This is a genomic window from Marinactinospora thermotolerans DSM 45154 (assembly GCF_900167435.1).
Classification (GTDB): Bacteria; Actinomycetota; Actinomycetes; order Streptosporangiales; family Streptosporangiaceae; genus Marinactinospora; species Marinactinospora thermotolerans.
This window is the reverse complement of the sequence record NZ_FUWS01000002.1, coordinates 164,451-222,121: the sequence shown is the minus strand read 5'-3', so window position 1 is coordinate 222,121 and position 57,671 is coordinate 164,451. Positions and strand designations below refer to the sequence as shown.

Here is a 57,671-nt window from a genome sequence, read left to right as displayed (position 1 = left end):
TCTCGATGGCCTTCTGCACATCCGCCCGCGCGGCCGCGGCGTCCTCGTTCGCCGCCTTGCTGACCCTCCACCGGGTGACGGCCCCGGCGACGATCAGCGCCGTGGAGATGACGGCGGCTTCCATCGACGTCAGGGCACCGAGAAGGTCCATGCCCACCTCATCTCACGGATTGGGTCGGGGGCCGCGTCATGACGAGGCGATCCACACGGCGACGGCGATGATCACGATGTCCACGGCCAACTGCGCGAGGGAGCCTCGGGTGAAGGCACCGCGTACTCCGGAGAAGCGCCGCCCGTTCTCGGCGATGGCGGTGAGGCGCCGCGTCATCTCGCCCACCCGGCCGGGGAACCCCACGAGGCCGCCCTCAGGCGACCCCTCGGTGCCGGACCGGCCAGGGTCCCTCGCCCCCGCGGGCAGGCGGGCGGTCTCCAGCTCGCCTCTCAGGCGCAGGAGTTCCAGTCGCGTCGAGGCGAGCGTCTCGGAGACCTGGAACGTGGCGGTGTCGCCCTCGGGGGCCCGGGAATGGTAGAGCCCCAGGTAGGCGAACACCGCCCGGATCACCTCACGGAGCACGAACAGGGCGAGGACGGCCCACAGAACGATCTCTGTCATCCGTCTGCACCCCGCATGTGGAGGAGGAGCATCGTGTCACTTCTTCCCTCTGCTGGAGCCGCCCTTATTGTGCCAACCGGTGAGCCTCGACCGGTTCCCCTGGTTCCGCGGCTCTCCCGCAGACCCCAGTCTCTTCTTCACTGCCTTTTCGAGATCGAAGCCGGCGAGAGCCGCCCCCTCTCGTTCCTCCCCGGCCGTCTTCTCCAACTTGACCACCCGGGGATCGGCCTTGACCTGGTCGGTGACCTGTTTGAGCGCGTCGCCCCCACGCTTGATGTCGCTGGTCACCCGTTTGACCTCGTTGTTCACCCGGCGCTGGAGCTCGGCGGCCCGCTGGGCGATGTCCTGGTAGGGCCGTCCCTCCTCCTCGACCCGCGCGGCCAGCTGTTCCAACTTCCTGTTCTCGTCTTGGAGGGGCAGCAGGGCCGCCCTTTCGGGAGCGAGCTTGTTCTCCTCGCCCTGGATCTGCTCCCGGAGAGCGGCCACCCTCTCCGAGGGGACGAAGCCTCCCTTGTGGCCCAGGAGCTCCATCTCATCGGCCCGGTCCCGGCCGGTGACGATCTCGTCGCGGAACTTCTCGACCGCCTGGGGCCTCATCTCGCTCAGCGGAATCTTGGTTCCGGGAACGTATTTCATCTCCCTGGTCTCAGCCCCGAACAGGAGAAACTTCTTGCGTTTGGGGATCTCGCCCTTCTCGAAATAGTTCCGGCGCAGCCGCGTGTTCTGCGACCTGCGGAATTCGGAGACCGCGATGACCAGTCCGGCGGCGGCGAAGATTCCCAGGGCCGTGGCCGCGGCCCAGGGGGCGACGTCCAGGAATCTCAGCAAAGGCCCCAACGGCGGCATCGCGTTCTCCTTCCTCAGGATCCACGCTTCCAACGGCCATCCCGCGCACTCCAGGGGATTTCAGGTGGAAGTTAGCAGTATTGCGGTGAGGTGCGACATTCCGGGTTTCACCCTCCGGTTAAGGCGGGCAGCCCTCCATCACCGACATCGCGTTTCTTCACCTCGCCGGCCCGGTTCCGGGGACGGGCGGGCCCGGCCCCTGTCCGGAACCGGCCAGGGAGCCAGGGCTAATCGTCGCGCAGCGACTCGTCCATGGCGGTGACGAGTTCACCGCCGGGATCCATGTCGAGGTTCCACAGCATGAGGCCGCCCAGGTCCATATCGCGGACGTAGGCCCCTTTGAGGGCGACGACCTCGGGGGTGTCGTAGGTCCACCACTCGTCGCCGTCGTAGATCCAGTAGGCGCCGTTCACCGGGTCGAAGAAACGCTGTCCCGGACGCTGCTGGAGGTCGGCGTAGGCGTCGGTGCCCTCGCCGTAGTCGCCGTCGGCGGGCCCCGTGGCCGGGGCGTGGCGTCCGAAGTTCTCCGAGCCGACCCCGCTCCAGCCCCGCCCGAAGCCCGGGAAGCCCAACACCAGCTTGTCGGCGGGAAGCCCGTAGTCGAGGTAGGTGCGTACCGCGAGGTCCGCGCTGGCCCGGCCGGCCGCGCCCTCGGGCGCGTAGAGCTGGGAGTGGTGCTGGGTCGTGTCGCTCCACGAGCCGGTGAAGTCGTAGCCCTGCACGGTGGCGAAGTCGACGGAGTCGAACAGCTCCGGCTCGTAGCCGGCCCGCATCAGCTCCGGATCGTGCGACAGCGACACCGACAGCGTGTACTCCTCGCCGGTCTCGTCCTCCAGCGCGTCGAGCTGTCGGCGGAACTCCTGGACCAGCAGGGTGAAGTTGCGCTTGTCCTCGGGACGCTCGGTGTTGTCGGGATGGCCCCCGCCCCCCGGCCACTCCCAGTCGAGGTCGATGCCGTCGAAGACACCCGCGGCGGCTCCGTCGCCCCCTTGGGGCTCGCCGCCCATGCGGGGGAAGTCCCCGCGCAGCCACAGGTCGATACACGAGGACACGAACCGCTCGCGTGACTCCTCGGTGAGCGCGGCGTCGGAGAAGTGATCGGACCAGTTCCACCCCCCCAGGGAGATGCTGGCGCCGAGCTCGGGGTGTTCGCCGCGGAGCTTGCGCAGCTGGTTCAGGCTGCCGGACAACGGCTGATCGTAGTCGTCGGCGCGTCCGTCGACGCTGTCGGCCGCGGAGTAGCGGCGCTGGTAGATCTCCCACGCCTGGGAGGAACCGGCCGGGATGTGGCAGGTGCCTTGGGCGCTGACGTCGCCGAAGGCCCACATCACGCGGGTCAGGCGGGCCGCCGCCCCGCTGTCGTCGACGTCCTTGATCCGAAATCCCCGGTTGGCGGTGTTCCAGTCGGCGAAGTAGCCGATGCGCTGTGGCTGACCCCCGAAGATGCCCGGACGCCCTTCGACCACCGTGGCGGCGCCGAACAGCAGTCCAGCCACCCCGACGATCGCCACGACGCCGAGGAGCATGTTCCTGTGTCGGGGGCCCCCGCGCGAGGGGCGATGTTGGTGGGCTGCCTTCACAGTTGAACGTTAGCCCGGGTGAGGCGAACAGCACAGTACGTTACCGGGAGTCGGCCGGTACGGGCCGACACCGGCCGACTCGGAACTCCCCCACGTCACGCGACGTTCCCCGGCGCCTCAGTCGAGGTAGTCGTGGAGCATCCGCACCTTCGAGGGCTGGCGGAGCTTGGCCAGCGTCCTGGCCTCGATCTGGCGGATGCGCTCGCGTGTCACCCCGAACTCCCGCCCCACCTCCTCCAGGGTGTGCGGGTGCCCGTCCGCCAGACCGAAACGCAACCGGATGATGCGGCGCTCACGGTCGCCGAGCCCGTCGAGGAGGAGGCCCAGTTGGTCCTGGAGCATGAGGAAGGCCGCCGCCTCGGCGGGAACGACCGCGTCGGAATCCTCGATGAAGTCCCCGAAGTCGGACTCCTCGTCCCCGATCGGCGCCTGCAACGAGACCGGTTCCTGGGCGATGCGCTGGATCTCCTGCACCCGATCGTCCCCCACCCCGAGTTCGCGGGAGAGCTCGGCCGGGGTCGGCTCGCGGCCCAGCTCCTGGTGGAGCCGCCGCCGCGCCCGGACGAGCTTGTTGATGGTCTCGACCATGTGCACGGGGATGCGGATGGTGCGGGCCTGGTCGGCGATCGCCCGGGTGATCGCCTGGCGGATCCACCAGGTGGCGTAGGTGGAGAACTTGTATCCCTTGGTGTAGTCGAACTTCTCGACCGCGCGGATCAGGCCCAGGTTCCCTTCCTGGATGAGGTCGGGGAAGAGCAGCCCGCGTCCGATGTAGCGTTTGGCGATCGACACGACGAGGCGCAGGTTGGCCTCGATCAGCCTCCGCTTGGCGCGTTCGCCGTCATGGACCAGCGTGGAGAGGTCCCTGGTCTCCTCCTCGGTGCCCGGAGTCGCCGTATCGAGCTTGTGGCGGGCGTACAGGCCGGCCTCGATCGATTTGGCGAGCTCGACTTCTTCCTCCGCCGTGAGGAGCGAGACGCGACCGATCTCTCGCAGGTAGATGCGCACCAGGTCGCCGGTGGGGGCCCGCCGAGAGGGATCGGGGTCTGGAGCCGGCTCCTCGGCACCGGGGTCGACGACCTCGACCCCACGCCGGGCGAGATCGCGGACCACGTCCTCCAATGCCTCGGGTGGAACGTCCAGGCGGTCCAGGACGGAGGCGACATCGGTCATCGAGACCGATCCGCCGCTTTTCTCGCCCGCGACCATTTCCACCACCTGCTGGATCGGTGGCATTTCGCTTGTCAGAACCGAAAGAGCCACACCCCCAGTGTGCCCCCTCATACAGCGCGGCAGAGAGAACTATTTTTGTCACCCTTGTGTCAGGTGTCACCCACCGTGCGTTCCCGCATCTGCCTTTTCTGCTGCTCAACCGCCATGAGTTCGCTGAATACCCGCTGGTAATCCTCGGCCTCGGTGATCGGGTCGAGACGACCAAGGCGTGATTTCAGGTTTGTGACCCGGCGGTTGATGGAATGAATTTTGATCGTGCCCAGGATTTCGTTCGCGTACCGCTCGTCAACCTCTCCATAGACCTCGATCGGTTCCACGGCCAATTGTGTGACGAACTCGCGTTGCACCTCGTTGGGTGCGGCCTCGCGCAGCCGGAGCGACCACTGCGCCGGGTCATCGGCGGCGGCGACGCCCCCCTGCGCGCGGATGAGCTCGACCATCGCCCGGTGCTGGGGGACGGTGAACGTCTCGGCGTCCAGCCGGTCGAACTCCAGCGCCAGTGAGGGGTGCTGCACGGCCAGTTTGAGCGCGAGCCGTTCCCTCTGGAGCGAGGGGTCGCGCAGGTCGTAGGAGGAGGCGTCGTGGTCGGGCCGGGAAGGGCGGACCGGTGCGGCCTGCCTGCGGTCACCGTCACGGACGCCGCGGGCCAGTTGGTGGACGCGGCGCAGCACGAACCGCTCGTCCATCAGCCCCGTCCACTTGTCCAGGTTGAGCCCGTAGAACTTGCGCACGCCCTCGTGGCGGATGCTCGCCACGATCGGCGCCGCCGCCTCGAAGGCGGCCATCCGCCCCTCCGGGGTGTCGAGGTTGTGCCCCTGGATGGCGCTGCGGATCACGAACTCATACAGCGGCTTCTTGGCCGCGATCAGGTCCCGCACGGCGCCGTCTCCCTGTTGGATGCGCAGGTCACACGGGTCGAGGCCGTCCGGCTGCACGGCGACGAAGGTCTCGCTGGTGAAACCGTGCTCTTCGGCGAAGGCGCGCAGCGCCGCCTTCTGTCCGGCCGCGTCACCGTCGAAGGTGAAGACGACCTCGCCCCCGAACTCCGAGCGACCCAGCAGCATCCGGCGCAGGATCTTCATGTGCTCGCTGCCGAAGGAGGTGCCGCAGGTGGCGACCGCGGTGGTGACCCCGGCGAGGTGACAGGCCATGACGTCGGTGTAGCCCTCGACGATGACCGCCTGACGCTGCCGGGAGATCTCGCGTTTGGCGAGGTCGAGCCCGTAGAGCAGGTGGCTCTTCTTGAAGAGCGGGGTCTCCTGGGTGTTGAGGTACTTGGGTCCGTCGTCGTCGGGGTCGAGCTTGCGCGCGCCGAACCCCACCACCTCGCCGGTGACCTCGCGCACCGGCCACACCAGCCGGTTGCGGAACTTGTCGTAGGGGCCGCGCCGCCCCTGGCTGGCCAGCCCGCCGAGGATGATCTCCTTGTCGGTGAAGCCTTTGCCGCGCAGGTACGTGGTGAGCGCCTCCCAGCCGGCGGGAGCGTAACCGACGCCGAAGTGCTCGGCGTCGGCGCGGGTGAACCCGCGCTCGCTGAGGAAGCGGCGCGCCTCTTGGGCCTGGGGCGTCAGTAGCTGCTCGGCGTAGAACGCGGCGGCGGCCTGGTGGGCCTCCAGCAGGCGTTGACGCTGTCCCTGCTCGTTGCGGGGCACGTACCCGCCCTGCTCGTAGCGCAGCTGGATACCGGCGCCCCGGGCGAGGTTCTCGACGGCCTCGACGAAGCTCAGGTGCTCGATCTTCTGGACGAAGGCGATGACGTCGCCGCCCTCGCCGCACCCGAAGCAGTAGAAGAGCCCCCGGGAGGGGGTGACGTTGAACGACGGGGACTTCTCGTCGTGGAAGGGGCACAGTCCCTTGAGAGAGCCTCCCCCGGCGTTGCGGAGCTGCAGGTACTCCCCCACCACTTCGGCGATCGGGGAGCGCTCGCGGACGAGCGCGACGTCTTCGTCTCGGATTCGGCCGGCCACATGGGAAGTCTATTGACGTCGGTGGCCGCCTCGACCCCGCCCTGGTGGAGGGGTGGGGGGCGCGGGCCGGGAGGGGCGTTCGAACATCGACACGGCGGGCTCCGTCCCGGCCGTGGGACGGGGGCCGGGCGAGGGCCCGCTCCGGGTCGCCTTGCGGATGCCGGCGAGGCGCTGTTCGAAGCTGCGGCGTTCGCCGTACTCGCGTTCTCCGGGGGAGAGCACGAGGATCAGGACGAACAGGAGGGTCAACATGGCCAGGCCGACGAACAGCGGGAGGAAGAAGTCCATGCCGGTGGCCCCCTCCCCCGCGTGTTCGTGGACGTGGCCCTCCACCTCCTGCGCCATGACCACGTGGTCGGTCACCTCGATCGGGGTGATCTCGACCCCGAGCATCCCGGTGTAGTGCATCGCACTGACCGCCGCCCCCATGATGAGCGCGGCGACCACCCCACCACCGATCCCCGTGACGTAGAGCGCGGCCCACAGCGCGGCGGTGGAGGCGAGGATCCCGATGGCGACCGCGGCGGCGAGGAACTCCCAGCGGTGGGACATATGGGCGTCCATGCGCATCGACGCCATCCCCAGGTAGTGCATGCCGGCCACGCCCAGGCCGGTGATGAGCCCGGCGCCGAGCAGCGCGCCGACGCCCCGGCGGCGCATCCCGATGAGGGCCAGGCCGGCGCCGACGACCAGGACCGCCAGCAGGCCGCTGAGGACGGTGAGGAGGACGTCGTAGCGGATGGGGACCCCCGGGACGCGGAACCCGAGCATCGCGATGAAGTGCATGGCCCAGATGCCGATGCAGCCGATGGATACGGCCGCGCAGGCGAGCCATCCGGCGCGGGCCCGGCCGCCGACCGCCCGGGCCCGCGCCGTCATCGTCAGTCCGATGAAGGCGCCCAGACAGGAGACCGCGTAGGCGAGCGCGGGGGTCCACCACCCATAGGCGTAGTGCTCGACCTCTGCCATGGCGCCGTCCTTTCCGGACCCGGAGCGTCGACGTGACGCGAAGCGACGTGACGTCCGCCACGTCGGGGAGACCGAGCCTAGGACCTTCGCCCCTTGTCAGCTATATGTCGATATCTACTCTTTATGAAGTTCACCCGTTCTGAGATCCCAGGTCACCGAGGGTCCACGGGGACGAGCGGAAACATTCCGGCACGGGTGTGGTCCGGCCACCGGACCACACCCGCTCTCGGCTCATCCCCCGCCGGTGGGGGTCCGCGCGCGGACCCCACGCGCCGACCGGTCCTGCGGCGGCTCCCCGCCGACCCCCCGCGCCGACACCCGGTCCATGACCGACCGGCCGACCCGGTTCTTGTTGTAGATGTCGAAGGCGACCGCGGCCAGCAGCACCAGCCCCTTGATGGCCTGCTGCCAATCGGCGCCCAGGCCGATCAGGGACATGCCGTTGTTCATCACGCCCATGACGAGCGCTCCGACGACGGCGCCCACCACGGTCCCCACACCGCCCGACGCCGAGGCCCCGCCGATGAACGCCGCGGCGATCGCGTCGAGCTCGAACATCGTCCCGGCGCGCGGCGTCGCCGCGTTGAGCCGGGCCATGAACACCAGCCCCGCCAGCGCCGACAGCGTTCCCATGGTGACGAAGACCCAGAAGGTCGTGCGCTGGGTCTTCACCCCCGAGAGCATCGCGGCCTTCTCGTTCCCGCCGACCGCATAGACATGACGTCCGACCGTGGTGCTGTTCATGACGAAGGAGAACACGACGATGAGCGCGACGAGCAGCACACCGACCACCGGGACGCCATTCTCGATCGCCAGGACGTAGGCGAAGGCCATGACGACCACGACGAGGGCGATCGTCCTCGCCCAGAACAGGGCCGCCGAGCCGACCTGCAGTCCGTGACGCCGGCTGCGCGCCCGCGCCCGCAGCCGGCTCCACACCAGCGCGGCGCAGGCCAGCGCGCCGAGCACGAGCGTCAGGACGTGGATCTGTCCGCCGAACACGTCGGGGAGGTAGCCCGAGCCCAGTGCGCGCAGCGAATCGGGCAGGGGACCGATCGACTCCCCGCCGAGGACGATCATGGTCGCGCCGCGGAAGACGAGCATTCCGGCGAGCGTGACGATGAACGCGGGGATGCGCACGTAGGCGATCCAGAACCCCTGCCAGGCGCCGACGAGCGCGCCCATCCCCAGGGCGAGCACGATGACGAGGGGAACGGGCAGGTCCCAGCTCGTCAGCATCACCGCCGAGACCGCACCGACGAAGGCCACCACCGAGCCGACCGACAGGTCGATGTGCCCGGTGACGATCACCAGCATCATGCCGATGGCCAGGATCAGCACGTAGCTGTTCTGCATGATGAGGTTGGTGATGTTGATCGGGCGCAGCAGCAGTCCGCCGGTCAGGACGCTGAACAGGACGACGATGGCCACGAGGGCCATCAGCATGCCGTACTGCCGGACGTTTCCACGTTGCAGTTCCCTCAGGGCACTCATCGATCCCCGCCCTTCGTCGCGGTCATGAGTTTCATCAGCGGCTCCTGGGCGGCGGCGGCGCGCGACAGCTCACCGGTGATGCGCCCCTCGTTCATGGCGTAGATCCGGTCGCACAGCCCGATCAGCTCGGGCAGTTCCGAGGAGATCACCAGGACGCTGCGCCCCTGCCTGGCCAGTTCATGGATGATCAGGTAGATCTCGTACTTGGCGCCGACGTCGATCCCGCGCGTCGGCTCGTCAAGGATGAGCAGCTCCGGCTCGGTGAACACCCATTTGGCGAGGGCGACCTTCTGCTGGTTGCCACCGCTGAGGTTGCCCACCTGCTGGAACACGTCACGCGCCTTGACCCCCAGGCGCTCGCGCAGCCGCTCGGCCAGCACGATCTCGCGGCCGGGGTCGATGACCGCGCGCGAGGCGACCTGGCGCAGGCCCGCCAGTGTCATGTTGCGCCGGACGTCCTCGCCGAGGATCAGCCCGAGCTCCTTGCGGTCCTCGGGAACGTAGGCGATGCCCGCGGCGATGGCGTCGCCGACGGTGCGCACGCGCATCTCGTGCCCGTCCTTGCGCAGCGTCCCGCGGACGTAGCGGCCGTAGGAGCGGCCGAACAGGCTCATCGCGAACTCGGTGCGCCCGGCCCCCATCAGACCGGCGATCCCGACGATCTCGCCGTGTCGGATGTCGATGTCGACGCCGTCGACGACCCGTCGGCCGGCCTGGTCGGGGTGGTCCACGGTCCAGTCGCGGACCTCGAAACGGACCTGCCCGGCCCGGCCCGTGCGTTCGGGGTAGCGGTGGTCGAGGTCGCGGCCGACCATGCCGCGGATGATGCGGTCCTCGCTCACCTCTCCCCCGGCCGTGCTCAGCGTCTCGATCGTCCGGCCGTCGCGCAGGACGGTGATGGTGTCGGCGACCCGGGTGACCTCGTTGAGCTTGTGGGAGATGAGGATGGAGGTGACGCCCTGGCGTTTGAGGTCCAGGATCAGGTCGAGCAGGTCGGCGCTGTCGTACTCGTTGAGCGCCGAGGTCGGCTCGTCCAGGATCAGCAGCCGCACGTCCTTGGCGAGGGCCTTGGCGATCTCGACGAGTTGGCGGCGGCCGACCCCCAGGGCGGCGACCGGGACCGTGGGGTCCTCGTCGAACCCCACCCGCCGCAGCAGCGTCCGGGCCTCGGCGACCGTGCGGTCCCGGTCGAAGATCCCCCGGGCGCGGGTCCGCTCGTTGCCCAGGAAGACGTTCTCCGCCGCCGAGAGCTGGGGGACGAGCGCGAGCTCCTGGTGGATGATGGCGATGCCGGCGGCCTCACTGTCGCGGACGTCGCGAAAGGCGCGGACCTCGCCGTCGACGAGGATGTCGCCGCCGTAGGTGCCGTGGGGGTAAACCCCGCTGAGGACCTTCATCAGGGTCGACTTGCCGGCCCCGTTCTCGCCCATCAGGGCGTGGACCTCGCCGCGCTCGACCGTGAGGTCCACGTTCTCCAGCGCCTTGACGCCGGGGAACTCCTTGCTGATCCCGCGCATGCGCAGGATGGCGTCGGGCATGTCGGTCTCCTTACCGTTCGCCGGGCCGTCGCGCGGCGTCAGCCCCGCAGTTCCTCGGCGGTGTAGTAGCCGCCATCGATCAGCACCTCCTCGTAGTTGTCGGCGTCCACCGAGACGGGTTCGAGCAGGTAGGCGGGGACGACCTTGACCCCGTTGTCGTAGCTTTCGGTGTCGTTGACCTCGGGCTCCTCGCCCTTGACGACGGCGTCGGCCATGTTCGCCGCGACCCTGGCCAGTTCCCGGGTGTCCTTGAACACCGTCTGGGTCTGCTCACCGGCGATGATCGACTTCAGGGAGGCGACCTCGGCGTCCTGCCCGGTGATGACGGGCATCGGCCTGTCCTCGCCGCCGTAGCCGACGCTCTTGAGCGCGGAGATCACGCCGATGCTGATGCCGTCGTAGGGCGACAGCACGGCGTCGAGCCGTTCGGTGGAGTAGTTGGCGCTGAGGAGGTTGTCCATGCGCGCCTGGGCGGTGGCCCCGTCCCAGCGCAGCGTCGCGATCTGCGACATCGTGGTCTGTCCGCTGCGCACCTCCAGCACACCGGAGTCGATGTAGGGCTGGAGCACCGACATCGCCCCGTCGTAGAAGAAGTAGGCGTTGTTGTCGTCGGGCGACCCGCCGAACAGCTCGATGGTGAAGGGGCCCTCCTCCTCGGCGAGGCCCAGCGCCTCCTCGATGTAGGTGGCCTGGAGGACGCCCACCTGGAAGTTGTCGAAGGTCGCGTAGTAGTCGACGTGCTCGGTGCCGCGGATCAGCCGGTCATAGGAGATGACCGGGATGTCCTGGTCTGCGGCCTGCTGGAGGACGTCGGTCAGCGCCTCCCCGTCGATCGCGGCGATGACGAGGGCGTCGACGCCCTTGGTGATCATGTTCTCGATCTGGGAGACCTGGGTCTCGACGACGTCCTCGGCGTATTGCAGGTCGGCGCCGTACCCGAGCTCCTCGAAGTGCTCCACCATGTTGGCTCCGTCGTCGACCCAGCGCTCGGAGGACTGGGTCGGCATGGCGATGCCGACCGTCCCGTTCTCCCCGCTGGTCCGGGCGGCGTCACCCACCGCGCAGGAGGACAGCAGCAGCGCGGCGCCGGCGAGCAGCGCGCCCAGTGGCTTGACGTTCATGTGCGCTCCACACTTTTCGGGATGCGCCCGGCCGCGCGGACCGGGCGGGAGGGACTGTGAGAGGGCGTGCGGGTCAGGAGCGGGCCGTGGCCAGTTCGATGACGCTCCACGACACCGGGGGCAGGACGATGTTGAGTCTTCCCCCGTCGAGCCGGACGTCCTTGTTGTCGCGCGGGGCGACACGGTCGGGATGCCGGGCGGTGTTGTAGGCGTAGACGTCGGTGTCGGAGAGGGTCAGGCAGCGGGTGACCCGCTCGGCGGCCAGGCCGCGCGTGTCCACGTCGAGGCTGACCGGGGAGTCGGTGGACCGGTTGACGACGAAGATCGCCGCGGTCGCGGCCTCGGCGTCATAGGTGGCGACGGCGTCGATGACCGGCACCTCGCCGTAGCGCGCGGTCTCGTGTGTCGGGCAGGTCGGTTCGACCCGCAGCACCTGGCCGGCCGCCGCGGCGGCGGTCCGGGCGAAGGGGTGGAAGATGGTCTGACGCCAGGCGGGCCCGCCCGGCTCGGTCATGATCGGCGCGATCACGTTGACCAGTTGGGCCTGGCTGGCCGCGGTGACCCGGTCGCTGTGGCGCAGCAGCGAGATGAGCAGACCGCCCACGACAACGGCGTCGGCCAGGTGGTAGCGGTCCTCGATGACGCGGGGCGCCACCGGCCAGTCGGTGCGCGGCTGCTGCGCCTGGTGCCGGCTGAGGTACCAGACGTTCCACTCGTCGAAGGAGAGCATGATGCGCTTCCGGTTGCGCAGGCGCGCCCCCACCGCGTCGGCGATGGAGATGACGGAGTCGGCGAAACGGTCCATCTCGACCCCCGAGGCGAGGAAGCTCGCGAGGTCCCCGTCACGCTCCTCGTAGTAGGCGTGCAGCGAGATGTAGTCGACCTGGTCGTAGGTGTGCTCCAGGACGGTGGCCTCCCACGCGCCGAAGGTCGCCATCTCCGGTCCGGAGCTACCACAGGCGACCAGTTCCAGGTCGGGCTGGGCCATGCGCATCGCGCGGGCCGTCTCGGCGGCGAGCCTGCCGTACTCGTCGGCGGTCTTGTGGCCGACCTGCCAGGGGCCGTCCATCTCGTTGCCCAGGCACCACATGCGGATGCCGTAGGGTTCGGCCGCCCCGTTGGCGACGCGCTGGTCGGACAGGTGGGTGCCGGCGGGATGGTTGGCGTACTCGAGCAGGTCCAGGGCCTCCTGCACGCCTCGCGTGCCGAGGTTGACGGCCATCATCGGCTCGACGCCGGCCTTGCGGGTCCAGCGCATGAACTCGTCCAGGCCGACCTCGTTGGTCTCCAGGCTGTGCCAGGCGAGGTCACGGCGGACCGGACGTGACGCGCGCGGCCCCACGCCGTCCTCCCACCGGTAGCCGGAGACGAAGTTGCCGCCGGGGTAGCGCACGGTCGTCACCCCGAGTTCGCGGGTGAGTTCGAGGACGTCGCGGCGGAACCCGTCGGCGTCGGCGGTGGGATGGTCGGGTTCGTAGATGCCGGTGTAGACGCAGCGTCCCATGTGCTCGACGAACGAGCCGAACGTGCGGCGGTGGACGGGGGCGATCCGCAGGGCCGGATCGAGGGGGAAGGATGCGTTCAGCACGGTGCGCTCTCCTCTGGGGACGGGGAAGGGGACGGTTACGGCTGGGGCCAGCCGTCGGGGGACCAGCGCAGGGGTCGAAGACCGAGCCGGAAGTCTCCGCCCGCGTCGGCGTCGTAGTAGTGGTAGGCGAGGTATCCACCGGAGACCGACTGGCCTCCGGGGCCGATCCGCGACCCGGAGCTCGCCAGGATCACCGTGCCGCCTCCCGCCAGCAGGGGACGGCCGTCACGGTCGTGGTAGGGGCCGGTGACCGCGCGGGAGCGGCCCACCGCGATCCGGTAGGTGCTGGCGCTGCCCTGGCAGCAGCTGTCGAGGGAGACGAACAGGTAGTACCAACCGTGCCGCTCGACGATGTAGGGCGCCTCGATCGCGTTGGGGGGTTCGCCGCGGTCGGCGATGCGCAGCGGTTCGCCCTGGCCCGCGGCCGGCTTGCCGTCGGGCCAGTGCAGGCGCAGCATGCGGATCCCGCTCCAAAAGGAGCCGAACGCCATCCACGGCGTCCCCTCGGCGTCCTCCACGACGCCGGGATCGATCGCGTTGTAGTCGTCGCCGGGGAAGGACTCGGTGACCTTGCCCCGGTCGATCCAGGCGTAGTCGGGGTCGCGGGGGTCGAGCGTGGTGTTGGTGGCCAGCCCGATCAGCGACCGGTTGGAGCCGAACGTCGAGGCGGAGTAGTACAGGTAGTAGGTGCCGTCGTGTTCGTAGACCTCCGGCGCCCACAGGTTGGTGACGCCGGGGATCTCCTCGGCGAGCCAGGCGGGTTTGTCCGCCCAGACGGTCCCCTCGTAGGTCCAGGTGCGCCCGTCAGGCGAGGAGCGGATCTGGATGTTGCCGTCGCCGACCGCCGGATCGCCCGTGGAGAAGACGTACCAGTCCTCCCCCGCCTCGCCTTTGACGAGGGCGGGGTCGTGGACGCGCACGTCCCCGTCGAGCCGGTCGGCCGCGCGCGGCTGCGGCGCCGCGTGCGCGGGGGCCAGGGGGGAGACCGTCAGGACCGCGGCGGCGAGCGCGGCCGCCGTCGTGAGGAATCTGCGTTTCATCGGGACCCTCCTTCGCGGGGGCTCACTTGAGGCCGGCGTCGGTGACCCCGCGCACGACCTGGCGTTGGAAGAGCAGGAAGACGACGAGCAGCGGCAAAGCTCCAAGCACGGCCGCCGCCATGTTCTGCGCGTACTGGATGCCGTAGGCGCCCTGCACGCTCCCCAGGCCGACCGGGACGGTCATCAGGGCGGGGTCGGTGGCGGCGATGAAGGGCCACAGGAAGTTGTTCCAGGACTGGACGAAGGTGAAGATGGCGACGGCCGCGAGGATCGGCCCCGACATCGGCAGCACGACGCTCCACAGGATCCGCGGGTGGCCGGCGCCGTCCAGGCGGGCGGCCTCCTCGTAGTCACGGGGAATGGCGTCGAAGAAGCGTTTCAGGATGAACACCATGACCGGGGCGACGACCTGTGGCAGCGCCACACCCCAGTAGGTGTCGACCAGGCCGAGGAAGGTCATCTCGTCGAACAAGGGGACGATGAGGACCTGCGGTGGCACCAGGATGCCCGCGAGGAACAGCGCGAACAGCGCCCTCCTGCCGGGGAAGCGGGTCTTGGAGAAGGCGTAGGCCGCCAGCACGCACACCATGAGGGTGAGCACGGTGACCACCGTGGAGATGACGGTGCTGTTGACGAGCCAGCGTTGGAGGTCGCCACGGGCGAGGACGAGCCGGTAGGCCTCCAGGGTGGGCTCCAGCGGCAGCCAGCGGATGGGCACGGCCGTCGTCTCCCCCTCGGGTTTGAGCGAGGTGAGCACCGCCCAGACCAGAGGGATCAACCACACGACGGCGAGAACGAGGGCGGACACGGTGACCATGGCGCCGCCCGCGGTGATCCGCGGGCGCGGCCTGCTCCCCTCCGTGGCGCCGCGGGAGGGACGGAGGGTCGCGGTGGGGGCGCTCATGCGCTCTTCCCCTTCCCGGAGAACAGCCGGAACTGGACGAGGGAGACCACGACGATCACCGCGAAGAGCAGGTAGGAGATCGCCGAGGCGTAGCCGATGCGCAGACCGGTGAAACCGCTGTCGAAGATGTAGCCGATGATGGGGCGGGCCGCGTAGTCGGGGCCTCCCGCACCGGCCGTCATCAGGTAGGCCTGGTCGAACAGCTTCAACGAGGCCACCAGTTGCAGCGTCACGATCAGGGCGGTGGTGCGGTGCAGCAGGGGCAGCGTGATGTGGCGGAACCGCTGCCAGGGGTTCACGCCGTCGAGGGCCGCGGCCTCGTAGACGTAGGCGGGGATGCCCTGGAGCGCGGCCAGGTAGAGCAGGAAGTTGAATCCGACCGTCCACCACACGGTGGTGATGGCGATCGCGACCAGCACCGTGTCCTTGTCGGTGAGCCAGTTCACCTCGGGCAGCCCGACCGCCTGGAGCGCGCCGTTGACCATGCCGAACCCCGGCTGGTAGAGCCAGGTCCAGATGAGCGTCACCACGGCGACCGGCAGCAGGAACGGGGCGAAGAAGGAGAAGCGCAGGAACCAGCCCAGGCGTGAGACCCGGTGGGTGAGCAGGGCCATGCCCAGGGCGATGAGGACCAATGGGGGCGTGCTGATGAGGGTGAACAGCAGGGTCACCCACAGCGACTGCCACACCGCGGGATCGCCCAGCATCTCGCTCCAGTTGGCCAGGCCCACGAAGGAGGAGCCGGCCCGGCCGAGGCTGCGATCGGTGAAACTGGTCCACAGGCCGGCGAGCATCGGCCAGACGAGGAAGACGGCGAACAGGACGGTGAAGGGGAGGACGAACCACAGGCCGGCCCAGGAGGACACGTGGCGAGTGCGGGCACGGCCCCCGGGCGGGGCCGGGGACACGGCGCGCGCCGCTTCCGGCGGCGCGATGTCGGTGGACGGGGTCATGTCGGACTCCAAGGGGGATGGCGGGCCCGGGTCACACCGGCGCGGGGGTCTCGATGAGCTTGCGGGTGGCCCGTTTGAAGGCGTCGAGGGCCCGCTCGGGCGTCGTGGAACCGTTGTGGACGCCCGCGAACAGGGAGCTCGCCTCGTTCTGTAGTTGCGCCGCCGAACCGCTGAACCACGCCTCGGGGTCGAACTGGACGTTGACCGCCGCGTCGCGGTAGTCGGCCTGCGGTTCCAGGCGGGCGTACTCGGCGCTCTCGGTCACCGGCAGGTAGGCGGGGACGTGTCCGCCGCCGGCCCAGGTGATGCTGTGCTTGAGCATCCACGCCGCGTACTCCACGGCGGCGCGCACCGCCGCGTCGTCGCGGGTCCTGCGGTGGGGCAGCACCAGCGCGTGGGAGTCGCCCTGGCCCAGTTCGTCGCCGTACAGACCGGGGAAGGGACGCATTCCGAAGTCCATCCCCGCCGCCTGGGCGGTGGCGATCTCCCAGTTGCCGGCGAACATGAGCCCGCAGATGCCGTTGACGAAGTTCGCCGGGGTGCCGGGGGCGTCCGACGCCGAGGGCGCCAGCCCCTCCTCCGAGACCCGGCGCAGGAAGTCGAGGGCCTGGAGCGCCTTGTCGTCGTCGATGCCCACGTCCCCGTCGAAGGTCATCTCGCCGCCGAGTTGGCGGTACAGGGACCAGAACTGGCGCCAGGCCCCCGTGGTGTCCATGACGACCCCGTAGCCTCCGGTGACGTCCTTGACCGCGGCGAGCAGGTCGAGGAATTCCTCGACGCCGTCCGTCTCGATGAGCCGCCCCTGCGGGTCGAGCACGCCGGCCCGCGCGCAGATCTCGCGGTTGTAGTAGGTGACGACCAGGTGGGTGTCCAGCGGGATCGCGTACAGCTCGCCGTCGACCGTGCACTTGTCCCAGACGTTGGGCAGGACGGTGTCGGGGGTGACGCCGTACTCGGCGAGCAGCTCGACGGGGATCGGGTCGATCAGGGTGCCCGGTCCCATGCCGCGCAGCCGGGACAGGTGCAGGGTGGCGACGTCGAAGGCCCGGCCGCCCGCGGCGCCCATCGCGAACTTGGTGTAGAAGGGGTTGCCCCACAGGTAGGTGGTGGGGCGGAAGTCGATCTGGGGGTGCTCCCTCTGGTAGGCGTCGTGCATCTCGACCATGCGGACGCCGTCGCCGCCGGTGAACAGGTTCCACTGACGCAGGACGGTCCGGGACTCGCCGACCGTGGCGATGCCGCCCCCACAGCCGGCCAGCCCGATCCCCGCGGCGGTGAGGGCTCCCGCCAGGAACCCGCGCCGCCCGATGGCCGGCGCGGGGGCCGGGAGCGGCGTTTCTTCTGTGCGCATGGCATCTCCTCTGCCTGGTGATGCGCCGTAGGTGCGGCCGTCCCCCGGGGGCCGCGGTGCGGGGTGCGCGAGGCACCCCCTCGGGTGTGTGACTCGGACACAGCCGGAGCCCGGCGCGGGCCGGAGCCCGCGCCGGACCGGTCAGACCTGGACCAGCTCGATACCGGTCAGGGTGCACAACGCCGCCCAGTCGGCGGCGATCCGGCCGAGGTTCATGACCATGTGGTGGGTGCCGCCGGCCCGCAGCCAGGCGTCCATGCAGCCGCGGACTCCGCTGTCGGGACGGAACTGGCCGTAGGGCATCTCCAGGGCCGGCAGCTCCTGGGAGTCCAGTACCTCGCCCTCGGCCACGACCAGCCGGAACCGCTCGCCGCCGAGGTAGACCAGGGACGCGAGCGTCGCGGGGCCCGGCTGGATGCGGAACAGCAGGGTGGGCGGGTCGTCGAGGCGGCCGATGCCCAGCGGGCGCTTGATCAGCCGGATCGGCTCGTCGGAACGCGCGACCCTCCAGTTGCCCTCGCCCATGTGGCTCATGAGGATGGAGTCACTGGGGAAGTCCATCGCGTACATCTCGGTGAAGTGCCCGTCTCCGGCGAGCTGGTGCCCCGCGTAGACGATGGACGCGGCGAGCACGTCGCCCTCGCCGGCGAACCCGTACCCCTTGGCCATGAGGCTGGAGGCCGAGGCCATGGGCAGCCGGGCGAACCGCCCGTCCTCGGCGATCGCGTCGAAGTGGGTGGAGTAGGCGCCGATGCCGCGCCGGGCGAGAATCCGCTCGATCGCGATCTGCATGCGCGCGTGGTCGCCGCGTTCCTCCTTGGACAGGCGCGGGTCGACGTCGAACCGCTCGTCCTCCCAGGCCATCAGCTCCTCGACGGCGGAGTCGGGCAGTTCCTGTACGGTGCGGTGCAGCTCGCCGGGGGCGATCGCGACGACCTCGGGGCCGAGCCTGCGCAACAGGGCGGACTCGTCCACGCGGGCGTCGCCCATGCCGTTCATCGCGTACCCGAACACGCCGACCTTCAGCGTCTTCCACGCGGTGACCGCCCGCGCGGCGCGCGCCCAGCGGCCGACCCGCTCGACGAAGGCGTCGTCGTTCCACTCGCCGGTGACCACCTCGAAGGGCAGGCCGGCGCGGACCATCGCGTTGGCGGTGTCCTGCGCGCCGTGGATGCCCTGGTTGTAGGTCATGTCGTCCATGTCCCAGGCCGGCGTCACCGCGGGGTCGGGCTGGACGTTGGCCAGGCACACCGGAAGGCGCATCCCGGCGAAGAGCCGGGCGGCCCGCAGCGACGGCGCGTAGGTGAGCATCACGATCAGGACGCCGTCGAGGTCGGCGTCCTCGAACGCGCGGACCGCGCGCTCGGTCTCCTCCCGGCCCTTCACCGGCCCGCCGACGACGCACTCGGCGACGCCGGAGAGACGCTGGGCGATGTCACGCGCGTAGCCGGCCTGGCGTTGGGTGATCCCCGGGATCATGTGGTCGTAGAGCTCCTGCATGATCCCGAGAACCCCGATGCGGGGCAGACGGTCGGTCACGAACCGGCTCCTTCCGTGGTGTCGTCGGCGGCCCGCTGGCCGTAGACGTTCTGGTAGCGGTGGTAGAGGGCGTCGACGTGCTCGGGCGCCAGCGGTTCGACGGGACCGTGGACGCGGGCCAGGTGGACGGTGCGCGCGACGTCCTCGCACATCACCGCGGCCTTGACCGCCGACCGGGCGTCGCGGCCGATCGTGAAGACCCCGTGGCTGCGCATGAGCACGGCGGGCGAGCGGTGTCCCGTCAGCGTCGCGACGATGCCCTTGCCGATGTCGTCGCCGCCGATCAGCGCGAACGGCCCGACGGGGATCTCGGCCCCGAACTCGTCGGCCATGGCCGTGATGGCGCACGGGATCGCCTCGCCGCGCGCCGCCCAGGCGGTGGCGTAGGGACTGTGGGTGTGGACGACCCCGCCGACCTCGGGCATCTCGCGGTAGACATAGGCGTGTGCGGCGGTGTCGCTGGAGGGGGCGTAGGCGCCGTCGACCACGGTTCCGTGAAGGTCGGTCACGACCATCGATTCGGGGGTGAGGTCGTCGTAGAGCACTCCGCTCGGTTTGATGACGATGAGGTCGGTTCCCGGCACCCGGGCGGAGATGTTTCCGCTGGTCCAGGTGACCAGGCCCCAGCGCACGAGTTCGTCGTGCAGGGCGCAGACCTCGCGGCGTAGTCGGTCGACGCTGTCGGTGGGCACGGTCGTCGGCTCCTTCCGTGGCCGGTGGCCGTCAGGGGGTTCGGGGTCAGCCGGGGGTGACCCGGTTGCGGATGCGGCGCAGGCGGTGCAGCGCCCCGTCGCCGCCGCGGCCGAAGTGGTCGTGGAGGTCGGTGTAGATCGCGTAGAGCTCGTCGTAGGCGTCGGCCCGCTCCGGGTCCGGCAGCACGGCCGCCTCGCGGACCCGGCCCATCGCCGCTGAGGCCGCGTGGATGTCGGGATAGGCTCCGGCCGCGACGGCGGCGTGGATCGCGGCGCCCAGGGCCGGCCCCTGGTCGGAGACGATGGTGTTGAGGGGGCGGCGCAGCACGTCGGCGTAGACCTGCATGACGAAGGGGTTGCGCACCAGCCCTCCGGCGACCGTGAACTCGGTGACCGTGACTCCGGAGGCGTCGAAGGCGTCGACGATGGTCCGCGCGCCGAAGGCGGTGGCCTCGACGAGGGCCCGGTAGATCTCCTCGGGCCGGGTGGCCAGGGTGAGCCCGGCGATGACGCCGGACAGGTCGTGGTCGACGAGGACCGACCGGTTCCCGCTGTGCCAGTCCAGGGCGACCAGTCCGTGGCCGCCGACCGGCTGGCCCGCGGCCTTGGCGGAGAGCAGGTCGTGGATCGAGACGCCGAGCTCGCCGGCCTGGCGGACGTAGTCGTCGGGCACCGAGGTGTCGGCGAACCAGCCGAAGATGTCGCCGACCCCGCTCTGCCCCGCCTCATATCCCCACAGCCCCGGCACGATGCCATCGCGGACCACGCCGCACATGCCGGGCACCTCGGCGAGGACGTCGGAGTTCATCACGTGGCAGGTGCTGGTGCCCATGACCGCGAGCATCTGGCCGGGGGCGACCGTCCTGGCCGCGGCGGCGGTGACGTGGGCGTCGACGTTGCCCACGGCCACGGCGATGCCCTCCGGCAGCCCGGTCCACTCGGCCGCGCGCGAGGTGAGCCCTCCCGCGCGTCCGCCGAGCTGGGAGAGCGGATGGGCCAGCTTGTCCTCGACGAATCCGGCGAAGTCGGGATGGAGTGCGGCGAGGTAGCCGCGGTCGGGCCAGGCGCCGTCCTGGTGGATGCCCTTGTAGCCGGCGGTGCAGACGTTGCGCGTCTCGCGGCCGCACAGTTCCCAGACGATCCAGTCGGCCGCCTCGATCCAGCGGTCGGTGCGCTCGTAGATCTCCGGATCCTCGCGGAGGACCTGGAGCGCCTTGGCGAACTCCCACTCCGAGGAGATGCGGCCGCCGTAGCGGGCCAGCCACCGTTCCCCCCGCTCGCGGGCGACCTGGTTGACGAGGTCGGCCTCGGGCTGGGCGGCGTGGTGCTTCCACAGTTTGGGGTAGGCGTGCGGGCGGTCGGTGTAGTCGGGCAGCTCGCACAAGGGGGTTCCCTCGGCGGTGACCGGCAGCACGGTGCAGGCGGTGAAGTCGGTCCCGATCCCGATGACCTGGTCGGGGGCGACCCCGCTGGCCGCCAGGGCCTCGGGGACGGCGCGGCGCAGTACCTCGCGGTAGTCCTCGGGGAGTTGGAGCGCGGTGTCGGGTGGGAGCCGTCGCGTTGATCCGGGCAGCGTCTGGGAGATGACGCCGTGCTTGTAGGGGCAGACGGCGCTGGCGAGTTCGGCGCCGTCGGAGACCCTGACGACCACGGCGCGGCCGGACAGTGTCCCGAAGTCGACCCCGATCACCACGGGAGTCACATTGTTAGCGTTAACATCAGGAGACACGGGGGTTCCCCTCCTCATGGGGTCATCTGAGCTGCACGGGAGCGGTACTGGCCCGCACCACCAGTCGGGCCGGAACGACGTCGCGGAGGTCCTCCTCCGTCTCCGTCGCACCGGCCGACCCCTTCCGCGCGCGCCGGTCGATCTGGTCCACGAGCAATCGGATGCTGCGACGTCCCACGTCGCTGAAGTTCTGCCACACGGTGGTCAGCGGCGGGGTGAAGAACTCCGCTTCGGGAACGTCGTCGAACCCGGCCACGCTGACCTCTTCGGGAATCCGGATCCCCGCCTCCCCCAGCGCCCGCAGCACTCCCAGCGCCATCTGGTCGTTGGCCACGAACACGGCGGTGATGCGGGGGTCCTCGGCCAGGCGCAGCCCGATCTCATACCCCGAACGCGGGCTCCAGTCGCCGCGGAGCGGTTCGGGGATCGGCGCCCCGGCGGCCTCCAGCGCCTCGCGCCAGCCCTGGACCCGCCCTTCGGCCTCCAGCCACTCCATCGGGCCGGCGACGTGGTGGACCGTGCGGTGGCCGAGTCCCAACAGGTGCTCGGTGACGGCGCGGGCCCCACCGACCTGGTCCACGCACACGACGGGAAGGCCCGGGGCCCGACCGCCCTCCACCGCGACCAGGGGCCTGGCCACCGACACGTCCGTCAACGACTCCACCGCGGCGCGCTGCGGCGCGATCACGATGCAGCCCTCGACCGACTGTTCGGCCAGGTAGTCCAGTGCCTCGCGGACGGAGGCGCGGGAGATGTCGGTGAGCGTGACGATGCTGACGAAGTAGCCGGCCTCCCGGGCCGCTCGTTCGATCCCCGACAGCGTGCTCGCCGGCCCGTAGAGGGTGGTGTCGAAGGTGACCACGCCGAGGACGTTGGTCCGCCGGGTGACCAGGGCGCGGGCCGAGGAGTTGCGGTGGTAGCCCAGTTGTTCGATGGCGGCCTGGACCCGCGCCTGGGTCTCGGGGCGGACGTTGGGATGGCCGTTGAGCACGCGGGAGACGGTCTGGTGGGACACCCCCGCGAGCCGGGCGACATCCGCCATGACCGGGCTGCGGCCGTTCTCGGAGGACATGGGCGATCGACACCTCGTGAAGTTTCCGTTAACGCCGGTGTGACGTGAGCTACATTGTTAGCGCTAACAAACGAGGCGTCAAGGGGTTCGGGTTATCTGGATCACACCGCCTGGACGGCGGCGCGCGCCCTTCCCCGGTGCCGCGCGCGGCCGGTCATCCCACCAGCCGGCGGTGCCAGGCCAGCGCCGAGGTGTCGGTCAACGACGCCACCTGGTCGATTACCACCCGCAGCGCCGCGGCGTCACCGGGCGCGTGCTCGTAGTCCGCCCGGAAGGGCTCCTCCAACGTTCCCGGGGCGCCCAGCCAGATCGCCGCGACGAGCTCGGCGATCACCTCGCGCTCCCGCGCCTGGTACTCCAGCGCCTCCGAGCGCGCCATGACGTAGTGGACGGCGACCGCCTTGAGCAGGGCGCACTCCAACAGCCGACGACGCGGCACGACCAGCGTCGCGGCATAACGGCTGAGCGGTCCGGGACCGTGGACGCGACGGGTGGCCGCCTCCGCGGCCCTGCGGAAACGGCCGATGAGCTCGCTGGTGAGGTTCTTCAGCGCGGCGAGCGAGCGCAGGTCGCCGGTGTAGCGGTCCGGCCAGAAGGGTTCGGCCAGCAGCGCGTCGAAGACCTCGGCCAGCTCGGCGGGCGAAGCGTCGGTGTAGGCGCGCGCGGCGATCGCGCAGACCTCGGCGCGCTCGGTCGCGCTGCGCAACGCCGCCAATTGGATCAGGCCCGCGTGGATCCCGTCCTCCAGGTCGTGAACGGAGTAGGCGACATCGTCGGCCCAGTCCATGACCTGGGCCTCCAGGCAGGTACGGGTGCCCGGCGCCCCCTCGCGCACCCAGGCGAAGACCTCGGCGTCGTCGGGATAGTGGTTGAACTTGTTGCCGGCGGCCCCCTTCGCGCCGCGCGCCCAGGGGTACTTCAAGGTGGCGTCGAGGGCGGCGCGGGTGAGGTTGAGGCCGGCGCTGCGTCCCCCCTCGGTCACGACCTTGCCCTCCAGGCGGGTCAGCAGCCTCAGGCTCTGGGCGTTGCCCTCGAAACCGCCGCACTCCCGCGCCGCGGCGTCGAGCGCGGACTCGCCGTTGTGGCCGAACGGCGGATGTCCCAGATCGTGGGCGAGGCAGGCGGTCTCGACCAGATCCGGGTCGCATCCCAGCGCACCGCCGAGCTCACGGCCGATCTGGGCGCACTCCAGCGAGTGGGTGAGCCGGGTCCGCGGGAAGTCGCCCGCCCCCGGGCTGACGACCTGGGTCTTGGCCGCGAGCCTGCGCAGCGCGAAGCTGTGCAGGACGCGGGCGCGGTCGCGTTCGAACGGGCCGCGGGCGCGGTTCTTGGGTGGTTCGAGGACCCAGCGCCGCAGGTCGTGGTCGGCGTAGCCGGGCGGGGCGGCCCCGGCGGTCGCGGTCATGGCTTGGTCCCGGATTCGCTCGTCGTGCTCAGGCGGCGTCGACCTGCAACGACGAGCTGTCGCCGAAGATCCAGTAGTACCAGAGGGACGCCGTCTCGCGGGTGATGTACCACAGCTGGGTCCGGCGCTCCTGGACCGCCGGACCGGAGCGGGCCGGCGAGGTGGCCGCCTCTATCCCGAAGTCCTCGGCCATGATGCGCGAGCGCAGTGAGTGCCACGGGTCGGTGACGATGACGGCGGTGGTCCAACCGTTCTGCTGGAACACCCCCGACACCGCGTCGATGCTCTGCAACGTGTCGCTTCCCCGGTCCACGGCGACGATCCGCTCTCCCGGAACGCCGTGGCGGATCAGCCAGTCGCGACCGCTGCCCGCCTCGGTGAAGTTGTCACCCGGCTGGTTACCGCCGACGGTGACCACGGTGGGGGCCACGCCCTCGGCGTACAGCTCCGAGGCGTGGGCCAGGCGGGCCTCGAAGATCGGCGAGGGACGTCCGTTGTACTGGCTGGCGCCCAGCACGATGATCGCGTCGGAGACGGGACGATCGTCCTGCCGCGCGGTGTACCACACCCAGGCCCAGGTGCCGCACGGCAACGCCACGGCGATCGCCAGCACCAGCGCGAGGATCCGTCCGACGGGCGGGCGCCGTCGGCGCGGGCGAGGCGTCCGGCCCCCGGACGGCGGGGGCGGGGCGTCCTCGGCCGTCGGGCGGGGGCGGCGCAGTTCGCGGGTGCGCCCCGGATCGCCGTCGGGCATCGTCCGGGTGAGCGTGCGGGTGGGCTCGCCCCCCGCCGGCTCCGTGGCGGGCCTGACCATGGTGCGGGTGCGGTCGGGGTCGCCGACCGTGGCCTCGACGTCGGCACGGACGAACCGTAGTGTCTCCTCCGCGCCGGGCGGGAGGCCTGGCCCGTCGTCCCCGCGCGGTTCCTCACCGGTTGCCCGCACGTCTCACCCCCTGAGTGGCTGTTGACCCGCCTGACGATAACCACAAACAGCTGCAAAAAGGAGTTTCGTCGGCGAAATCGGCGGTTCTTCGTCCCCGGCGAGCGCGGCGTCACGGACGCGGCGTTCGGGGCGCCGGTCTCGTTCATGCTACGAGAAGGTCACGGCGGTTTTTGTCACCGTGGCCCCGCCGGGTCGGGAAAACCGGGACCGGTGTGGCGCGGGGCACACCACACCGGAGGGGTCGTCAGGAGCGGGCCGCGGCCCGACCCGCCTCCAACCGGGCGACGGGCACCCGAAACGGCGAACAGGACACGTAGTCCAGGCCCACCTCGTGGAAGAAGTGGACCGACGCCGGGTCGCCCCCGTGCTCCCCGCACACGCCGAGCTTGATGTCCGGGCGGGCGGCGCGTCCCTCCTGCGCCGCGAGCCGCACCAGCCGGCCGACACCGTCCACGTCGAGCGACTCGAACGGGGAGACCCCGAACACCCCCTTCTCCAGGTAGTTGGAGAAGAACGACGCCTCGACGTCGTCGCGGGAGAAGCCCCATACCGTCTGGGTGAGGTCGTTGGTGCCGAAGGAGAAGAACTCGGCGTTCTCCGCGATCTGCCCTGCGGTGAGCGCGGCGCGGGGCAGCTCGATCATGGTGCCGATGGGGAAGTCCAGCTCCACCCCGTGCTCGGCGCCGACCTCGGCGAGGACCCTCAGGGACTCCTCGCGGATGATCTCCAGCTCCTGGACCGTGCCCACGAGCGGGATCATGATCTCCGGGCGCGGCCGCCCGCCGGCCTTGATCCGGTCGGCGGCGGCCTGGGCGATCGCCCGGACCTGCATCGTGAACAACCCCGGCACGACCAGGCCCAGCCGTACCCCGCGCAGGCCCAGCATCGGGTTCTGCTCGTGGAGCCGGTGGACGGCCTGGAGCAGCCGCAGGTCGCCCTCGTGCTCCTCGCCGCGCGCCTCGGCGACCGCGACGCGCACCGACAGCTCGGTGATGTCGGGCAGGAACTCGTGCAGCGGCGGGTCCAGCAGCCGGACCGTCACGGGCAGGCCGTCCATGGCCTCGAAGATGCCGGTGAAGTCCTCACGCTGCAACGGCAGCAGCGCCGCCAGCGACTCCTCGCGCTCCTTGTCGGTGTCGGCGAGGATGAGGCGTTCGACCAGGGTCCGCCGATCGCCGAGGAACATGTGCTCGGTCCGGCACAGCCCCACGCCCTGCGCTCCCATCCGGCGGGCCCGGGCCGCGTCCTCGGGGGTGTCGGCGTTGGCGCGCACGTTCATCCGCCGCGCGGCGTCGGAGTACTGCATGAAGCGGTGGACCGCGCGGACGAGGTCGTCGGCCTCGTCGGAGGCCGGGTCGATCTCGCCCTCGAAGTAGCGCACGACCGGGGAGGAGGCGACCGGGACCTCGCCGAGGAACACCTCGCCGCTGGTCCCGTCGATCGAGATGACGTCCCCTTCCTCGACGACCTCCCCACCGGGCGCGGTCATCCGGCGGTTCTTGGTGTCGATGTCGAGTTCCTCCGCGCCGCACACGCAGGTCTTGCCCATCCCCCGCGCCACGACGGCGGCGTGGGAGGTCTTGCCGCCACGGCTGGTGAGGATGCCCTGGGCGGCGATCATGCCCTCCAGGTCGTCCGGGTTGGTCTCGCGACGGCACAGGATGACGTTCTCGCCGCTGCGCGACCACTTGATGGCGGTGTAGGAGTCGAACACCGCCTTGCCGACCGCCGCGCCGGGCGAGGCGTTCATGCCCCGTCCCAATCGGTGCCGTGGGGCCTCGTGGTCGAAGCGGGGGAACATGAGCTGGGCGAGCTGGTCGCCGGTGACCCGGCCCACCGCCTCGTCCAGGCTGATCATCCCCTGGTCGACCAGCTGGTCGGCGATCCGGAAGGCCGCGGCCGCGGTCCGCTTGCCGACACGGGTCTGGAGCATCCACAGCTTGCCGCGCTCGATCGTGAACTCGATGTCGCACAGGTCGCGGTAGTGGTTCTCCAGTTTCTCCATGATGGCGAGCAGCTCGCCGTAGCTCTTGGGGTCGATCCGCTCCAGCTCGGCCAGGGGCAGGGTGTTGCGGATCCCCGCGACGACGTCCTCGCCCTGGGCGTTTTGCAGGTAGTCGCCGTAGACCCCCTGGCGGCCCGAGGCGGGGTCACGGGTGAAGGCCACCCCGGTGCCGGAGTCCATGCCGAGGTTGCCGAACACCATCGAGCAGACGTTGACGGCGGTGCCGAGGTCGGCGGGGATGCGTTCCTGGCGGCGGTAGAGCACGGCACGCGGCGCGTTCCAGGAGTCGAACACCGCGGTGATCGCCAGACGCATCTGTTCGCGGGGGTCGGCCGGGAAGTCACGGCCGGTCTGCTCACGGACGATGTCCTTGAAGACCTCGACCAGGGAGGCGAAGTCCGCGGCGTCGAGGGCGAGGTCGTCGGTGACGCCCTTGCGGCGCTTGAGGTCGTCGATGGCGTCCTCGAACAGCTCGCCGTCGATGCCCTGGACGGTCTTGCCGAACATCTGGATCAGGCGGCGGTAGGAGTCCCAGGCGAACCGTTCCTCGCCGGCCTGCGCCGCCAGGCCGTGCACCGCCGCGTCGTTGAGGCCGATGTTGAGAACGGTCTCCATCATGCCGGGCATGGAGAACTTCGCGCCGGAGCGGACGCTGACGAGCAGCGGGTCGTCGGCCTGGCCGAGTCTCTTGCCCATGGCCTCCTCCAGGGCGGTCAGCGCCTCCTCGATCTGCGCGTCGAGCCCCTCGGGTACCCGGCCGTGTTCGAGGTAGTGCCGGCAGGCGTCGGTGGTGATCGTGAAGCCGGGCGGAACCGGGAGACCGAGGTTGGTCATCTCCGCGAGGTTGGCGCCCTTGCCGCCGAGCAGGTCCTTGAGGTCCTTGTTGCCCTCGGTGAAGTTGTAGACGTACTTGGGCACGGGAACTCCTTGCTTGCGTCGAGGCCCGCGGGGCCTCGTGACCCCGAATGGGCGCGACTCTATCCGGACAGCGAAAAAATCTTCCCCAGCACACCCCGTTATCCGCGTTTTCGCAGCACACAGCGCCGTTTTGGTTTAGACCAAAGGTCTAATCGACGATTTCGGAGAGACCCAGGTCACCGGGGTTCTCACTCCTCCACGCGAAGCGGCGGGCCGACACTTCCCCTCATCACGCCACCCGACCGCCACCCCGCCCGTCTTCTGGTCCACACTGACCGGGAGAGGCCTCGCGGATCACCCTCGAAGCCCCTTCCCCTGTGCCGAGAGCCACATTCCTACCGACAAGTAACCTACGGTTGCGTAGGTAGAGTTCTGGACAGGGCAGCACAGCCCTCGCGGCCACCGGTGCTGCCGGAGCCGACCCGACGGAGAAGAGAACGTGCCTCCAGACCACAGCGACGACGCGCCGAACCAGCCCTCCACGGAGCCCACCCCGAGGAGACCCGAGAGCCCCTTGGACAAGGCCGGCTCCGCGGCGTCAGACCTGCTGAACGTGGTCAAACCCCGATTGCGCGGCTGGCTCCACCTGGGCACCGCCCCACTGGCCCTGGCCGCCGGCATCGTGCTCGTCGCCCTGGCCCCCACCGGCCTGTCCCGGCTGGCCAGCGCCGTCTACGCGCTCAGCTCCGTGTTGCTGTTCAGCACCTCGGCGATCTACCACGTGGGCCGCTGGTCGGCCAAGGGCATGGCGATCCTCCGGCGGATGGACCACTCCAACATCTATCTGATCATCGCCGGGACCTATACGCCCTTCGTCCTGCTCGTGCTCGACGGCACGCTGCGCACCGCGATGATCTCGCTGATCTGGGGCGCGGCCATCGCCGGCGTGCTGTTCAAGGTCTTCTGGCTGAACTCACCACGCTGGCTGTCCACCGCGCTCTACATCGCGGTCGGCTGGGTGGCCGTCCTCTTCGTCCCCCAGCTGGTGGGCGGCACCCACCCGGCGACCTGGATCCTCATCCTGGTCGGGGGCATCCTCTACAGCGCCGGAGCGGTCGTCTACGGCCTGAAGCGTCCCGACCCCGCGCCTCGCTGGTTCGGGTTCCACGAGGTCTTCCACTCGTTGACGATCGCCGCCTACGTCTGCCACTACATCGCGGTGTCGTTCGTGGTCTACGGGTCGGGCTGACCAGCGGTCTGGCCACTTCCGGACGGGCAGTCACGATTCGCTCACACGACCGGACGGTAAGGGTGAAACCTCACAAAACTCCGGAATCACCTCGGTAGGTTGAGGACCGATCCTGATGGCCGTGTGCGGCCGTGAGGACCGAGTGAGGCGGCCGGACACCACCATCCCCCCGGATCCGGCCGTCTCCCTTCCTCGAACGAGCGAAGGCCCCGCACGTCGGACGTGCGGGGCCTTCGCTCGTGGAACCGGTCAGCAGCCGGGCAGGCGCTCGAACAGGTAGGTCTCGACCTGGTCGATGGAGACGCGCTCCTGGCTCATCGTGTCGCGCTCGCGCACGGTCACCGAGTCGTCCTCAAGGCTGTCGAAGTCGACCGTGACGCAGAACGGGGTACCGACCTCGTCCTGGCGGCGGTACCGCCGGCCGATCGCCCCGGCGTCGTCGAAGTCGACGTTCCACCGCTTGCGCAGGCGCGCCGCGAGGTCGCGCGCCTTCGGCGACAGGTCGGCGTTGCGCGACAGCGGAAGCACCGCCGCCTTGACCGGCGCCAGACGCGGGTCCAGCCGCATGACGACGCGCTTTTCGAGCTTGCCCTTGGCGTTGGGCGCCTCGTCCTCGTTGTAGGCGTCCAGCATGAACGTCAGCATCGCGCGGTCCACACCGGCCGCCGGCTCGATGACGTAGGGGACGTAGCGCTCCTTCTTCTCCTGGTCGAAGAAGAGCAGGTCGGTGCCGGACTTCTCCGAGTGCGTCCGCAGGTCGTAGTCGGTCCGGTTGGCGATGCCCTCCAGCTCGCCCCACTCGCTGCCGACGAAGTTGAACCGGTACTCGATGTCGACGGTCCGCTTGGAGTAGTGGGAGAGCTTGTCCTTGGGGTGCTCGTAGAGCCGCAGGTTGTCCTTTGAGATGCCCAGGTCGACGTACCACTGCATGCGGGTGTCGATCCAGTACTGGTGCCACTCTTCGTCGTCACCGGGCTTGCAGAAGAACTCCATCTCCATCTGCTCGAACTCGCGGGTCCGGAAGATGAAGTTGCCCGGCGTGATCTCGTTGCGGAACGACTTGCCGATCTGGCCGATGCCGAAGGGGATCTTGCGGCGCGCGGACTGCTCGACGTTCTTGTAGTTGATGAAGATGCCCTGCGCGGTCTCGGGCCGCAGGAACGCCAGCCCCGTCTCGTCTTGAACCGGACCCAGGTAGGTGCGCAGCAGGCCGTTGAACATGCGGGGCTCGGTGAAGGAGCCCTTCGCGCCGCAGCTGGGGCAGGCCAGGGCGGCCAGACCGCCCTCGGGCTCGCGGCCGTGCTTCTCCTCGTAGGCCTCGACGAGGTGGTCGGCGCGGAAGCGCTTGTGGCAGGACTGGCACTCGGTGAGGGGGTCGACGAAGGCCTGGACGTGGCCGGAGGCCTCCCAGACCTCACGCGCCAGGATGACGCTGGAGTCCAGCCCCACGACGTCGTCGCGCTCCTGGACCATGGAACGCCACCACTGGCGCTTGATGTTGTTCTTCAGCTCCACGCCCAGCGGGCCGTAGTCCCAAGAGGCGCGCAGACCCCCGTAGATCTCACTGGAGGGGTAGACCAGACCTCGCCGCTTGGCGAGGTTGACCAGGGTATCCATAGCCTCTGACTTGGCAGCCATAGCTGTATAACTCTCCATCCGGCTGGCGGTCGGCGGATCGCGGGAAAGCGCGACGCTCGAGAACAATGAGCTTCCAGCCTATTGGACGCCCGGGTCCTGACGAGCACCAACGGCGCCGCGCCCCGGGTCGGCCTGGGAGACGGGCGGCCTCTCGGGGTCCGGTCCCGGCTCCCCCGACCGGCGGCGCGGGTCCCCGACCGGACCCGCGCCCGACACGCGGGGACAAGGGCGACCGCGGCCGGTCACGGGCTCGTGGCGACCACCTCGAACGCGCTCGGCTCGTCGTGAGCGAGGGCGAGCAGCGGCACCGCGGCGACCTTGACGTCGAAGTCGGAGAGCGCCCTGCGGTAGTAGCCGGCGCCCTCCCACGAGGTCACGACGGTCCACAGGTCCGGGTCGTCGGCCGCGCGGCCGACACTGCCCTCCTTGAAGCCGGGCCTTCGACTCAACGCGCCGAGGGCCTCTCGGGCCCGGGCGACGAAATCGTCGGCGTCGTTCGGGGAGACGGTGTAACGGGTGATGACGATCACCCGACCATCGTGCCACCGTCCTCCCCCTCCGCCTCCCCGACAGCGAGGTCCCCGGGAACGCCGGGACCTCGGTTCCGGCGTTTTGGGCCACGGGCACCGTGGCCGTGTTCCGGCGCGCGCCCCGTGGTCTACTGGTCTATACCGGTAGGTACCACGAGGAAAGGGAGCCCCCCATGACCCTCCGCTTCGAGATCTGCGTCGACGGTGTCGAAGGCGCGCTCATCGCCGAGCGCGCCGGCGCCGACCGGGTGGAACTGTGCTCGGCGCTGTCGGAGGGCGGATTGACCCCGAGCCTGGGAACGGTCGAGGAGACGCTCGCCGCCACCTCCCGGATCCGGGTCCACCCGATCGTCCGGCCGCGTGGGGGCGACTTCGTCTACGACCGGCACGAGGTGGCCGCCATGGAACGGGACGTGTGGGCCTTCGCCACCGCAGGAGTGCCCGGCGTCGTCATCGGCGCCCTGACCCCCGAGGGCAAGGTCGACCGTCCCGCGGTGGAACGCCTGGTCGCCGCGGCCCAGGGACTCTCGGTGACCTTCCACCGGGCCTTCGACATGGCCGCCGACCCCTTCTCGACCCTGGAGGAGCTGATCGACCTCGGCGTACAGCGGGTGCTGACCTCCGGCCAGGAGGCCACCGCCCCGGCCGGCGCGCCGCTGATCTCCGAGCTGGTGCGGCACGCCGGCGGACGGATCTCGATCATGCCGGGCGGCGGGGTGGACGAGCGCACCGCCGCGGACCTGGTGGCCCGCACCGGGGTGGACGAGCTGCACTTCTCGGGGATGGAGACGGTGCCCGTCCCGGTCGCGCACCGCAATCCGCGCGTTCGCATGGCGACCGCGGCGCCGGTCGACGAGACCGAGCGCCGCGTCAGCTCCCCCCGGCGGATCGCGGCCATCATGGCCGCCGCGCGGGAACAGGCCTGAGGACGGCCCGCCCCGGCTACCCCTCTCCGAAGACCCGGTCGACGACGCGCGCGGCCGCGCCGCCGTCGTCCAGCGGGCAGAACTGGTCGGTGAAGGCCCGGTAGCGGTCCGCGTAGGCGCGCGCGACGTCGTCGACCCCGACGATCGACTCGATCACGTCGTCGGACTCCAACAGCAGGGGCCCCGGGGCGGTCTCCTCGAAATCGAAGTAGAACCCGCGCAGGTTGTCGCGGTAGCTCTCGATGTCGTAGGTGAAGAACAGCATCGGCCGGCCGGTGTTGGCGAAGTCGAACATCATCGACGAGTAGTCGGTAACCAGGATGTCGGTGACCAGGAACAGCTCCATGATCTCGGGGTACAGCGAGACGTCGTAGACGAAGTCCTCGCCGACGATCGGCACGCTGTCGACGACGCGCGGGTGGCGGCGGACCAGCAGCACGTGGTCCTCGCCGAGCTTGTCGTACATGCGCCGCAGGTCCAGGTGCAGGTCCAGCTTGTGCTTGCCGCGCGTGTAGTACTTGTCGTCCCGCCAGGTCGGCGCGTAGAGGATCACCTTCTTGCCCTCGGGCAGGCCGAGACGGCGCCGGGTGCGTTCGGCGATCAGCTCCCGGTCGGCGGAGAAGAAGATGTCGTTGCGGGGGTAGCCGGTCTCCAGGATCTCGCCCTCGAACCGGAACGCCCGGCGCAGGATCGGGGTCGCCCACGGGCTCGGCGACACCAGGTAGTCCCACTGCTTGGTCTCCCACGCCAGCTTCTCGTGGTAGTCGCGGGCCTTGCCCCGGATGTTCTCGATGTCGAAGCCGATGCGCTTGAGCATCGAACCGTGCCAGGTCTGCACGACCACCTGTCCGGGACGGCGCGCGAACCAGGCCGGCTGACGGGAGTTGGTGACGATGTAGGCGGAACGGGCCAGAGATTCGTAGAACTCGCGGCCGTTGTGCCGCACCCGGGCGAGGTCGGCCGGGAGGTCGACCTGGCCGTCACGCACCAGCCACGACATCGGGTAGTCGGCCCACCGCCCGCCGCGGGCCCGAAGCTCGGCGTAGATGCTGTGCGGGCTGTCGGAGAACTGCCGGCCGGTGTAGCTGTCGAACAGGATGCCCTCGGTCAGCGCCTCCTCGCGCATCGCGGGGTAGGCCACCTCCCGCAGTTGACGCTGGGCGAAGGTGCCGCGTTCCTCGGGGCGCAGGTCGCTGCCGACCTTCAGCACGGGGGTGTCGAACCCGCTGTCGGCGAACTCGTAGACCCGTTCGGCGGTCTCCATCGTCATCGGCAGCTCGCGGACGACGTCGGGATCCAGCTCGGCCGTGACCTCGTGCTCCTCCTCTCCCGCAGGGCGCACTCGGGCGCCCAGCCGGTAGGTGCCCGCCGGCAGGGAGAGCGTTCCCGACAGGGTGGGGACGTCCGCGGGGGCGAGGAACGCGCGGAACTCCTCGCCGTCGCGCTCCATCGGGAACAGGTGCTGCTCGTCGCGCCCCCTGGCCTTGAGGACCAGCTCGGCGTCCAGGGCCGCGGCGTAGCGGCCGGTCAGGACGAGACGGCGGCCCTCCCAGCTCACACCGTGCAGGACGGGGCGCGCCGACCCCGCGCGCAGCCGGAGATGGCCCGTGCTGGTGCGCTGCACCGCGATCTCGCGGTGCCCGTCACCGGCCGGGTGGGCGGCGAGGGGGAGGTCGTCGGGCACGACGACCGGCAGTACGGTCCCGTCGTCCGCGCACAGTTCGACCCGCCATTGCTCCTGGCGCAGCGCGCCGTTGCCCTCGGAGACCGCGCGGCTGAGCAGGTCGAGGGCCGGGACACGGACGGTGAACCCGGTGTCGGAGGTGTGCAATGGGTATTCGAGCTCGCTCGTCCCGGGGAGCCGGACCAGACGCAACCGGTGCGGTTGCGCCGGCACGGGCGGGACGAACCGGCCGGTGAGCTCCAGCTCGGGCGCCCCCGTCCCCTGGTCCACCCGGTGGCCGGTGAGGGTGACCCGCAGCGGCTCCACCACGATCCGCAGCCGCTGGTCGGCGTCCCAGTCGGGACGGACCCACACGTCCTCGGCCACCTTGCGGTAGGGCGGCCGCTCCGGCGGGCCGGAGACCGGGTTGGCGATGACGCGCCGGCGGACCAGGCCCCGGTTGACCACGACGAGCTCGACCTGCCAGTCCGCCGACCGCCACTGGCCCGACACGCGCAGCCGGGCCGGGTCCACGGTGACCTCGAAACCGCCGTAGTCGTGCCGTGCGGCGTCGGGGACGTCGGGCAGCCGGTACTCGGCGGCCCGGCGCACCTTGACGGGCACCGGCTGGCGCCGCCCCGTCCCGGTCTCGACCAGGAAGGCCAGCAGGTGCTGTTGCCAACGGCGTCCGGCGCGCAGGTGCCGGATGCCGACGCGCCCGCCGATCACCAGCTGGCCGTCGACCCACTCGACCTTCTCGGTCTTTTGGCGCACCTTCAGTTCCTCGTCGAGACGGTAGATCTCGCGGGGCACGCCGGCCGCGGCGTCCTCGAAGAAGGGGTAGGAGATGTAGTAGTTCAGCCCCCGGCGCACCACGGGCGCCTTCTTCAGCTCGACGCTCTTTTGGAAGGTGACGGTCTCCAGGAGGAGGTCCATCCGGCGCTTGCGGACGAGGTGGTAGTTGAGCCGGTGCAGCACGCTCAACTCGTCGAGCACCTCGCGGGAGACGCCGTCGAGATAGGCGTTGACCAGGTCGAGGAAGCGGGCGCGCGCGGCCTCGTCGGCGTCGTCCAGACGCAGCAGGACCCGTCGCAGGTCCCGGGTGAGCGCGACCTGGTCCCACAGGGGCCGGTCGGCGCCGGCCAGGGCGGCGGCCAGGTCATCGATGGCGGTGATCCGCCTGGTCAGCACGTCGATGTCGCTGAGGTCGTTCTTGGTCTCGCGGTCGCGCAGGAGCAGGACCGGGGCGGGGACGGTCGCGACCGCGCGCGCCATGAAGTGGGCGCGCACGATGTCGAGGTCGGCGCAGTCGTCACTCGGGACGGTCTCGGGCAGGCGCTCCCACAGCGAACGGCGCCACACCTTGTTGCCGTAGGTGCGGTCGCCGATGAGGGCGGGGACGTCGCGCACGTGGACCGCGTCGCGGGCCCGGTCGAAGATCTTGCGGTGGGTGGAGGAGGCGCGCGCGCCGAGCTCGTTGAACCGGTAGACGTTCCCGGCGGCCAGGTCGCATCCCGACGTCTCGACGACCGAGGTGAGGTGCTCCAGCGCGTACTCGGTCAGCGCGTCGGCCCCCTCCAGGAAGAGCAGGTACTCCCCCGAGGCGACGGCCGAACCCGCGCGGCGCGCCGGCGCGTGCCCGGGGCTGGCCGAGTCGACCAGCCTGACGGTCGCCCCGCCCAGCGAGCGCCCGTCGTGCGCCTTGGCGACGGCGAGTCCTTCGGCGCGGGCCGAGTCGACGGACTCGCCGTCCTCCTGCTCGCTCTCGTCGCGGTCGCCGTCCTGGGCCGGGGCCTCCTCACCGTCGTCGGTGTCGCCTCCCGGCACCGGAGCGGGCCGCGCCGCGGTTCGGGCGAGGGGGTCCCGGGCCTCGACCGGCACCAGGAGGATTTCGACGTCGGCCATGTCCATGCTCTGCCGGGCCAGTGAGTCCAGGCAGTGCTGCAGGTGGGGCTCTGTGACGTCGAAGGAAACGATGACGCTGAGCTTCGGCACGGAAAAACAGTCTCCCAGGTGATCATCATGCGGAGCGGCGCGTACGACCGGGTGCGTCGGCGCCCGCGACGTGGAGCGACCCTAGGTCGGCATGGGTGAGTGGGTGGTAAACCGCCGTCGGCGGCCGGATCACGCCGCTTCGGCGCCTCCTAACCAAAATAACGGCACTGGCGCGGCCCGATACCTGACTCTCCGCCATCTGGTGTGCTCTCCCTCCGTCCCGACCCGGCGGCGGATAGGCTGCGTTCCCGTCAGCGCCGCAGTCCCGGAGGAGCCGCGTGTCCCCCAAACGCAAGAACTCCCGCACCTCCCGTACCCGTCCCTCCCGACCGGGGCGTCCGCCGTCGTCGGCTGATCCCCGGCCCGCCGCCGGTCCCGCCGGGCCCGGGCTGCGCGCGGCGATCGAGCGCCGCAGCGCGGTGCCGCTCCTGGTGTTGCACAGTGCGCCCCGCTGGGTGCTCCCGATCTCCATGGCGGCGGTGTTCATCGCGGGCCTGCTCCTGGCGGGGGTGGTGGGCGCGTTGCTGCTGGGCCTGCTGGCGCTCTTCTTCGCCTGGCTGGCGTTCCTCAGCTGGCCGACGCTGAAGCAGGCGGAGCGGACGCTGCGCTGCGTGGTGGTCGCGACGCTGCTGCTTCTCGGTCTGCTCCAATCCGGGTTATTTTGACAATCATTTTCGTTTTCGGCATGATGGAGAAGTGTCTGTAGAGGTATCCCGCGTCGAGTCGTCCGCGTCCGCACACGACACGCCCCCCTCGTCGGCCCCACCCGCCTTCCGCGTCGCCGACGCCGTCGTCGAATACGACCGCAAGCCCGTGGTGCGCGGCGTCTCCTTTGAGATCCCGCATGGCGAGGTCGTCGCCGTTCTCGGCGCCAACGGTTCGGGCAAGTCCACCCTGATGCGCGCGATGCTCGGCGTGGTCCCCCTCGCCAGCGGCTCCGTCGAGATCCACGGCCGGCCGGTGCGCGGCTTCCGCGACTGGGGACGCATCGGTTACGTGCCCCAGCGCCTGTCGGTGGGCGGGGGCGTGCCGGCCACCGTGCGCGAGGTGGTCGCCTCCGGTCAGGTGGCCCGCCGGCGCCGGTGGCGCCGGGCGTCCGCCGCCGACCGCGCCGCCGTCGAGCACGCCCTGGAGTCCGTCGGCCTGACCGACCGCGCCCGCGACTCCGTCCACGAGCTGTCCGGCGGCCAGCAGCAGCGCGTCCTCATCGCCCGGGCCCTCGCGGGCGGCCCCGACACCTTCGTCATGGACGAGCCCATGGCCGGCGTGGACGCCGCGAACCAGCAGGCGCTCGCCCGCACGATCGCCGACCTCGCCCGATCCGGCGCGACGGTGGTCCTCGTCCTCCACGAGCTCGGCCCCCTGGCACCGCTCATCGAGCGCGCCGTCATGCTGTCCGACGGCGTGGTCGTGCACGACGGACCGCCTGGCGGCCTTCTCTCCTCCAGCCCCCACCTGCACCCGCACACCAGCGACGCGGCCTCCCTGCCCGCCGCCCCTGCCCTTGAGGTCCCGCTCCGTGACTGACCTGTTCGCCTACGACTTCATGCAGCGGGCGCTGATCGCCGCCCTCCTCGTCGGCCTCGTCGCGCCCGCCATCGGCACCTTCATGGTGCAGCGCCGGCTCGCGCTCCTGGGAGACGGCATCGGCCACATCGCCTTGACCGGTGTGGCGCTGGGCATCCTCACCAGTACCTCTCCGATCTTCACCGCGCTGATCGTCTCGGCCGCCGGCGCGCTCCTGATCGAGCTGGTCCGGGTGCGGACCCGCACCAGCGGCGATGTCGCGCTCGCCCTGTTGTTCTACGGCGGGATCGCCGGCGGTGTCCTGCTGATCGGGCTGGCGCCGGGAGCGAACACGGCGACACTCACCTCGTTCCTGTTCGGCTCGGTGAGCACCGTCAGCACCGAGGACGTCTACGCCGTGATCGCGTTGGCGGTGATCGTCCTCGGCGTTCTCGCCTTCTTCGGCCGGGAGCTGTTCGTCCTGTGCCAGGACGAGGAGGTGGCCCGCGCCCACGGTCTTCCGGTGCGTCTGCTCAGCGCGGTCATCGCGATCACCGCCGCGGTCACCGTCGTCATCGCGATGCGCGTGGTCGGGGTGCTGCTGGTCAGCGCCTTGATGGTGGTCCCGGTCGCCGCGGCCCAGCAGCTGACCCGCAGCTTCCGGGTGACCGTGGCGCTGGCCATGGGCATCGGCGTGGTGGCCTCCCTCGGCGGGGTCTCCGCCGCCTTCTACTCCGGTGCCGACATCTCGCCGGGAGCGGCCATCGTGCTGCTGGCCCTGGCCGTCTTCGCCGTGTCCGTCGGTGTCGGCCAGGTGGTGCGCCGGCGGCGGGGCCGCGGTCCGGTGCCCCAGAAGGGCGCCGAGGCCGTCCCGGCCGGTACGATTCCCCAGACGAAGCCGGGGAGCCTGGATCCGGGGAGCCCATCGACATGAGTACACGACGCGAGACAGTTCGCCAGGCGCTGAACGAGAGCGCCGGTTTCCGCAGTGCCCAGGACCTCTATGCCGATCTGCGCGCCGAGGGCTCGAAGATCGGGCTGACAACGGTCTACCGTGCCCTCCAGGCGCTCAGCGACGCCGGAGAGATCGACGTCTTGCGCACGGACGACGGCGAGGCCGTCTACCGGGCCTGTGTGACCGACACCCACCACCACCACCTTGTCTGCCGCTCCTGCGGCAAGGCGGTCGAGATCGAGGGGCCGGCCGTGGAGAGCTGGGCCGAGGAGTTGGCCCGTCATCACGGGTTCGTCGATCTCACCCACACGGTCGAGGTGTTCGGCACCTGCGGCGATTGCGCGAAGAGCACGGCCTGACGGCCGCCGGGGTTCCCCCCGGCGGCCGTCAGGCCCTCAGCGCAGCCGCTCCAGGTTGGGCCGCTTGGGCCTGATCCCGTCGCCGGAGGACCGTCCGGTCAGCCTGCGCCCGATCCAGGGCACCAGGAACTCGCGCGCCCAGTGCAGGTCCTGCTGGCGCGCCACGTGCCAGGCCATCGGCGGCAGGGCGGGCCAGGGGGCGTTCCAGTCCTCGTCGGCGGGCAGGCCGAGCACCTCGGCCACCCTGAGGGCGAGACGGCGGTGCCCCTCGGGGGACAGGTGCAGCCGGTCGGCGTCCCAGGCCTGCCGGTCGGCGAAGATCTTCATGCTCCACAGGTCGACGACCTGGCAGCCGTAGCGGTCGGCGATGCCGCGCAGGTGCATGTTGTAGGTGGCGATCTTGCCGCGGAAGCGCCGCATGACCGGCTGGAACCCGGTGTCGAAGCCGGTGAAGATCAACACGTCGGCCCCGGTCTCCCGAAGCCGGCCGATCGCCCCTTCGAATATCTCGGCGACCTGGTCGGGGTCGCTGCCCGGGCGGATGATGTCGTTGCCGCCGGCGCAGATGGTCACCAGGTCCGGACGTAGTTCGATGGCGCGGGGCAGCTGCTCCGCGACGATCTGGCGGATCAGTTTTCCGCGCACCGCGAGGTTGGCGTAGCGCACTTCCCCGATGTGGTCGGCCATGTGCTCGGCCAACCGGTCCGCCCACCCCCGATACCTACCGGTCGGCACCGCCGTGCTGTCCGGGTAGGGGTCGCTCATGCCCTCCGTGAAGCTGTCGCCGATGGCGACGTAGGAAACGATGTCCCGCTCGATGGAAAAGCCGCTCATGGTAGACGATCATGCATGCTGAGTCCATGGTTACGCGACAGTAGGTTCGAGGATTTCGACCTTTTGTTGCGCGCCTCACGTCGGCGGGCCGGCCCCGGTGAACGGCCCGCCGACGGTCGCGCGGCGGCGCGCTACCGGGACGGGTCGTCCTCGCGCTCCAGACGCCGCACCCGCTCCGGCGCGGGCCGCTTGGCGGTGACGGAGTCACCCGACGAGCGGCCGGTGAGCCTGCGGCCCACCCACGGCACCAGGAAGCTCCGGGCCCAGCGCAGGTCCTCCCCCCGCGCCGTGAACCAGGGGACGGCGGGGACCGGCGGCCACGGGTCATCCCAGCGCCCCGCCACCGGGACGCCCAGGACTTCGCAGACCTTGAGCGCCAGTCGCCGGTGGCCCTCCGGTGACATGTGCAGCCGGTCGGCGTCCCAGGCCCTGGCGTCGGCGAGGACGCCCATGGACCACTGGTCGACCAGATAGCAGCCGTGCCGGTCGGCGATCGCGCGGATGTTCAGGTAGTAGCGCGCGAACGTGCCGATGAGGGCGCGCATGTAGCCGCCGGTGATGTTGACCCCGGTGAACAGCACGACCTCGCTGCCCGCCGCCCGCAACCGGCGCACCCCCTCCTCCAGCACCAGGGCCAACCGGTCGGGGTCGGCCCCGGGGCGCAACAGGTCGTTGCCCCCCGCGCTGAAGGACACCAGGTCCGGCCGGAGTTCGAGGGCGCGGGGCAGCTGGTCCGCCATGACCTGGCGCAGCAGCTTGCCGCGCACCGCGAGGTTGGCGTAGCGGACCTCGCCGACATGGCCGGCGAGGTGCTCGGCGAACCGGTCGGCCCAGCCCCGGAACTCGCCCTCGTGAACGGCCCGCTCGGGGGTGTGCGGGTCGCCGACCCCCTCGGTGAAACTGTCGCCGATCGCGACGTAGGTGAGGCTGTCTCTGTTCAGGTCGATTGTTCTCACGTCATCCGATCATGCCTGGTCATGCGCTCGGCTCGGCTCCAGGGACGCCGTGGCGGGCCACGGCGGGGACCTCAGCGGCCGGGAGGGGCGGGGTCCGTCACGGGCGGGACCGGGTTGGGCACCGCGCCGCCGTAGCGCCGGTCACGGCTGGCATAGACCTCGCAGGCGTGCCACAGGTGCCGCCGGTCGAAGTCGGGCCACAGCGTGTCGAGGAAGACGAACTCGGCGTAGGCCGACTGCCACAGCAGGAAGTTGGAGATGCGCTGCTCCCCCGAGGGGCGCACCACCAGATCGACGTCGGGAATATCGGGTTCGTCGAGGTACTTGGCCAACGTGGCCTCGGTGATCCGGTCCGGGTTGATCCGCCCCTCGACCGCCGCGCGGGCGATCGCCGCCGCGGCGTCGGTGATCTCGGCGCGACCGCCGTAGTTGACGCAGAACTGGAGGGTGAGCCGGGTGTTGTCCTTCGACAGCTCCTCGGCCTCCTCCAGCTCCTTGATGACGCTCTTCCACAGCCGGCCGCGCCGGCCGGCCCAGCGGACGCGCACGCCGCGGGCGTGCAGCTCGTCCCGGCGGCGGCGCAGCACCTCCCGGTTGAAGCCCATGAGGAAGCGGACCTCCTCGGGCGAGCGCTTCCAGTTCTCGGTGGAGAAGGCGTAGGCCGACAGATAGGGGATGCCCAGCTCCAGCGCGCCCTCGATCGCGTCGAACAGGGAGCTCTCCCCCGCCTTGTGCCCCTCGGTGCGCGGCAGGCCGCGCTCCTTGGCCCAGCGGCCGTTGCCGTCCATGACGAGCGCGACGTGACGGGGGATGAGCTCGCGGGGCAGCTCCGGCGGGCGGGCGCCACTGGGGTGGGGCACCGGGGGCGCGTACTGCCGGGAGGACTTCGACGAGAGGGGGTTGTAAGGACTCAAGAACGCTCCACGAGGCGCAGGGATCGGATTCCGTTTTCGAGGTGCCACTGGAGGTAGGCGGCGACGAGACCGCTGCACTCGGTGCGGTGCCGTTCCTCACTGGCGTCGGCGCCGGCCCAGTCGCCGCGCAACAGGGCCACCATCAACCGCAGCGTGTCCGGCGCGGGACTGGCCGAGCCGGCCGGGCGGCACACCGAGCACACCGCGCCGCCGGCGTGCACCGCGAAGGAGCGCTGGATACCGTGCGAGCCGCACCTGGCGCACTCGTCCAGCGCCGGCGCGTAGCCGGCCACCGCGAGGGAGCGCAGCAGGTAGGCGTCCAGGACCAGCCGGGGGTCGTGCTCGTTTCCGCCGAGCGTCCGCAGCCCCCCGATGAGCAGGAGAAACTGCCGCAGGGCGGGATCCTTCTCGACGATGACGATCTTCTCGGCCGTCTCCAGCATCGCGGTGCCCGCGGTGTAGCGCGCGTAGTCGGCGACGATGGGCGTCCCGTAGGCGTGCAGCGTATCGGCCTGGGTGATCACGTCGAGCGTGCGCCCGGTGTAGAGCTGGAGGTCGACATGGGTGAACGGCTCCAGCCTGGCCCCGAATCGGGACTTGGTCCGGCGCACGCCCTTGCCGACGGCGCGCACCAACCCGGTACGCCGGGTCAGCAGGGTCACGATGCGGTCGGCCTCGCCGAGTTTGCGGGTCCTGAGGACAACGCCCTCGTCACGGTAGAGGCTCACCCCTCCATTGTCGCCGATTCCGGGCGGCGGGTGCGCCACGGCCCGGCCGCGCTCCCACCCCCGGGTAACGGTCATGTTTCCGGATTACTCGCGATTTCATCTTTTCGTTCACTCGAACAAACCCGCCGGCCGTTCTTTGGCCAGGTGGGCAAACTCCCGGGTTTCAACCGTGCCCTAGGTTCATGGCAGTCACCGGGCCGTGTGACGGGGCACGACCCCGGCCACCGGCCCCTCCCGCTCGGTCCCCCTTCCGGCCACCCCGGACCCACCGACGGTGCCCCAGGAGCGCGTCCGGCCGGAAACCTCGCCGAGCTCGCCGTCCTCCCCCGGCGGCCCGCGGGCCGCATCCCCCAGCCTCACCGAGGCCGGCTTGAACAGGAGACCCGCGCACATGAGCGTGGCCAACAGCGCCAGAAAACGTCCGCACGGAAAGGTGATCGCGGCCAGCCTGACCGGCAGCTCGATCGAGTGGTTCGACTTCTTCCTCTACAGCACCGCCGCGGGGCTCGTCTTCGACGAGCTCTTCTTCCCCTCCAGCGACCCCGTGGTGTCGTTGATGCTGTCCTACCTGTCCTTCTCCCTGACCTTCTTCATCCGCCCCCTGGGCGGCTTCATCTTCTCGCACATCGGCGACCGCATCGGGCGTAAGAAGACGCTGGTCATCACGCTGTCGCTGATGGGCGGTTCGACCGTGCTCATCGGCCTGCTGCCGACCTACGCCCAGATCGGGGTGTGGGCCCCCATCCTGCTGATCATCCTGCGCCTGGTGCAGGGGCTGGGCATCGGTGGCGAATGGGGCGGCGCGCTGCTGCTCGCCTACGAGTACGCCCCGAAGAACCGCCGCGGCCTGTTCGGCAGCGTTCCGCAGATGGGCATCACCATCGGCATGCTGCTGGCCAGTCTGGCCCTGACCGTGATGCAGCTGCTCTCGGAGGAGCAGTTCACCTCCTGGGGCTGGCGCATCCCGTTCATCGCCAGCTTCCTGCTGGTGCTGCTGGGCCTGTGGATCCGCTCGGGGATCGACGAGACCCCCGCCTTCCGCCAGGCCAAGGCCGAGGGCAACGTCGCCAAGATGCCCATCGCCGAGACGCTGCGCCACCACTGGCGTTCCGTGCTCATCGCGATCGGCGCCAAGGTCGTGGAGACCGCGCCGTTCTACATCTTCGGCACGTTCGTGGTCAGCTACGCCACGGGAACGCTCGGCTTCGCCAACGCCACCGCGCTCAACGCGGTGACGGTGGGCGCGATCGTCGCCACGGTCATGATCCCGCTCATGGGCCGCCTCTCCGACACGTTCGGCCGCCAGCGGGTCTACCTGGGCGGCGCCGTACTGCTCGCGCTGTTCGCCGCGCCCTACTTCATGCTGATCGACCTGGGCGGCGCCTGGGCCCTCGTCCTGGCCACGGTGATCGGCCTGGGCATCTTCTGGCCTCCCGTGACCGCCACGATCGGCACGCTGTCCTCGGAGATCTTCTCCACCCGGGTCCGCTACACCGGCGTGACGCTGGGCTACCAGGTCGGCGCGGCGCTGGCCGGCGGCACCGCGCCGCTGCTCGCCACCTGGCTGCTGGGCCGTTACGACAACTCGTGGGCGCCGATCGCGATCTATCTCGTGTTCACCGCGATCATCTCCATCGTGGCCGTGTCCATGGCCCGCCGCGTCACCGTGGCCGAGGAGGACTGAACCGCTCCAGCGGGAGCGGCCTTCGACGTGTGGGGTCCGGTGCCGACCGGGCCCCACCGCCTTTCCTGCGGTAACGGGGAACCACGACACTCTTTGCCCGCATTTGGTCTACCATCTCGCGCAAACACGACCCACACCAGGCAGACGGGGGCCACGACATGCCACGGGGCAACGCGAACCACCGGCGGCAGGACGATAGAACGCGACGCGCGCGGCGGGGGAGAAGACGCGCCCCCGTTCCACCGGCTCCCCCGTGGCAACGGCCCGTGATCGGCGCGCTGGCCGCGGTTCCGGTGGGGCTCGGCCTGGCCGCGGCCCTGACCCTGGCCTCCCTGTCCTCGGACGAGGCCGGTGAACAGGCCGGCGACCTGAACGTCATCGTCCCCGACGACTCGCTGCCGCCGGTCCCGTCCTCCGCCGCCCCCGCGTCCTCCCCCGCCCCTTCCGCCAGCCCCTCGGCGCCCGACGTCCCGTCCGCGACCGGCGAGACCACCGAGCTCAGCGTGGAGATCCCCGCCGAGGAGGTCTCCCCCCGCCCCAGCCCCTCCGGCGGTGACCGCGGGGAGGCGGAGCGGGAGGAGGAGCCGGACGAGGCACCGCAGGCCGACTCCGCCGCAGCGGTCGTCGCGCTGGCCAACGCCGAGCGCGCGGCGGCGGGGTGCGCGCCGTTGCGCCCCGACGAGCGTCTGACCTCGGCCGCCCAGTCCCACAGCGAGGACATGGCGCAACGGGAGTACATGGCACACGAGAACCCCGAAGGCGAGGGACCCGACGAGCGGGCCGCCGCCGCGGGATACGGGGCCTGGTCCGGCGAGAACGTCGCCGCCGGCCAGTCCTCGGCGGAGGAGGTCATGTCGGCCTGGATGAACAGTCCCGGCCACCGCGCCAACATCCTCGACTGCGACAACCGGTCCATCGGCGTCGGCCGGGACGGCGTCCACTGGACCCAGATGTTCGGCCGCGAGTGACCCCCTCCCGGGGTACGGGCGGTCGCGCACCCCGGGAGGGTCCTCTCAGCCGCGCGTGGCGTGGTTGACCGCGCTGCACACGGCCTTCAGCGAGGCCGTGGTGATGTTGTCGTTGATGCCGACACCCCACACGGTGCGGCCGTCCACCTCGGCCTCGACGTAGGCCGCGGCGCGGGCGTCGCCGCCCTCGCTCATCGCGTGCTCGGCGTAGTCGACGACGCGGACCTTGATCCCCACGCCGGCCAGCGCGTCGACGAACGCGGAGATCGGCCCGTTGCCCGTCCCCACCAGCTCGCGGATCTCACCGCGGACGCGCACGTCGGCGCTGACCCGGTAGGAGCCGTCGGGTTCCGTGGCGGAACGGTGCGCCATGACCGCGACCGGTCCGCGGTCGGTCAGGTAGGTCTCCCGGAAGATCTCCCAGATGCGCTCACCGGTGAACTCGCCGCCCTCGGCGTCGGTGAACTCCTGCACCACCCGCGAGAACTCGATCTGGAGCCGACGCGGCAGGTCCAGACGGTGGTCGCGGTGCAGGATGTAGGACACCCCGCCCTTGCCCGACTGGCTGTTGACCCGGATGACGGCCTCGTAGGTGCGGCCGACCTCCTTGGGGTCGATCGGCAGGTAGGGGACCTTCCAGGGGTACTCCTCGACCGGGACGCCGGCCTGCTCGGCGTCGGCCTCCAACGCCTTGAGCCCCTTCTTGATGGCGTCCTGGTGCGATCCGGAGAAGGCGGTGTAGACCAGGTCGCCCCCATAGGGGTGGCGCGGGCTCACCGGCAGCCGGGTGCAATGCTCCACGACACGGCGGATCTCGTCGATGTCGGAGAAGTCGATCTGGGGGTCGACGCCCTGGCTGTACAGGTTCATGCCCAAGGTGACCAGGCAGACGTTGCCGGTGCGCTCACCGTGGCCGAACAGGCACCCCTCGACCCGGTCGGCGCCGGCCATGACCGCCAGCTCGGCCGAGGCCACCCCCGTCCCGCGGTCGTTGTGCGGGTGCACCGACAGGCACACGTACTCGCGCCGCGACAGGTTGCGGCTCATCCACTCGATCTGGTCGGCGTAGACGTTGGGCGTGGCGCGCTCGACGGTGGCCGGCAGGTTCAAGATGATCTCGCGATCGGGGCCGGGCTGCCAGACGTCCATGACCGCCTCGCAGACCTCCAGCGCGAAGTCCAGCTCGGTGTCGATGAAGATCTCGGGGGAGTACTCGTAGCCGAAGTACCCGGTGTCGCCCAGGTACTGCTCGGCGTACTTCATGACGTGCCGGGTGCCCTCGACCGCGATGGCCTTGCAGGCGTCGCGGTCGACGCCGAACACGACGCGGCGGAACTCCGGCGCGGTGGCGTTGTACAGGTGCACGGTCGCGCGCCGCGCTCCGACCAGGCTCTGCACGGTCCGCTCGATCAGGTCCTCGCGGGCCTGGGTCAACACCGAGATCTGCACGTCCTCGGGGATCGCGTCGTCCTCGATCAGGCCGCGGACGAAATCGAAGTCGGTCTGGCTGGCGGCAGGGAAACCGACCTCGATCTCCTTGTAGCCGATGCGTACCAGCAGGTCGAAGATCTCGCGCTTGCGCTCGGAGTCCATCGGCTCGATCAGGGACTGGTTGCCGTCGCGCAGGTCGGTGGACAGCCAGCGCGGCGCCCGGGTGATCGTCGTGGAGGGCCAGGTGCGGTCGGGCAGATCGACCGGGGCGAAGGGCTGGTAGCGCTGGAAGGGCATACCGCTGGGCTGTTGCTGCGGAATCATGACGGGTGCTCCTCAGTGGAGAGTGCTCACGGTGTCGTACGGCCGACAAGACACGCCGAAGCCCCGCGGCGAGGGAGCCGGCCTGACTAACGGCCCCCGCCGCGGCCGCTAAGGAGGAGCAGCTCGCGCAGCATAACGACGATCACGTTAGCAGATCCCCGCGAGCGGGATGGGGCGGACCCTCGAATCCGGTCCCACCGCGAAGGGGCGCCACGGTGACCCGGCCAAGTCGGCCACCGTGGCGCCCCGGCTCCCTGCGGCTGGGAGCCATCAACCGGGACGCGGGATCAGAACGCGCCCCCGGTCAGTTCGGCGGGAATCGCGTCCGCCTTGTCGAAGGGGCGGCTCGCGAGCGCCTGCTCGGCCTGGTCCCCCGTGAGGCCCGCCGCGTTCAAGGCGGCGCGCAGCTGCGCCTCGGGCAGGGCGTTGGCCCAGCGCAGCCACAGCGCGGAGCGACCCTCCGCCGACAGCTCGCCCACCGCCCGGAACCGGGCCAGCCCGCCGTCGGGGTAGACGTCCAGGCGCAGCCGGGTCGCGGGACGGGGATCGGCCACCACGAAACGGTGGCGGGTGTCGGGGAGCAGCTCGGTGCGTTCCAGCACGGTGAACCAGGAGTCCGGGTCGGCCGGGTCGGAGACGGTCTCGTCGCATCCGGTGACCCGGGCCGCCCCGGGCGCGTTGAACAGGAAGTAGCTGGTGTCCAGTTCGAGCAGCCGCACCTCGCCACAGCCGGCGAGCTGGAACTCCACCCAGTCGTTGCCGTCGTCGCGGCGGCGCGCGTTCTCCCACCCCTCCCCCATGGTGCGGGTCAGTCCAGGGGCGATGAGGTTGGTGGGCGAGGAGTAGAACTCGTTGCTGCACCCGGTGACCCGGCCGCCGTTCTCCAGGGCGACGAGGTCCAGCCCTCCGGCGACGAGCAGCCGCGGATCGGTGATGGCCTCGCCGTGCACCCGCAACCGGGCGATCCCGCCGTCGGGGTGCATGGTGAGCCGGACGTGGGTGTAGCGGCGGTCGTCGGTGACCGTGAACACGTTGGCGTGGTGCCCCTGGACCGGCGACCGTGGCACGATCGTGGTCCACTCGGCGGCGTTGAGCTCCTCGACGGTGGGGTACCCCTCGAAACCCGCCGCCTCGACCGAGACCTCGGGCGGGTAGTTGCCCTTGAACCAGGCGGTGTCGACCACCACGCCGTGGATCACGCCGGGCGCGCCCAGTCTGACGATGGCCCAGTCGTGCCCGGGAGTCCTCCGCCGTCGGGTCTCCCACCCGTCGTACACCTTGCCCTTGTGGCCGAAGTCCGTCTCGTCGAACAAGGGCGCCGTGGGCTTGATGAGGTTCTCCCGCTCGGCGAAGGACTCGTCGTTGGCGTAGACGACGGCGCCGCCAAAGGAGCGGAGGGCGAGGTCGGGGTACCGGAGGAACTCCTGGTCACTCAATGACATCTCTCTCCTGTGGAAGTGGGTCCGGGGGCCGGCTGCCCCCGGATCGCGAGCCGCGCCCGAGGGCGCGGTCGTCTAGAGCGCGGCCTCGTCGGGCAGCGGTTCGAACTCCTTGACCGCGTCGATCGACGGGCCGTGCGGGGTGTTGGCCTCGCGCTCGATCATGATCTCGACCAGCACCGGCCGGGAGGTCGCCTCGGCCTCCTTGCGCGCCCACTCCAGGGCCTGCCTGATCTCGGCCGGATCGGCGACGCGCCGCCCCGAGCAGCCGTAGGCCTCCATGATCTTGACGTTGTCGGTGCCGAACTCGTCGTAGTGGATGTCGACCTGGTAGTTCATCTCGAACGGGATCTCGGCCTGGCGGATCAGCCCGAGGTACTCGTTGTTGAGCATGACGAGGACGAACGGCACGTTGTACTGGGCGCCGACGGCGAGCTCCTCGACCATGTACTGGAAGCCGTAGTCTCCGACGATCCCGACCACCTCGGCGTCGGGTTCGGTGTTCTTCAGGGCCTTCTTCACCCCGATCGCGGCCGGGATCTCCCAGCCCAGCGGGCCCGCCTGGCCGCAGATCTGGTAGTGGCGCGGTTTGAACGCCTTCTGGTGCTGCCCGCCCCAGATCTGGTAGAGGCCGATGGCGGTGACGAAGTAGGTGTCGGCGCCGAAGACCTCGTTGATCTCCTTGTAGACGCGAGGCGCCTTGATCGGGGTGGTGTCGAAGTCCTCACGGCGGCCCAGCGTCCGCTTGAGTTCCCCGACGCGCTCGACCCAGGCTCCGGCCGGCCGGCCCGCGCCGCGCTTCCTCGCCAGGTCGAGGAGGGCGCGCAGGAACAGTCGCGCGTCGGAGACGACGCCCAGGTCCGGTTCGAAGACCTTGCCGATCTGGGTCGGCTCGATGTCGACGTGGATGAAGGCCCGGTCGCCTCGGTAGACGTCGAGCCGACCGGTGTGGCGGTCGCCGAACCTCGCCCCCACGGCCAGGACCAGGTCGGACTCCAGGAAGGAGGCGTTGCCGTAGCGCTGCGAGGTCTGGATGCCGGTGATACCGGAGAACAGCGGGCTGTTCTCGTCGATGGCGCCCTTGCCCATGAGGGTGACCTGGACCGGGATGTTGAGGTATTCGGCGAGTTCGCGCAGTTCCTCGGCCGCGTCGGCGATGATCACACCGCCGCCCGCCAGGATCAGGGGCCGTTGGGCGGCCAGCAGCATGTCGAGGGCGCGTTCGACCCTGGGCTGGTGGGGCTGGACCGCGGCGACCGGGAGCGGGGCGTCGATCTTCGGGTCATAGGTGATGATCTGCTGGGCGACGTCGAGCGGGATGTCGATGAGGACCGGACCGGGACGTCCCTCGCGGGCGGTCCTGAAGGCCTCGCGGAAGATCCACGGGGCCTGGGCGGCCTCCTTGATCTGCACCGCCCACTTGGTGACCGGTTTGGCGATCTCGACGATGTCGACGGCCTGGAAGGCCTCCTGGTGCAGCTTGGTCGAGACCGCCTGGCCGGTGATGCAGACGATCGGGATGGAGTCGGCGAACGCGGTGTACAGGCCGGTGATCATGTTCGTCCCGGCCGGACCCGAGGTTCCGATGGCGACGCCGACCCGGCCGCTGGTGCGCGCCCAGCCGTCGGCCATATGGGTGGCGCCCTCCTCGTGGCGGACGATCAGGTGCTCGATTCCGCCGACCTCCTCAAGCGCCTTGTAGAGGGGGAGGATCGCCGCGCCGGGGCATCCGAACGCCGTGTCGACGCCCTCGGACTTCATCACCTCGACGACGGCGTTCATCGCGGGCATCTGTACCATGGTGGCAAACCCTTCAGTGCTAGGGGGTTGGGGTTCCGCCGGCGGAACCGTGGTGCGGCCAACACCCAGGCGGCCGGATCTCGCGCGGAGCACACGTAAGACGCGAGACCGTCCCGCCAGTCCCGCCGGCGGCGACCCGTCTCATCCGCGCGGTCGGCCGCGCTCGGATCCGGAGAGCTGTTCGACGAGCTTGAGCAGCGCGGAGTGGTCGAGCCCGCCGTGGCCCTGTGCCTTGAGGGCGCCCACGAACTGGGCGACCAGCGCCCCCACGGGGATGCTCACCCCCGCCTCACGCGCGGCGGTCGTCACGATCTTCATGTCCTTGTCGTGCAGTTCGACGCGAAACCCCGGCTGGAACTCGCGGTTGCGCATCGCCTCGCCCTTACGGGTCAGCACCGTGCTGCCGGCCAGTCCTCCGTTGAGGACCCTCAGGCCGGCCTCCGTGTCGACGCCGTGGGCCTCCAGGAACACCAGTGCCTCGGCGACCAGTTGGATGTTGCCGGCGACGATGAGCTGGTTGGCCGCCTTGACGGTCTGGCCGGAGCCCGCGGGGCCGACGTGGACACAGGTGGTGCCCAGGGCGGAGAAGACCGGCTCGGCCGCGGCGAAGTCGGCCTCCTCCCCTCCGACCATGATGGACAGCTTCGCCTCGATGGCGCCCGCCTCGCCGCCGCTCACCGGCGCGTCCAGGACGCGCAGCCCCCGCTGGGCTCCGGCCCGGGCCAGCTCGCGGGAGACGTCGGGGCGGATGGTGCTCATGTCGATGACGAGGGTCCCGGGGGCGGCGTTGGCGAACACGCCGTCCTCGCCGAGGAGCACCTCTTCGACGTCGGGCGAGTCGGGCACCATCGTGATGACGACGTCGGCGTCGCGCACCGCCTCGGCGACGGAGCTCGCGGCCTTCCCGCCCTGCTGCGCGAGCTGTTCGGCCTTGTGGGGCGAGCGGTTGTAACCGGTGACGGCGAAACCGGCCTTGACCAGGTTGACCGCCATCGGCAGGCCCATGATGCCGAGTCCGATGAAGGCGACCTTGTGCGCCTGGGGCATTGACGTTTCCTTCCTGACGGATGCGGTCCTGTTCAGCGCTTGAGCCAACCGAGGCTTTCGGCGCTGGACACGGTCGGCTTGTACTCCAGCCCGACGTACCCGTCGTACCCCTTGGTCTGGGCGGCGCCGAGGAGCTCGTCGAGGGGGAGCGTGCCGGTTCCGGGCTCGCCCCGTCCGGGGAAGTCGGCGATCTGGATGTGGCCGAACTCCGCGGCGTGGGCGTCCACCACGGCGGCGACGTCGTCCCCGTTGGCGGCGAGGTGGAAGAAGTCGGCGAGCAGGGCGACGTTGGGCGCGCCGGCGGCGTGCGCGGCGGCGACGACCCGCAGCGCGTCGGCCGCGGTCGACAACGGGTAGGCGTCGGCGCCGCTGATGGGCTCGATGAGGACGGTGCCGCCCACGGCGGCGACCCCCGCCGCCGCGATGCCGATGCTCTCCAGGGCGATCCGGTCCTGTTCCGCCGGGTCGATCCCGTCCTGGCGCAGACCGTACAGCGCGTTGAAGGCGGCCACCCCGGTGCGCCGGGCGATGTCGACGACGACGTCGACGTTGTCCCGGAACTCCTGGGCCCGATCCGGCAGGGAGAGCACCCCCCGATCGGGGCCGGGCATCTCACCGGCGTAGAAGTTCAGGCCGGTGAGCCGGACTCCCGCGTCGGTGATCGCGGTGACGAAGGCGTCGACCTCGGCGTCGCCGGGAACAGGCCGGGCGAAGGGCCACCAGAACTCCACCGCGTCGAACCCGGCGGCGGCAGCGGCGGCCGGCCGCTCGTTCACGGGCAGCTCGGTGAACAGCAGCGAGCAGTTCGCCGTGTAGCGCAGCGTGTGGCTCATGGGCTCAGCCCTCCGGAGTTATTTCGCTATGTGGAATGTAATTTTCACTTCAAGGAATCCTCCTTGAGTGTGCGCTCCCCCACCCTCCTTGTCAACACCCTCGCCGTAAACACCTCCTCACCCCCTTAAAGCCGCAAAAGCGACATCAATGGATGAAGTACGCAGAAGTTTCGTCATTGTGAACAAAGTCGCCATGAACCGCAATTCATCTCACTTCAAGTGTTGACAGCCCGCAGACCGCCCGGTCTACAGTCCGTCATACAAAACGAAGTTTCTGCACTACGAAATCTGGTTGTCACGTCGGGATACGCCGTGGAAACACGGGATCGCCACACTGTGAGCGTTCCGGCCGGCCACGACGGCCCTCGCCAAGGTCAACGGGGAGATCACCCCGACGGACGCCTTCTCTGGAGAGCACATGCCCGAGAGCACCGACACGGGGGTCGACTCCGGACTGTCGCGCGTCAACGCGCTGTCGGCCGAGGAGTTCCAGACCGAGTTCGCCCGCTGCCTCGACATCGACCGCTGGGTGACGGCGCTGGAACGCGAACGGCCGTTCAACGACCGGACCGCGCTCTTCGCCGCCGCCGACGCCCATGCCCGCACCATCACCGACGACGAGGTCGCCAAGGCCCTGGCCCGCCACCCCCGCATCGGCGAGCGCGCCACGGGCCGCGACACCGAGTCCGCCTGGTCACGCGGCGAACAAGCGGGGGTCGACACCGGACGGAGCGATGTCCGAGACGCCTTCCAGGCCGCCAACGCCGAATACGAGCGCCGGTTCGGACAGATCTACCTGGTGTGTGCCAGCGGGCGCTCCGGCGAGGAGCTGCTCGCCGACCTCACCGACCGGCTCGGCAACGACCCGGCCACCGAGGCCAGGGTCGTCGCCGACGAACTCCGCAAGATCGCGCTCGTGCGCGTGGAAAAGGTGCTCGACCAGTGAACGCCCGAACTCGCAGCCACGTGACCACCCACGTCCTCGACGCCGCCCTCGGCCGGCCGGCCGGCGGTGTCCCGGTGCGCCTGGAAGCCGCCGACGACGCCGGACGCGGCGCCTGGTCGACGGTCGCCACGGGAGACACCGACGCCGACGGGCGTGTCGCCGACCTCGGCCCGCAGCGCCTGGCCACGGGCCGCTACCGCATCACCTTCGACACCGCCGCCTACTTCGCCGCCAGCGGCCAGCGCGGGTTCTATCCCGAGGTGACGGTGACCTTCGAGCTCACCGACGAGGACGCGCACTACCACGTGCCGTTGCTGTTGAGCCCGTTCTCCTTCTCCACCTACCGGGGCAGCTAGGCCGCCCCTCCCGAACCTCCTTCGAGTGCGTGATAGGTCCTTCCGCGTTCAGCGGTCCTCCCTCGGGCGCACCCGTCCGGGGTCGCTGCCGGCCCCGGACGGAAAAACTCCGCAGTTCCCCCCTTCCACCACCTCAAGGAGTTGACCCGAACATGGCAATCCGTCTCGGAGACAACCAGTACGGCAAGGCCGAGGTGCGCCTGGTCCACATCAACCGGGACACCGACGTCCACACGATCAAGGACGTCAACGTCACCTCCCAGCTGCGCGGCGACTTCGAAGCGGTGCACACCAAGGGCGACAACGCCCACTGTGTCGCCACCGACACGCAGAAGAACACCGTCTACGCCTTCGCCCGCAAGTACGGGGTCGGCGCGATCGAGGACTTCGCGCTCCGCCTGGCCCGTTACCACGTGGACACCTTCGAGCAGGTACACGGGGCGCGGCAGGAGATCGAGGAGTACACCTGGACCCGGGCCGCGACCGCCGAGGGTCCGCACAACCACTCCTTCGTCCGGGACGGCCGCGAGACCCGCACCACCGTCGTCGTCAAGGACGGTGCCGAGGAGACCGTCATCTCCGGCCTGGAGGGGCTCACCGTCCTCAAGACGACCGACTCGGAGTTCCACGGTTTCCCCCGGACCGAATACACGACCCTGGCCGAGACGACCGACCGGGTCATGGCCACCGACGTCAAGGCCCGCTGGCGCTACATCGGCACCGACATCGACTGGGACAAGACCTATGCGTCCATCCGCGCGATCCTGATCGAGACCTTCGCCAACCACCACAGCCTCGCCCTCCAGCAGACGCTGTGGGAGATGGGCAAGGCCGTCTTGGAGGCCCACCCCGAGGTCGCCGAGATCAAGTTCTCCTGCCCGAACAAGCACCACTTCGTGGTTGACCTGTCGCCGTTCGGCCTGGACAACCCGAACGAGGTGTTCTTCGCCTCCGACCGCTCCTACGGAAAGATCGAGGCCACCATCGAACGCGACGACGCCCCCGCGGCCGGTCGCGTCTGGGAGACCGTTCCCGGCTTCATCTGACCGGTCCGGCGCGGTCCCGGCCCCCGGGACCGCGCCCCCTCCGGCGGGCGGTGATCGGCCGCCCCCACGCCCCGTCCGTCCGGCCGCGCACCGGCCCCGCTGTCGTCCGTGCGCGTCCCGCCCACACCCTCCGACGATCACTCACAGCGATTTCTCGGTGACGGCGAGCGACAACGGATCCCGTGCTCCGTATCACCGCCGCTCACGATCCCAAGGGGCTGAATTGTTCAGGAAGACCCGCACCCCCGTGAAGGCCGACCGTCCCCCGGCGTCCCCGACGGACCGTCCCGAGGACGAACGGCTCGCGCCCCGGCTTCTGTTCGCCTATGGCCTCCAGCACATCGTCACGATGTACGCGGGGGTCGCCACCCCTCCCCTGGTCATCGGGGCCGCGGCCGGACTCGACACGGCAGCGCTGGGGGTCCTCGTCAGCGGCGCGCTCCTCGTGTGCGGACTGGCCACGCTGCTCCAGACGCTGGGCGTGTGGCGTTTCGGCGCGCGGCTGCCCATGGTCGTGGGCATCTCCGTCGTCCCCCTGGGCATCATGGCCACCTTCGCCGAGGAGCGCGGCCTGCCCGTGGTCTTCGGCGCGACGTTCGCGGCCGGCGTGTTCGGGGTGCTCATCGCCCCCTTCTTCGCCGCCCTGCTGCGTTTCTTCCCCCCGGTGGTGACCGGAAGCGTCATCACCGTCATCGGCCTGTCGCTGCTGCCCGTCGCCGCGAACTGGATCATCGACGGGGAGGCTTCGGGGCATCCCTCGTTGTCCAACCTCGCCCTGGGCGGCATCACCCTGCTGATCATGCTGGTGCTGTACCGGCTGTTGCCGCCCTCCCTGGCCGGCATGTCGGTCCTGCTCGGTCTGGTGTTGGGCACCGTGATCGCGGTCCCCTTCGGCCGGGTCGACTTCGGCTCGGTCCTGGAAGGGCCGGTGTTCTCCTTCGGCCAGCCGCTCTACTTCGGCCTGCCGGAGTTCGACCTGGTGCCGATCGTGACCATGTGCGTGGTCATGTTGGTCATCCTCACCGAGGGAACGGCCGACACCCTCGCGGTGGGCCAGGTCATCGGGACCCCCATCGACCGGCGGCGCATCGCCGACGGCCTGCGCGCCGACGCGGGTTCGGCCCTGTTCGCCCCGCTGTTCAACTCCTTTCCCTGTGGTGTGCTGGCCCAGAACATCGGTGTCATCGCGCTGACCGGTGTGCGCAGCCGCTTCGTCGTGGCCACCGGAGGCGCCACGCTCGTGCTGCTCGGCCTGTTCCCCGTGCTGGGCCGGGTCATCGCGATCATCCCCATGCCGGTGCTGGGCGGTGCGGCCCTGCTGTTGTTCGGCACGATCGCGATCAGCGGGGTGCGCACGCTCGGCACGGTCGACTTCGGCGGTAACGGGCTCAACCTGATCATCGCGGCCTGTTCGATCGGGGTCGGCATCGTCCCCGTGGCCGTGCCCGGCTTCTACGACGCCTTCCCCGGCTGGGCCGCCACCATCCTCGGCTCGGGCATCATCGGCGCCAGTGTCGTCGCCGTCCTGCTCAACATCGTGTTCAACGTGATCGGCCCGCGCGCGACGCCGGCCCCGATCGTCCCCCACCAGGCGACCGCCGGGGACCTCCCCCTCGGCGGTGAGGCGGGTCCCCGACCCGCCGAAGCACCGTCGGCCCCACCGAGCTGACACCGCGAGGCGGTCCCTGAACGGCGCGAAGGGGCCGCACCCATGACAGGAGACGGAGACGGCCGGTCCGGGGCACCACCGCAGGACCATCGGAGACGCGGTCCGGCCGATGACTCAAAAGGCTGGTACTGGCCATGAGATTCCGCAAGAACGCGCACGTCCCCCCGGCCTCGGCCGCCACCCCCTCCTCCCGCCCGGAGGACGAGAGGCTTCCACCCCGGTTGCTCGTCCTCTACGGCTTGCAGCACATCCTCACCATGTACGCCGGCGCGGTCGCCCCCGCCCTGGTCATCGGCGCCGCGGCCGGTCTGGACGGTCCCGAACTGGGCGTCCTGGTCAGTGGCGCGCTCCTGGTCGCCGGCATCGCCACCCTGTTGCAGACGACGGGGGTGCTGCGTATCGGCGCGCAGATGCCGATCGTCGTCGGTTCCTCCTTCGTCCCGGTCAGCGCGATGACGGCCATCGCCGCGGACGCCGACCAGGGGCTCCCCGTCGTGTTCGGCGCGTCGTTGGTGGGCGGCCTGTTCGCGTTCTGCCTGACCCCCTTCTTCGGGCAGCTCGTACGGTTCTTCCCACCGGTGGTGACCGGCAGCCTCATCACCGTCATCGGCCTGTCGCTGATGCCCGTGGCGGCCAACTGGGTCGTCAACGGCGCCGCGGACGGCATGCCGGCGCTGTCCGACCTGGCCCTGGCCGGTGCCACGTTGGGCCTGGTCCTGCTGTTCTCGCGGGTCCTTCCCGGGCTGCTCAGCCGTATCTCGATCCTGCTGGGCCTGCTCGCCGGGACGCTCATCGCGGTCCCCTTCGGCAAGGCCGACTTCAGCCAGGTCGGTGATGGCGCGGTGTTCTCCCTCGGCTCGCCCCTGTACTTCGGTCTCCCGGTCTTCGACCTCGCGGCGATCCTGACCATGTGCGTGATCATGCTGGTCGTCCTCACCGAGGGCGCCTCGCACATCATCGCGGTGGGGGAGATCATCGGCACCCGCATCGACAGCAAGCGGATCGCGGCCGGGCTGCGCGCCGACGTGAGCGCCTCCATCATCGGCCCGCTCTTCAACAGCACCCCGGGCAGCTCCTTCGCCCAGAACATCGGTCTGATCGCGCTGACCAGGATCAGGAGCCGCTACGTCGTGGCGACCGGCGCGCTGATGCTGATCCTGCTGGGCCTGTTCCCGATCCTGGGCCGCGTGGTGGCGGCGATCCCCATGCCGGTCCTGGGGGGCGCCGGGCTCGTCCTGTTCGGCACCGTCGCGGCCAGCGGCATCCGGACGCTCGGCAAGGTGGACTTCGACAACAACCTGAACCTGATCATCGTCGCCACCTCGCTCGGCTTCGGCATCATCCCGATGGCGGTGCCGCAGTTCTACGACGGCTTCCCCGACTGGTTGGCGCTCATCCTGCACTCGGGCATCGTGGGCGCGGCGGTCGTCGCGATCGTGCTCAACATCTGTTTCAACATCATCGGCGGCGGCCAGTACGAGGAGGGTCCGTCGGTGTTCGCCGCGGCCCCGACCCTGGACAAGGAGTACCCGGAGGAGGACGCGCGCGAGGAGGCCCCGCAGGCGCGCGACGCCACGTCCGGGGACCTCTCCGACGGGGCCGGGTCCCCGCCGACCCCGTCGGACGAGGCGCCTTCACGCACCTGAGGACCGCGCTGCCTTCCGCGTGCCGGTCCCTGCGGCGAGGTCCCGGGCGATTGCCCGGGGCGCTGCACCGCGTGGCCGTGTTGATCAGGCCGCGAGCGGTTCAGGCGAAACGCTCGGCCGGGGTTTCCCGGTCGAGCGTTTCGCGTGGGCGGCTGTCGGGTTCGGCGGATACGGCGTCGAGGTCCTGACCGTTGTGGGTGGACAGGTCGATGCCCTTGAGGGAGGCGGTGTCGCTGCGGCGGATCGCCGGCGTCCTCGGCGGAGCCACGCTGCTCAGGCCCCGCGCCTTTTCCGTTCTGCCGGATGTCGCAGTCCATCGCCCCGGGCACCGTGGTGGTGCACCGGCTCCTGGAATCCAGGACGTGACGGTCGGGGCCTCGCCCGTGCGCGGCGCGGGCCGGGGCGGCGGATCCGCCACCGATGTCCCCATCGACCTGCCGGAGGGACCGGCCCGGCCTCGGCGCCTCGTCCCGGCCGGCCTCGACCGCGCGGAGCGGCTCGGCTGGGGTGCGCCTGGTCCCCGCGATGGCGGGACGCGGATCGACCACGGCGCCTGCCGGCACGCGGAGCACCCGCGGTGAGGTCGGGGCCGGCCACGTCCGGGCAGCGCGCCCACGTCACCACCGCCTCCGGCGACATCCGGACCGGCGAGACCGGCGGACCGACGCGGCTAAGGACCGCCTCCGGCGACATCCGAACCGAGCTGTGCCACGTCCGATCGAGGCGCGAACGGGATCCGGCCGCATCGCGGTCGGCGAGGCCGACCAGACCTCGCGGTCGCGGGATTCC

General features: G+C 70.4%; 47 protein-coding genes and 1 pseudogene (1 of these 48 only partly in view). 13 read left to right on the top strand and 35 right to left on the bottom strand.

The genetic code is table 11. From position 1 onward, the window contains the following. The 22 genes from B5D66_RS03955 to ppdK form a co-directional block, all read right to left on the bottom strand. Positions 1-151, bottom strand: partial view of a hypothetical protein gene (locus B5D66_RS03955; RefSeq protein WP_078760222.1) — the 5' end (the start) only. It extends 701 nt beyond the left edge of the window; the window shows 151 of its 852 coding nt (coding positions 1-151); the start codon lies at positions 149-151; the stop codon falls past the left edge of the window. A 36-nt stretch (positions 152-187) separates the two neighbouring features. Then, entirely contained in the window at positions 188-613 is a 426-nt protein-coding gene (locus B5D66_RS03950; RefSeq protein ID WP_078760221.1) for a hypothetical protein, read from the bottom strand. 36 nt (positions 614-649) lie between these two features. Further along, positions 650-1,459, bottom strand: coding sequence for a hypothetical protein (locus B5D66_RS03945; RefSeq protein ID WP_144389957.1), 810 nt, complete (start codon positions 1,457-1,459; stop codon positions 650-652). A gap of 227 nt (positions 1,460-1,686) precedes the next feature. Beyond that, positions 1,687-2,985 (bottom strand): glycoside hydrolase family 18 protein, encoded by a 1,299-nt coding sequence (locus B5D66_RS03940; protein ID WP_078760219.1) that lies wholly within the window; start codon positions 2,983-2,985, stop codon positions 1,687-1,689. A gap of 171 nt (positions 2,986-3,156) precedes the next feature. Further along, entirely contained in the window at positions 3,157-4,275 is a 1,119-nt protein-coding gene (gene rpoD / locus B5D66_RS03935; RefSeq protein WP_144389956.1) for an RNA polymerase sigma factor RpoD, read from the bottom strand. Between the two features lie 86 nt (positions 4,276-4,361). Then, positions 4,362-6,239: a DNA primase gene (gene dnaG, locus B5D66_RS03930; RefSeq protein ID WP_078760217.1), complete on the bottom strand. Its 1,878-nt coding sequence runs from the start codon at positions 6,237-6,239 to the stop codon at positions 4,362-4,364. Positions 6,240-6,248: 9 nt separating this feature from the next. After that, positions 6,249-7,208: an MHYT domain-containing protein gene (locus B5D66_RS03925; protein WP_144389955.1), complete on the bottom strand. Its 960-nt coding sequence runs from the start codon at positions 7,206-7,208 to the stop codon at positions 6,249-6,251. A 231-nt stretch (positions 7,209-7,439) separates the two neighbouring features. Next, positions 7,440-8,702 (bottom strand): multiple monosaccharide ABC transporter permease, encoded by a 1,263-nt coding sequence (mmsB, locus tag B5D66_RS03920; protein ID WP_078760216.1) that lies wholly within the window; start codon positions 8,700-8,702, stop codon positions 7,440-7,442. Next, positions 8,699-10,240, bottom strand: a complete 1,542-nt coding sequence (gene mmsA / locus B5D66_RS03915; protein WP_200813509.1) for a multiple monosaccharide ABC transporter ATP-binding protein — start codon at positions 10,238-10,240, stop codon at positions 8,699-8,701. The genes mmsB and mmsA overlap by 4 nt, the downstream gene beginning before the upstream one ends. 38 nt (positions 10,241-10,278) lie before the next feature. Next, entirely contained in the window at positions 10,279-11,361 is a 1,083-nt protein-coding gene (gene chvE / locus B5D66_RS03910) for a multiple monosaccharide ABC transporter substrate-binding protein (protein WP_078760215.1), read from the bottom strand. A 73-nt stretch (positions 11,362-11,434) separates the two neighbouring features. Beyond that, complete coding sequence (gene arfA, locus B5D66_RS03905; protein ID WP_200813508.1) at positions 11,435-12,949, bottom strand: arabinosylfuranosidase ArfA; 1,515 nt, start codon at positions 12,947-12,949, stop codon at positions 11,435-11,437. 35 nt (positions 12,950-12,984) lie between these two features. Further along, a complete protein-coding gene (locus B5D66_RS03900; protein ID WP_078760214.1) occupies positions 12,985-13,989 on the bottom strand; it encodes an arabinan endo-1,5-alpha-L-arabinosidase in 1,005 nt (334 codons plus the stop codon). 22 nt (positions 13,990-14,011) lie between these two features. Further along, complete coding sequence (locus tag B5D66_RS03895) at positions 14,012-14,893, bottom strand: carbohydrate ABC transporter permease (protein ID WP_078760213.1); 882 nt, start codon at positions 14,891-14,893, stop codon at positions 14,012-14,014. Then, positions 14,890-15,846 carry a carbohydrate ABC transporter permease gene (locus B5D66_RS03890; RefSeq protein ID WP_078760212.1) on the bottom strand — a complete coding sequence of 319 codons (957 nt, stop codon included), beginning with the start codon at positions 15,844-15,846 and terminating at the stop codon, positions 14,890-14,892. The genes B5D66_RS03895 and B5D66_RS03890 overlap by 4 nt, the downstream gene beginning before the upstream one ends. 31 nt (positions 15,847-15,877) lie before the next feature. Next, on the bottom strand, positions 15,878-17,197 hold the full coding sequence (locus tag B5D66_RS03885) for an extracellular solute-binding protein (protein ID WP_078760211.1): 1,320 nt from the start codon (positions 17,195-17,197) through the stop codon (positions 15,878-15,880). A gap of 141 nt (positions 17,198-17,338) precedes the next feature. Further along, entirely contained in the window at positions 17,339-18,697 is a 1,359-nt protein-coding gene (locus tag B5D66_RS03880; protein WP_235000777.1) for an L-fucose/L-arabinose isomerase family protein, read from the bottom strand. A gap of 35 nt (positions 18,698-18,732) precedes the next feature. Beyond that, the gene (locus B5D66_RS03875) at positions 18,733-19,428 is read right to left on the bottom strand and encodes an L-ribulose-5-phosphate 4-epimerase (protein ID WP_078760209.1); all 696 of its coding nucleotides are present in this window, start codon (positions 19,426-19,428) and stop codon (positions 18,733-18,735) included. Positions 19,429-19,474: 46 nt separating this feature from the next. Next, positions 19,475-21,121: a ribulokinase gene (gene araB, locus B5D66_RS03870; RefSeq protein ID WP_200813529.1), complete on the bottom strand. Its 1,647-nt coding sequence runs from the start codon at positions 21,119-21,121 to the stop codon at positions 19,475-19,477. Positions 21,122-21,179: 58 nt separating this feature from the next. Next, the gene (locus B5D66_RS03865; protein WP_200813507.1) at positions 21,180-22,229 is read right to left on the bottom strand and encodes a LacI family DNA-binding transcriptional regulator; all 1,050 of its coding nucleotides are present in this window, start codon (positions 22,227-22,229) and stop codon (positions 21,180-21,182) included. A 154-nt stretch (positions 22,230-22,383) separates the two neighbouring features. Next, entirely contained in the window at positions 22,384-23,634 is a 1,251-nt protein-coding gene (locus B5D66_RS03860) for a deoxyguanosinetriphosphate triphosphohydrolase (RefSeq protein WP_078760208.1), read from the bottom strand. 28 nt (positions 23,635-23,662) lie between these two features. Continuing rightward, positions 23,663-24,577, bottom strand: coding sequence for a YdcF family protein (locus B5D66_RS03855; protein WP_235000725.1), 915 nt, complete (start codon positions 24,575-24,577; stop codon positions 23,663-23,665). A 244-nt stretch (positions 24,578-24,821) separates the two neighbouring features. Next, complete coding sequence (ppdK, locus tag B5D66_RS03850; RefSeq protein ID WP_078760207.1) at positions 24,822-27,500, bottom strand: pyruvate, phosphate dikinase; 2,679 nt, start codon at positions 27,498-27,500, stop codon at positions 24,822-24,824. Between the two features lie 514 nt (positions 27,501-28,014). On the opposite strand from ppdK, the gene trhA reads away from it, so the two are divergent. Then, positions 28,015-28,689, top strand: a complete 675-nt coding sequence (trhA, locus tag B5D66_RS03845; RefSeq protein WP_235000775.1) for a PAQR family membrane homeostasis protein TrhA — start codon at positions 28,015-28,017, stop codon at positions 28,687-28,689. 249 nt (positions 28,690-28,938) lie between these two features. On the opposite strand, the gene B5D66_RS03840 is transcribed toward trhA, so the two are convergent. Then, on the bottom strand, positions 28,939-30,327 hold the full coding sequence (locus tag B5D66_RS03840; RefSeq protein ID WP_200813506.1) for a glycine--tRNA ligase: 1,389 nt from the start codon (positions 30,325-30,327) through the stop codon (positions 28,939-28,941). A 242-nt stretch (positions 30,328-30,569) separates the two neighbouring features. Then, entirely contained in the window at positions 30,570-30,857 is a 288-nt protein-coding gene (locus B5D66_RS03835) for an antibiotic biosynthesis monooxygenase family protein (protein ID WP_078760204.1), read from the bottom strand. A gap of 173 nt (positions 30,858-31,030) precedes the next feature. Between B5D66_RS03835 and B5D66_RS03830 the strand changes: the two genes are divergently transcribed. Further along, positions 31,031-31,783: a copper homeostasis protein CutC gene (locus B5D66_RS03830; RefSeq protein ID WP_078760203.1), complete on the top strand. Its 753-nt coding sequence runs from the start codon at positions 31,031-31,033 to the stop codon at positions 31,781-31,783. Positions 31,784-31,799: 16 nt separating this feature from the next. Here the strand turns inward: B5D66_RS03830 and B5D66_RS03825 are convergent, their stop codons facing one another. After that, positions 31,800-35,441 carry a bifunctional glycosyltransferase/CDP-glycerol:glycerophosphate glycerophosphotransferase gene (locus B5D66_RS03825; protein WP_078760202.1) on the bottom strand — a complete coding sequence of 1,214 codons (3,642 nt, stop codon included), beginning with the start codon at positions 35,439-35,441 and terminating at the stop codon, positions 31,800-31,802. Positions 35,442-35,719: 278 nt separating this feature from the next. Here B5D66_RS03825 and B5D66_RS03820 point away from each other — a divergent pair, with 278 nt between their 5' ends. The 4 genes from B5D66_RS03820 to B5D66_RS03805 are packed head-to-tail and all read left to right on the top strand — an operon-like array spanning position 35,720 to position 38,261. Beyond that, positions 35,720-36,106, top strand: a complete 387-nt coding sequence (locus B5D66_RS03820; protein WP_078760201.1) for a DUF6703 family protein — start codon at positions 35,720-35,722, stop codon at positions 36,104-36,106. A 31-nt stretch (positions 36,107-36,137) separates the two neighbouring features. Then, positions 36,138-36,968: a metal ABC transporter ATP-binding protein gene (locus B5D66_RS03815; RefSeq protein ID WP_078760200.1), complete on the top strand. Its 831-nt coding sequence runs from the start codon at positions 36,138-36,140 to the stop codon at positions 36,966-36,968. After that, positions 36,961-37,881, top strand: coding sequence for a metal ABC transporter permease (locus B5D66_RS03810; RefSeq protein ID WP_078760199.1), 921 nt, complete (start codon positions 36,961-36,963; stop codon positions 37,879-37,881). The genes B5D66_RS03815 and B5D66_RS03810 overlap by 8 nt, the downstream gene beginning before the upstream one ends. After that, a complete protein-coding gene (locus B5D66_RS03805) occupies positions 37,878-38,261 on the top strand; it encodes a Fur family transcriptional regulator (RefSeq protein WP_078760198.1) in 384 nt (127 codons plus the stop codon). The genes B5D66_RS03810 and B5D66_RS03805 overlap by 4 nt, the downstream gene beginning before the upstream one ends. A gap of 36 nt (positions 38,262-38,297) precedes the next feature. On the opposite strand, the gene B5D66_RS03800 is transcribed toward B5D66_RS03805, so the two are convergent. The 4 genes from B5D66_RS03800 to recO all read right to left on the bottom strand — a co-directional run bounded on the left by B5D66_RS03800 (position 38,298) and on the right by recO (position 41,693). Beyond that, positions 38,298-39,095 carry an SGNH/GDSL hydrolase family protein gene (locus tag B5D66_RS03800; protein ID WP_078760197.1) on the bottom strand — a complete coding sequence of 266 codons (798 nt, stop codon included), beginning with the start codon at positions 39,093-39,095 and terminating at the stop codon, positions 38,298-38,300. Positions 39,096-39,226: 131 nt separating this feature from the next. Beyond that, positions 39,227-40,051, bottom strand: coding sequence for an SGNH/GDSL hydrolase family protein (locus tag B5D66_RS03795; protein ID WP_078760196.1), 825 nt, complete (start codon positions 40,049-40,051; stop codon positions 39,227-39,229). A 71-nt stretch (positions 40,052-40,122) separates the two neighbouring features. Then, positions 40,123-40,965, bottom strand: coding sequence for an isoprenyl transferase (locus tag B5D66_RS03790; RefSeq protein ID WP_078760195.1), 843 nt, complete (start codon positions 40,963-40,965; stop codon positions 40,123-40,125). After that, a complete protein-coding gene (recO, locus tag B5D66_RS03785; protein ID WP_078760194.1) occupies positions 40,962-41,693 on the bottom strand; it encodes a DNA repair protein RecO in 732 nt (243 codons plus the stop codon). Before recO ends, B5D66_RS03790 begins: the two co-directional genes overlap by 4 nt. 391 nt (positions 41,694-42,084) lie before the next feature. Here recO and B5D66_RS03775 point away from each other — a divergent pair, with 391 nt between their 5' ends. Beyond that, positions 42,085-43,377, top strand: coding sequence for an MFS transporter (locus tag B5D66_RS03775; protein ID WP_078760192.1), 1,293 nt, complete (start codon positions 42,085-42,087; stop codon positions 43,375-43,377). Between the two features lie 266 nt (positions 43,378-43,643). After that, positions 43,644-44,345 carry a CAP domain-containing protein gene (locus B5D66_RS03770; RefSeq protein WP_235000723.1) on the top strand — a complete coding sequence of 234 codons (702 nt, stop codon included), beginning with the start codon at positions 43,644-43,646 and terminating at the stop codon, positions 44,343-44,345. A 45-nt stretch (positions 44,346-44,390) separates the two neighbouring features. Here B5D66_RS03770 and leuA read toward each other — a convergent pair whose 3' ends face one another. From leuA to B5D66_RS03745, 5 genes are all read right to left on the bottom strand, one after another. Then, entirely contained in the window at positions 44,391-46,100 is a 1,710-nt protein-coding gene (gene leuA / locus B5D66_RS03765; RefSeq protein WP_078760190.1) for a 2-isopropylmalate synthase, read from the bottom strand. A gap of 287 nt (positions 46,101-46,387) precedes the next feature. Further along, positions 46,388-47,542, bottom strand: coding sequence for an allantoicase (gene alc, locus B5D66_RS03760; RefSeq protein ID WP_078760189.1), 1,155 nt, complete (start codon positions 47,540-47,542; stop codon positions 46,388-46,390). 72 nt (positions 47,543-47,614) lie between these two features. Beyond that, positions 47,615-49,339, bottom strand: coding sequence for a glyoxylate carboligase (gene gcl, locus B5D66_RS03755; protein ID WP_078760188.1), 1,725 nt, complete (start codon positions 49,337-49,339; stop codon positions 47,615-47,617). 141 nt (positions 49,340-49,480) lie between these two features. Continuing rightward, on the bottom strand, positions 49,481-50,386 hold the full coding sequence (locus B5D66_RS03750) for a 2-hydroxy-3-oxopropionate reductase (RefSeq protein ID WP_078760187.1): 906 nt from the start codon (positions 50,384-50,386) through the stop codon (positions 49,481-49,483). A gap of 32 nt (positions 50,387-50,418) precedes the next feature. After that, a complete protein-coding gene (locus B5D66_RS03745; RefSeq protein ID WP_078760186.1) occupies positions 50,419-51,219 on the bottom strand; it encodes a hydroxypyruvate isomerase family protein in 801 nt (266 codons plus the stop codon). Positions 51,220-51,637: 418 nt separating this feature from the next. On the opposite strand from B5D66_RS03745, the gene uraD reads away from it, so the two are divergent. From uraD to B5D66_RS03720, 5 genes are all read left to right on the top strand, one after another. Beyond that, positions 51,638-52,165: a 2-oxo-4-hydroxy-4-carboxy-5-ureidoimidazoline decarboxylase gene (gene uraD / locus B5D66_RS03740; RefSeq protein ID WP_078760185.1), complete on the top strand. Its 528-nt coding sequence runs from the start codon at positions 51,638-51,640 to the stop codon at positions 52,163-52,165. After that, the gene (gene uraH / locus B5D66_RS03735) at positions 52,162-52,521 is read left to right on the top strand and encodes a hydroxyisourate hydrolase (protein ID WP_235000721.1); all 360 of its coding nucleotides are present in this window, start codon (positions 52,162-52,164) and stop codon (positions 52,519-52,521) included. The genes uraD and uraH overlap by 4 nt, the downstream gene beginning before the upstream one ends. Positions 52,522-52,673: 152 nt before the next feature. After that, complete coding sequence (pucL, locus tag B5D66_RS03730; protein WP_078760183.1) at positions 52,674-53,567, top strand: factor-independent urate hydroxylase; 894 nt, start codon at positions 52,674-52,676, stop codon at positions 53,565-53,567. A 223-nt stretch (positions 53,568-53,790) separates the two neighbouring features. Beyond that, positions 53,791-55,236 carry a nucleobase:cation symporter-2 family protein gene (locus tag B5D66_RS03725; protein WP_078760182.1) on the top strand — a complete coding sequence of 482 codons (1,446 nt, stop codon included), beginning with the start codon at positions 53,791-53,793 and terminating at the stop codon, positions 55,234-55,236. Between the two features lie 134 nt (positions 55,237-55,370). After that, the gene (locus tag B5D66_RS03720) at positions 55,371-56,882 is read left to right on the top strand and encodes a nucleobase:cation symporter-2 family protein (protein ID WP_078760181.1); all 1,512 of its coding nucleotides are present in this window, start codon (positions 55,371-55,373) and stop codon (positions 56,880-56,882) included. 100 nt (positions 56,883-56,982) lie between these two features. Here the strand turns inward: B5D66_RS03720 and B5D66_RS25380 are convergent. Then, positions 56,983-57,099 (bottom strand): annotated as a pseudogene (locus B5D66_RS25380) (IS30 family transposase); the annotation flags it as partial. Positions 57,100-57,671: the final 572 nt, after the last annotated feature.

What these genes read in the sequence shown, in the direction of transcription:
- B5D66_RS03750 (WP_078760187.1), bottom strand. Translation starts at nt 50,386, where the DNA reads ATGCCCCAGGCGCACAAGGTCGCCTTCATCGGACTCGGCATCATGGGC.
- pucL (WP_078760183.1), top strand. Translation starts at nt 52,674, where the DNA reads ATGGCAATCCGTCTCGGAGACAACCAGTACGGCAAGGCCGAGGTGCGC.
- B5D66_RS03860 (WP_078760208.1), bottom strand. Translation starts at nt 23,634, where the DNA reads ATGACCGCGACCGCCGGGGCCGCCCCGCCCGGCTACGCCGACCACGAC.
- chvE (WP_078760215.1), bottom strand. Translation starts at nt 11,361, where the DNA reads ATGAACGTCAAGCCACTGGGCGCGCTGCTCGCCGGCGCCGCGCTGCTG.
- B5D66_RS03805 (WP_078760198.1), top strand. Translation starts at nt 37,878, where the DNA reads ATGAGTACACGACGCGAGACAGTTCGCCAGGCGCTGAACGAGAGCGCC.
- B5D66_RS03745 (WP_078760186.1), bottom strand. Translation starts at nt 51,219, where the DNA reads ATGAGCCACACGCTGCGCTACACGGCGAACTGCTCGCTGCTGTTCACC.
- B5D66_RS03895 (WP_078760213.1), bottom strand. Translation starts at nt 14,893, where the DNA reads ATGAGCGCCCCCACCGCGACCCTCCGTCCCTCCCGCGGCGCCACGGAG.
- B5D66_RS03720 (WP_078760181.1), top strand. Translation starts at nt 55,371, where the DNA reads ATGAGATTCCGCAAGAACGCGCACGTCCCCCCGGCCTCGGCCGCCACC.
- B5D66_RS03885 (WP_078760211.1), bottom strand. Translation starts at nt 17,197, where the DNA reads ATGCGCACAGAAGAAACGCCGCTCCCGGCCCCCGCGCCGGCCATCGGG.
- B5D66_RS03880 (WP_235000777.1), bottom strand. Translation starts at nt 18,697, where the DNA reads ATGCAGGAGCTCTACGACCACATGATCCCGGGGATCACCCAACGCCAG.
- B5D66_RS03925 (WP_144389955.1), bottom strand. Translation starts at nt 7,208, where the DNA reads ATGGCAGAGGTCGAGCACTACGCCTATGGGTGGTGGACCCCCGCGCTC.
- B5D66_RS03945 (WP_144389957.1), bottom strand. Translation starts at nt 1,459, where the DNA reads ATGCCGCCGTTGGGGCCTTTGCTGAGATTCCTGGACGTCGCCCCCTGG.
- leuA (WP_078760190.1), bottom strand. Translation starts at nt 46,100, where the DNA reads ATGATTCCGCAGCAACAGCCCAGCGGTATGCCCTTCCAGCGCTACCAG.
- B5D66_RS03865 (WP_200813507.1), bottom strand. Translation starts at nt 22,229, where the DNA reads ATGTCCTCCGAGAACGGCCGCAGCCCGGTCATGGCGGATGTCGCCCGG.
- B5D66_RS03940 (WP_078760219.1), bottom strand. Translation starts at nt 2,985, where the DNA reads ATGCTCCTCGGCGTCGTGGCGATCGTCGGGGTGGCTGGACTGCTGTTC.
- B5D66_RS03840 (WP_200813506.1), bottom strand. Translation starts at nt 30,327, where the DNA reads ATGGCTGCCAAGTCAGAGGCTATGGATACCCTGGTCAACCTCGCCAAG.
- B5D66_RS03890 (WP_078760212.1), bottom strand. Translation starts at nt 15,846, where the DNA reads ATGACCCCGTCCACCGACATCGCGCCGCCGGAAGCGGCGCGCGCCGTG.
- uraD (WP_078760185.1), top strand. Translation starts at nt 51,638, where the DNA reads ATGCCCGAGAGCACCGACACGGGGGTCGACTCCGGACTGTCGCGCGTC.
- B5D66_RS03800 (WP_078760197.1), bottom strand. Translation starts at nt 39,095, where the DNA reads ATGAGCGGCTTTTCCATCGAGCGGGACATCGTTTCCTACGTCGCCATC.
- mmsB (WP_078760216.1), bottom strand. Translation starts at nt 8,702, where the DNA reads ATGAGTGCCCTGAGGGAACTGCAACGTGGAAACGTCCGGCAGTACGGC.
- mmsA (WP_200813509.1), bottom strand. Translation starts at nt 10,240, where the DNA reads ATGCCCGACGCCATCCTGCGCATGCGCGGGATCAGCAAGGAGTTCCCC.
- alc (WP_078760189.1), bottom strand. Translation starts at nt 47,542, where the DNA reads ATGTCATTGAGTGACCAGGAGTTCCTCCGGTACCCCGACCTCGCCCTC.
- B5D66_RS03775 (WP_078760192.1), top strand. Translation starts at nt 42,085, where the DNA reads ATGAGCGTGGCCAACAGCGCCAGAAAACGTCCGCACGGAAAGGTGATC.
- B5D66_RS03900 (WP_078760214.1), bottom strand. Translation starts at nt 13,989, where the DNA reads ATGAAACGCAGATTCCTCACGACGGCGGCCGCGCTCGCCGCCGCGGTC.
- B5D66_RS03830 (WP_078760203.1), top strand. Translation starts at nt 31,031, where the DNA reads ATGACCCTCCGCTTCGAGATCTGCGTCGACGGTGTCGAAGGCGCGCTC.
- rpoD (WP_144389956.1), bottom strand. Translation starts at nt 4,275, where the DNA reads ATGCCACCGATCCAGCAGGTGGTGGAAATGGTCGCGGGCGAGAAAAGC.
- B5D66_RS03950 (WP_078760221.1), bottom strand. Translation starts at nt 613, where the DNA reads ATGACAGAGATCGTTCTGTGGGCCGTCCTCGCCCTGTTCGTGCTCCGT.
- gcl (WP_078760188.1), bottom strand. Translation starts at nt 49,339, where the DNA reads ATGGTACAGATGCCCGCGATGAACGCCGTCGTCGAGGTGATGAAGTCC.